At 63.9% G+C, this 55,099-nt stretch carries 56 protein-coding genes and 1 pseudogene (2 of these 57 cut by a window edge); 24 read left to right on the top strand and 33 right to left on the bottom strand.

What is annotated here, in order from left to right; translation table 11 throughout:
- On the bottom strand, window positions 1-513 hold the 5' portion of the coding sequence (locus tag AC0L3J_RS17285) for a DsbA family protein (protein ID WP_473347833.1). It extends 96 nt beyond the left edge of the window; the window shows 513 of its 609 coding nt (coding positions 1-513); the start codon lies at window positions 511-513; its stop codon lies off the left edge, out of view.
- 110 nt (window positions 514-623) lie between these two features.
- Here AC0L3J_RS17285 and AC0L3J_RS17280 point away from each other — a divergent pair, with 110 nt between their 5' ends.
- Window positions 624-1,646, top strand: a complete 1,023-nt coding sequence (locus AC0L3J_RS17280; protein WP_473279637.1) for a methionine synthase — start codon at window positions 624-626, stop codon at window positions 1,644-1,646.
- Between the two features lie 16 nt (window positions 1,647-1,662).
- On the opposite strand, the gene AC0L3J_RS17275 is transcribed toward AC0L3J_RS17280, so the two are convergent.
- The 3 genes from AC0L3J_RS17275 to AC0L3J_RS17265 form a co-directional block, all read right to left on the bottom strand.
- Window positions 1,663-2,280, bottom strand: coding sequence for a hypothetical protein (locus tag AC0L3J_RS17275; RefSeq protein ID WP_473347832.1), 618 nt, complete (start codon window positions 2,278-2,280; stop codon window positions 1,663-1,665).
- 107 nt (window positions 2,281-2,387) lie between these two features.
- Window positions 2,388-2,915 (bottom strand): xanthine phosphoribosyltransferase, encoded by a 528-nt coding sequence (gene gpt, locus AC0L3J_RS17270; RefSeq protein WP_007602504.1) that lies wholly within the window; start codon window positions 2,913-2,915, stop codon window positions 2,388-2,390.
- 36 nt (window positions 2,916-2,951) lie between these two features.
- Window positions 2,952-3,689, bottom strand: coding sequence for a competence/damage-inducible protein A (locus tag AC0L3J_RS17265; RefSeq protein WP_473347831.1), 738 nt, complete (start codon window positions 3,687-3,689; stop codon window positions 2,952-2,954).
- Window positions 3,690-3,965: 276 nt separating this feature from the next.
- Here AC0L3J_RS17265 and AC0L3J_RS17260 point away from each other — a divergent pair, with 276 nt between their 5' ends.
- From AC0L3J_RS17260 to AC0L3J_RS17240, 5 genes are all read left to right on the top strand, one after another.
- Complete coding sequence (locus AC0L3J_RS17260) at window positions 3,966-5,384, top strand: circularly permuted type 2 ATP-grasp protein (RefSeq protein WP_456769302.1); 1,419 nt, start codon at window positions 3,966-3,968, stop codon at window positions 5,382-5,384.
- Between the two features lie 4 nt (window positions 5,385-5,388).
- Complete coding sequence (locus AC0L3J_RS17255; protein WP_473347830.1) at window positions 5,389-6,333, top strand: alpha-E domain-containing protein; 945 nt, start codon at window positions 5,389-5,391, stop codon at window positions 6,331-6,333.
- A 108-nt stretch (window positions 6,334-6,441) separates the two neighbouring features.
- Window positions 6,442-7,290 carry a transglutaminase family protein gene (locus AC0L3J_RS17250; protein WP_007611900.1) on the top strand — a complete coding sequence of 283 codons (849 nt, stop codon included), beginning with the start codon at window positions 6,442-6,444 and terminating at the stop codon, window positions 7,288-7,290.
- A 120-nt stretch (window positions 7,291-7,410) separates the two neighbouring features.
- Window positions 7,411-8,169 carry a proteasome-type protease gene (locus AC0L3J_RS17245; RefSeq protein WP_106944555.1) on the top strand — a complete coding sequence of 253 codons (759 nt, stop codon included), beginning with the start codon at window positions 7,411-7,413 and terminating at the stop codon, window positions 8,167-8,169.
- A gap of 26 nt (window positions 8,170-8,195) precedes the next feature.
- Window positions 8,196-8,954 (top strand): SDR family oxidoreductase, encoded by a 759-nt coding sequence (locus AC0L3J_RS17240; RefSeq protein WP_007602492.1) that lies wholly within the window; start codon window positions 8,196-8,198, stop codon window positions 8,952-8,954.
- A 250-nt stretch (window positions 8,955-9,204) separates the two neighbouring features.
- Here AC0L3J_RS17240 and AC0L3J_RS17235 read toward each other — a convergent pair whose 3' ends face one another.
- On the bottom strand, window positions 9,205-10,443 hold the full coding sequence (locus tag AC0L3J_RS17235; RefSeq protein ID WP_473347829.1) for an MFS transporter: 1,239 nt from the start codon (window positions 10,441-10,443) through the stop codon (window positions 9,205-9,207).
- Window positions 10,444-10,601: 158 nt separating this feature from the next.
- Between AC0L3J_RS17235 and AC0L3J_RS17230 the strand changes: the two genes are divergently transcribed.
- Window positions 10,602-11,852, top strand: coding sequence for a NupC/NupG family nucleoside CNT transporter (locus tag AC0L3J_RS17230; protein WP_473347828.1), 1,251 nt, complete (start codon window positions 10,602-10,604; stop codon window positions 11,850-11,852).
- 13 nt (window positions 11,853-11,865) lie between these two features.
- On the opposite strand, the gene AC0L3J_RS17225 is transcribed toward AC0L3J_RS17230, so the two are convergent.
- The 3 genes from AC0L3J_RS17225 to AC0L3J_RS17215 all read right to left on the bottom strand — a co-directional run bounded on the left by AC0L3J_RS17225 (window position 11,866) and on the right by AC0L3J_RS17215 (window position 15,275).
- Window positions 11,866-13,086: a rhomboid family intramembrane serine protease gene (locus tag AC0L3J_RS17225; RefSeq protein WP_473347827.1), complete on the bottom strand. Its 1,221-nt coding sequence runs from the start codon at window positions 13,084-13,086 to the stop codon at window positions 11,866-11,868.
- A 170-nt stretch (window positions 13,087-13,256) separates the two neighbouring features.
- Entirely contained in the window at window positions 13,257-14,327 is a 1,071-nt protein-coding gene (locus AC0L3J_RS17220; RefSeq protein ID WP_473347826.1) for a threonine aldolase family protein, read from the bottom strand.
- A gap of 27 nt (window positions 14,328-14,354) precedes the next feature.
- Window positions 14,355-15,275, bottom strand: coding sequence for an amino acid ABC transporter substrate-binding protein (locus tag AC0L3J_RS17215; RefSeq protein ID WP_473347825.1), 921 nt, complete (start codon window positions 15,273-15,275; stop codon window positions 14,355-14,357).
- 153 nt (window positions 15,276-15,428) lie between these two features.
- Between AC0L3J_RS17215 and AC0L3J_RS17210 the strand changes: the two genes are divergently transcribed.
- Both AC0L3J_RS17210 and AC0L3J_RS17205 read left to right on the top strand, forming a co-directional pair.
- Window positions 15,429-16,349: a LysR substrate-binding domain-containing protein gene (locus AC0L3J_RS17210; RefSeq protein WP_473347824.1), complete on the top strand. Its 921-nt coding sequence runs from the start codon at window positions 15,429-15,431 to the stop codon at window positions 16,347-16,349.
- A 121-nt stretch (window positions 16,350-16,470) separates the two neighbouring features.
- On the top strand, window positions 16,471-18,597 hold the full coding sequence (locus AC0L3J_RS17205; RefSeq protein WP_473347823.1) for an O-linked N-acetylglucosamine transferase, SPINDLY family protein: 2,127 nt from the start codon (window positions 16,471-16,473) through the stop codon (window positions 18,595-18,597).
- A gap of 12 nt (window positions 18,598-18,609) precedes the next feature.
- Here the strand turns inward: AC0L3J_RS17205 and AC0L3J_RS17200 are convergent, their stop codons facing one another.
- Together AC0L3J_RS17200 and AC0L3J_RS17195 are read right to left on the bottom strand one after the other, a co-directional pair.
- Window positions 18,610-19,149, bottom strand: coding sequence for a cupin domain-containing protein (locus tag AC0L3J_RS17200; protein ID WP_473347821.1), 540 nt, complete (start codon window positions 19,147-19,149; stop codon window positions 18,610-18,612).
- A 155-nt stretch (window positions 19,150-19,304) separates the two neighbouring features.
- Window positions 19,305-19,592 (bottom strand): usg protein, encoded by a 288-nt coding sequence (locus AC0L3J_RS17195; RefSeq protein ID WP_007602477.1) that lies wholly within the window; start codon window positions 19,590-19,592, stop codon window positions 19,305-19,307.
- A 376-nt stretch (window positions 19,593-19,968) separates the two neighbouring features.
- Here AC0L3J_RS17195 and AC0L3J_RS17190 point away from each other — a divergent pair, with 376 nt between their 5' ends.
- A complete protein-coding gene (locus tag AC0L3J_RS17190) occupies window positions 19,969-20,283 on the top strand; it encodes a co-chaperone GroES (RefSeq protein WP_027518760.1) in 315 nt (104 codons plus the stop codon).
- Between the two features lie 44 nt (window positions 20,284-20,327).
- Window positions 20,328-21,968, top strand: a complete 1,641-nt coding sequence (gene groL / locus AC0L3J_RS17185) for a chaperonin GroEL (RefSeq protein ID WP_027518761.1) — start codon at window positions 20,328-20,330, stop codon at window positions 21,966-21,968.
- Between the two features lie 240 nt (window positions 21,969-22,208).
- Here the strand turns inward: groL and lepB are convergent, their stop codons facing one another.
- Both lepB and AC0L3J_RS17175 read right to left on the bottom strand, forming a co-directional pair.
- Entirely contained in the window at window positions 22,209-22,955 is a 747-nt protein-coding gene (gene lepB, locus AC0L3J_RS17180; protein WP_473347820.1) for a signal peptidase I, read from the bottom strand.
- Window positions 22,956-23,062: 107 nt separating this feature from the next.
- Window positions 23,063-23,896 (bottom strand): LysR family transcriptional regulator, encoded by an 834-nt coding sequence (locus tag AC0L3J_RS17175; protein WP_473347853.1) that lies wholly within the window; start codon window positions 23,894-23,896, stop codon window positions 23,063-23,065.
- 133 nt (window positions 23,897-24,029) lie between these two features.
- On the opposite strand from AC0L3J_RS17175, the gene AC0L3J_RS17170 reads away from it, so the two are divergent.
- The 3 genes from AC0L3J_RS17170 (at window position 24,030) to AC0L3J_RS17160 (ending at window position 26,754) form a co-directional block, all read left to right on the top strand.
- Complete coding sequence (locus AC0L3J_RS17170; RefSeq protein ID WP_473347818.1) at window positions 24,030-24,623, top strand: cysteine hydrolase family protein; 594 nt, start codon at window positions 24,030-24,032, stop codon at window positions 24,621-24,623.
- 13 nt (window positions 24,624-24,636) lie between these two features.
- Complete coding sequence (locus AC0L3J_RS17165; protein WP_473347816.1) at window positions 24,637-25,275, top strand: glutathione binding-like protein; 639 nt, start codon at window positions 24,637-24,639, stop codon at window positions 25,273-25,275.
- A 111-nt stretch (window positions 25,276-25,386) separates the two neighbouring features.
- Entirely contained in the window at window positions 25,387-26,754 is a 1,368-nt protein-coding gene (locus AC0L3J_RS17160) for a caspase family protein (protein WP_473347815.1), read from the top strand.
- Window positions 26,755-26,760: 6 nt separating this feature from the next.
- Here AC0L3J_RS17160 and AC0L3J_RS17155 read toward each other — a convergent pair.
- The 7 genes and pseudogenes from AC0L3J_RS17155 to AC0L3J_RS17125 all read right to left on the bottom strand — a co-directional run bounded on the left by AC0L3J_RS17155 (window position 26,761) and on the right by AC0L3J_RS17125 (window position 33,627).
- A pseudogene (locus AC0L3J_RS17155) lies at window positions 26,761-28,196 on the bottom strand (NAD-dependent succinate-semialdehyde dehydrogenase).
- Between the two features lie 12 nt (window positions 28,197-28,208).
- On the bottom strand, window positions 28,209-28,868 hold the full coding sequence (locus AC0L3J_RS17150; protein WP_473347814.1) for an ATP-binding cassette domain-containing protein: 660 nt from the start codon (window positions 28,866-28,868) through the stop codon (window positions 28,209-28,211).
- Entirely contained in the window at window positions 28,869-29,570 is a 702-nt protein-coding gene (locus tag AC0L3J_RS17145; RefSeq protein ID WP_473347812.1) for an ABC transporter ATP-binding protein, read from the bottom strand. It abuts the gene before it with no gap.
- Window positions 29,567-30,310, bottom strand: a complete 744-nt coding sequence (locus tag AC0L3J_RS17140; RefSeq protein ID WP_473347810.1) for an ABC transporter ATP-binding protein — start codon at window positions 30,308-30,310, stop codon at window positions 29,567-29,569. Before AC0L3J_RS17140 ends, AC0L3J_RS17145 begins: the two co-directional genes overlap by 4 nt.
- Complete coding sequence (locus tag AC0L3J_RS17135; RefSeq protein ID WP_473347809.1) at window positions 30,307-31,350, bottom strand: branched-chain amino acid ABC transporter permease; 1,044 nt, start codon at window positions 31,348-31,350, stop codon at window positions 30,307-30,309. Before AC0L3J_RS17135 ends, AC0L3J_RS17140 begins: the two co-directional genes overlap by 4 nt.
- A gap of 5 nt (window positions 31,351-31,355) precedes the next feature.
- Entirely contained in the window at window positions 31,356-32,276 is a 921-nt protein-coding gene (locus AC0L3J_RS17130) for a branched-chain amino acid ABC transporter permease (protein ID WP_473347807.1), read from the bottom strand.
- Window positions 32,277-32,382: 106 nt separating this feature from the next.
- On the bottom strand, window positions 32,383-33,627 hold the full coding sequence (locus AC0L3J_RS17125) for an ABC transporter substrate-binding protein (protein ID WP_473347806.1): 1,245 nt from the start codon (window positions 33,625-33,627) through the stop codon (window positions 32,383-32,385).
- Between the two features lie 184 nt (window positions 33,628-33,811).
- Between AC0L3J_RS17125 and AC0L3J_RS17120 the strand changes: the two genes are divergently transcribed.
- Both AC0L3J_RS17120 and AC0L3J_RS17115 read left to right on the top strand, forming a co-directional pair.
- Window positions 33,812-34,645: a MurR/RpiR family transcriptional regulator gene (locus tag AC0L3J_RS17120; RefSeq protein ID WP_247287203.1), complete on the top strand. Its 834-nt coding sequence runs from the start codon at window positions 33,812-33,814 to the stop codon at window positions 34,643-34,645.
- 22 nt (window positions 34,646-34,667) lie between these two features.
- Window positions 34,668-35,492 (top strand): SDR family NAD(P)-dependent oxidoreductase, encoded by an 825-nt coding sequence (locus tag AC0L3J_RS17115; protein ID WP_473347805.1) that lies wholly within the window; start codon window positions 34,668-34,670, stop codon window positions 35,490-35,492.
- Window positions 35,493-35,565: 73 nt separating this feature from the next.
- Here the strand turns inward: AC0L3J_RS17115 and AC0L3J_RS17110 are convergent, their stop codons facing one another.
- On the bottom strand, window positions 35,566-36,639 hold the full coding sequence (locus AC0L3J_RS17110; RefSeq protein WP_473347803.1) for a DUF2778 domain-containing protein: 1,074 nt from the start codon (window positions 36,637-36,639) through the stop codon (window positions 35,566-35,568).
- Window positions 36,640-37,292: 653 nt separating this feature from the next.
- Here AC0L3J_RS17110 and AC0L3J_RS17105 point away from each other — a divergent pair.
- Together AC0L3J_RS17105 and AC0L3J_RS17100 are read left to right on the top strand one after the other, a co-directional pair.
- Window positions 37,293-37,817 (top strand): FecR domain-containing protein, encoded by a 525-nt coding sequence (locus tag AC0L3J_RS17105; protein WP_473347801.1) that lies wholly within the window; start codon window positions 37,293-37,295, stop codon window positions 37,815-37,817.
- A gap of 76 nt (window positions 37,818-37,893) precedes the next feature.
- Window positions 37,894-39,783 carry a CHASE2 domain-containing protein gene (locus tag AC0L3J_RS17100; protein WP_473347800.1) on the top strand — a complete coding sequence of 630 codons (1,890 nt, stop codon included), beginning with the start codon at window positions 37,894-37,896 and terminating at the stop codon, window positions 39,781-39,783.
- Between the two features lie 26 nt (window positions 39,784-39,809).
- Here the strand turns inward: AC0L3J_RS17100 and AC0L3J_RS17095 are convergent, their stop codons facing one another.
- The 4 genes from AC0L3J_RS17095 to AC0L3J_RS17080 form a co-directional block, all read right to left on the bottom strand.
- A complete protein-coding gene (locus AC0L3J_RS17095; protein ID WP_473347799.1) occupies window positions 39,810-41,312 on the bottom strand; it encodes a glycosyltransferase family 39 protein in 1,503 nt (500 codons plus the stop codon).
- A 6-nt stretch (window positions 41,313-41,318) separates the two neighbouring features.
- Window positions 41,319-42,452: a glycosyltransferase family 2 protein gene (locus AC0L3J_RS17090; protein WP_473347798.1), complete on the bottom strand. Its 1,134-nt coding sequence runs from the start codon at window positions 42,450-42,452 to the stop codon at window positions 41,319-41,321.
- A 290-nt stretch (window positions 42,453-42,742) separates the two neighbouring features.
- The gene (locus AC0L3J_RS17085) at window positions 42,743-42,946 is read right to left on the bottom strand and encodes a hypothetical protein (RefSeq protein ID WP_473347796.1); all 204 of its coding nucleotides are present in this window, start codon (window positions 42,944-42,946) and stop codon (window positions 42,743-42,745) included.
- Between the two features lie 88 nt (window positions 42,947-43,034).
- Window positions 43,035-43,415, bottom strand: a complete 381-nt coding sequence (locus AC0L3J_RS17080) for a hypothetical protein (RefSeq protein ID WP_473347794.1) — start codon at window positions 43,413-43,415, stop codon at window positions 43,035-43,037.
- A 116-nt stretch (window positions 43,416-43,531) separates the two neighbouring features.
- Between AC0L3J_RS17080 and AC0L3J_RS17075 the strand changes: the two genes are divergently transcribed.
- Together AC0L3J_RS17075 and AC0L3J_RS17070 are read left to right on the top strand one after the other, a co-directional pair.
- Window positions 43,532-44,353 (top strand): DUF72 domain-containing protein, encoded by an 822-nt coding sequence (locus AC0L3J_RS17075; protein WP_473287723.1) that lies wholly within the window; start codon window positions 43,532-43,534, stop codon window positions 44,351-44,353.
- Window positions 44,354-44,375: 22 nt separating this feature from the next.
- The gene (locus AC0L3J_RS17070) at window positions 44,376-44,837 is read left to right on the top strand and encodes a DUF488 domain-containing protein (protein ID WP_027567725.1); all 462 of its coding nucleotides are present in this window, start codon (window positions 44,376-44,378) and stop codon (window positions 44,835-44,837) included.
- A gap of 33 nt (window positions 44,838-44,870) precedes the next feature.
- Here AC0L3J_RS17070 and AC0L3J_RS17065 read toward each other — a convergent pair whose 3' ends face one another.
- The 6 genes from AC0L3J_RS17065 to AC0L3J_RS17040 form a co-directional block, all read right to left on the bottom strand.
- Window positions 44,871-45,785, bottom strand: a complete 915-nt coding sequence (locus AC0L3J_RS17065; protein ID WP_473347792.1) for a PhzF family phenazine biosynthesis protein — start codon at window positions 45,783-45,785, stop codon at window positions 44,871-44,873.
- Window positions 45,786-46,036: 251 nt separating this feature from the next.
- Window positions 46,037-47,344: an adenylate/guanylate cyclase domain-containing protein gene (locus AC0L3J_RS17060; protein ID WP_473347791.1), complete on the bottom strand. Its 1,308-nt coding sequence runs from the start codon at window positions 47,342-47,344 to the stop codon at window positions 46,037-46,039.
- Between the two features lie 31 nt (window positions 47,345-47,375).
- A complete protein-coding gene (locus tag AC0L3J_RS17055; protein WP_473347789.1) occupies window positions 47,376-48,539 on the bottom strand; it encodes an ABC transporter permease in 1,164 nt (387 codons plus the stop codon).
- Window positions 48,536-49,468 (bottom strand): ABC transporter ATP-binding protein, encoded by a 933-nt coding sequence (locus tag AC0L3J_RS17050; RefSeq protein ID WP_473347788.1) that lies wholly within the window; start codon window positions 49,466-49,468, stop codon window positions 48,536-48,538. Before AC0L3J_RS17050 ends, AC0L3J_RS17055 begins: the two co-directional genes overlap by 4 nt.
- The gene (locus AC0L3J_RS17045) at window positions 49,465-50,382 is read right to left on the bottom strand and encodes an HlyD family secretion protein (protein ID WP_473347787.1); all 918 of its coding nucleotides are present in this window, start codon (window positions 50,380-50,382) and stop codon (window positions 49,465-49,467) included. Before AC0L3J_RS17045 ends, AC0L3J_RS17050 begins: the two co-directional genes overlap by 4 nt.
- Complete coding sequence (locus AC0L3J_RS17040; protein ID WP_473347785.1) at window positions 50,379-51,074, bottom strand: TetR/AcrR family transcriptional regulator; 696 nt, start codon at window positions 51,072-51,074, stop codon at window positions 50,379-50,381. Before AC0L3J_RS17040 ends, AC0L3J_RS17045 begins: the two co-directional genes overlap by 4 nt.
- Window positions 51,075-51,183: 109 nt before the next feature.
- Between AC0L3J_RS17040 and AC0L3J_RS17035 the strand changes: the two genes are divergently transcribed.
- From AC0L3J_RS17035 to AC0L3J_RS17025, 3 genes are read left to right on the top strand one after another with little or no spacing between them, the layout of a single operon-like run.
- Entirely contained in the window at window positions 51,184-51,519 is a 336-nt protein-coding gene (locus tag AC0L3J_RS17035) for an ArsR/SmtB family transcription factor (protein ID WP_007611986.1), read from the top strand.
- Window positions 51,516-51,980 (top strand): SRPBCC family protein, encoded by a 465-nt coding sequence (locus AC0L3J_RS17030; RefSeq protein WP_473347784.1) that lies wholly within the window; start codon window positions 51,516-51,518, stop codon window positions 51,978-51,980. Before AC0L3J_RS17035 ends, AC0L3J_RS17030 begins: the two co-directional genes overlap by 4 nt.
- An 11-nt stretch (window positions 51,981-51,991) precedes the next feature.
- Window positions 51,992-52,405, top strand: coding sequence for a GFA family protein (locus tag AC0L3J_RS17025; RefSeq protein WP_473347782.1), 414 nt, complete (start codon window positions 51,992-51,994; stop codon window positions 52,403-52,405).
- Window positions 52,406-52,448: 43 nt separating this feature from the next.
- Here AC0L3J_RS17025 and AC0L3J_RS17020 read toward each other — a convergent pair whose 3' ends face one another.
- Window positions 52,449-52,859, bottom strand: coding sequence for a DUF2000 family protein (locus AC0L3J_RS17020; RefSeq protein ID WP_473347781.1), 411 nt, complete (start codon window positions 52,857-52,859; stop codon window positions 52,449-52,451).
- 63 nt (window positions 52,860-52,922) lie between these two features.
- On the bottom strand, window positions 52,923-53,312 hold the full coding sequence (locus tag AC0L3J_RS17015) for a DUF4189 domain-containing protein (protein WP_007611990.1): 390 nt from the start codon (window positions 53,310-53,312) through the stop codon (window positions 52,923-52,925).
- Window positions 53,313-53,495: 183 nt separating this feature from the next.
- Between AC0L3J_RS17015 and AC0L3J_RS17010 the strand changes: the two genes are divergently transcribed.
- Entirely contained in the window at window positions 53,496-53,981 is a 486-nt protein-coding gene (locus AC0L3J_RS17010) for an avidin/streptavidin family protein (RefSeq protein ID WP_473347779.1), read from the top strand.
- A 152-nt stretch (window positions 53,982-54,133) separates the two neighbouring features.
- Here the strand turns inward: AC0L3J_RS17010 and AC0L3J_RS17005 are convergent, their stop codons facing one another.
- A protein-coding gene (locus AC0L3J_RS17005; RefSeq protein ID WP_473347778.1) for an NTP transferase domain-containing protein crosses the window boundary here: on the bottom strand, window positions 54,134-55,099 show its 3' portion. 639 nt of this gene lie beyond the right edge of the window; the window shows 966 of its 1,605 coding nt (coding positions 640-1,605); its start codon lies off the right edge, out of view; the stop codon is at window positions 54,134-54,136.

Raw genomic sequence — 55,099 nt, 5'->3', positions numbered from 1 at the left:
CGGCGAGCCAAAGCCGCCGCGGGCGACGACCTCTTCGGTGTTCGCCTTGAGCTGATCCTTGATCCCCTGCCCCGAAATGCCCGCGAAGAATTTCTGCTCGTCGACGCCGAGTTTCTTGCAGATCTCGGCCAGCACCGCGTCCTGTGAGATGTCCTTGTCGCCGCCCCAATAGGCCTCGAATACGGCGGTCGCGAACGGCACCATGTCTTTGCCGAGCCAGATGCAGCCGCGCATCGCTTTCACGCTGTTCACCGGAAATACCGTCGGCGGCATCTTGATCGCGAGACCGGCCGAGCGCGACCAGTCGGCAAGGTCCTTTTTCATGTAGCGGGCCTTCAACGGCACCGGTGTCTCACGCTGCACATACACACTTGGGTTGACCGTATTGAAGATGCCGCCCACCAGGATCGGCCGCCAGACGATCTCCGCGCCAACCTCCCTGGCCAGCGGCTGGATGTTGTGGAAGGCGAGATAGGTCCAGGGGCTGGAACAGTCGAAGAAGAATTCGATCATGGCGTTTCCGGTCGGGCGCCGCCGGTTTCGAGGCGACTTTTGTTGTTCTGTACCTCGACGTTAAGACATGGCAGGAAGGGGCGCAATCATAACCCGCCGTGAGGGCCGCCATGCTGTTTCCAACCACGATCGCCGGCTCCTTGCCGAAGCCGGAATGGCTCGCCGAACCCAACATGCTCTGGGCGCCCTGGAAGTCGCAGGGCGACGAGCTCGTCCGCGCCAAGCGCGATGCGACGATGCTTGCCGTCAAAGTCCAGGAGGATGCCGGCATCGACATCGTCACCGAGGGCGAGCAGGCCCGGCAGCATTTCGTCCACGGTTTCCTGGAGAAGATCGAGGGCATCGACTTCGCCCACAAGGTCGAGATGGGCATCCGCAAGGATCGCTACAAGGCGATGGTGCCGCAGGTCGTCGCCCCGCTCCGGCTGAAGAGCCGCGTCCACGCCGACGAGGCGCGCGTCGCCCGCGCGCACACCAAGAAGAAGCTGAAATTCACCCTGCCCGGCCCGATGACCATCATCGACACCATTGCCGATCGCTACTATGGCGACCGCGTCAAGATGGCCTTTGCGTTCGCCGAACTCCTGAACGAGGAAGCCAAGGCGCTGCAGGCCGACGGCGTCGATCTCGTGCAGTTCGACGAACCCGCGTTCAACGTCTACATGGACGAGGTCAACGATTGGGGCATCAAGGCGCTGGAGCGCGCCGCGCAGGGCCTGACCTGCGCCACTGCCGTGCACATCTGCTACGGCTACGGTATCAAGGCCAACACCGACTGGAAGGAAACGCTCGGCGCGCAATGGCGGCAGTACGAGCAGATCTTTCCCGCGATCGACGCCAGCCCGATCCAGCAGGTCGCGATCGAGTGCCGCAACTCGAAGGTGCCGCTCGACCTGCTTGCCCTGCTCAAGTCCAAGATCGTGCAGGCCGGTGTGATCGACGTCGCCAGCGACACGGTCGAGACCGCCGAGGATGTCGTGCAGGTCATCGACGCGGTGTCGAAATTCGTACCCAAGAGCAACATCATCGCCACCACCAATTGCGGCATGGCGCCGATGCGGCGCGAGATCGCCGAAGCCAAGCTGATGGCGCTCGGCGCCGGTGCCGCGCTGGCACGCGAGAAGCTGGGATGATCACGACGCGCGTGTCTTAGTCCAGCGCCGTCGGATGCAGCACGGGCCGGTAGCCGGCCTCGAGCGCGCGCAGCGTTGAGGGCGGCGTCAGCAACTTCATGTCGTCGAGCTGACGCGCGTCCTTGGCATAGCCCGCCGGCGACCACAGCAGGGCCCTCCCCTGCATTATCAAAAAGCTCTTCTCGCCCTGTTGGATCATCGCGCCGTCCGGCAATTCCGCGAGCGGCCTCGGCAGCGCATGCAACCGTTTCTTGCCGCGATCAAGCCGTTCCCGATGCAGTACGGCATCCATCGCCTTGGCGCTGATGCCGCTTGCATCATTGCCCTTTTCCCATGCAACGCGAAAGCGTTTGGCATCGTCGCGGCGGCAGAAGAAGCAGGGACGGTGGCCTGCGGCAAAGGCGGTGGCCTCGTCGAGGAAGAACAGCTCGGTCCAGCTCCGCCGCGCCATCACGGGACGCCGCCAGCCGCGAAATTCGCACAGGCAGGTGATCCAGGCCGGCGTCGACCAGCGCTTGTTCAGCAGCGTCTTGGTCGCGGGATCATGGATGATGCCGCGGTTACCGGTGAACAGCCCGCGATGTGGTATCGCGATGATCTCGCCGGTCGGCGTGACGCGGTTTTGCAGGGGCATGGTCGCCTCCGCCCGTCATTGCGAGGAGCGAAGCGACGAAGCAATCCAGATTATTTCCGCGGGCACATTTCTGGATTGCTTCGCTGCGCTCGCAATGACGGCGATAATCACGCCGCCCCGTCGCGCAGCGGCGGGTGATAGGACAGCGCGGTGTCCCATGGGAAGAAGATCCAGGTGTCCTGCGAGACTTCCGTGATGAAGGTATCGACCAGCGGACGTCCCTTCGGCTTGGCGTAGACGGTGGCAAAATGCGCATCGGGCAGCATCGCGCGCACCAGCTTGCCGGTCTTGCCGGTATCCACGAGGTCGTCGACGATCAAAAGCCCCTTGCCGGTGCCGCCGCCAAGCTTCATCACATCTTCGGAAATGCCCTTCAGCACTTTGAGGTCGCCCTGCTTGTCGTGGTCGTAGCTGGCGATGCAGACCGTATCGATCACGCGCACGCCGAGCTCGCGCGCCACGATCGCCGCCGGCACCAGGCCGCCGCGGGTGATCGCGATCACCGCATGAAACGGACCAACCTCGTTGAGCCGCCAGGTCAGCGCCCGGCAATCCCGGTGGAACTGGTCCCACGACACCGGAAAGGGGCGGCCCGCCCGTTCTTCCGCACTTAATTCCGGTGCTTCACCAGCCATCGTCGTCTCCTGCTTCGTCTGCCGGCAGCTAGGTTGCTAGCGGGTGATGTTCAATCCCGCCAGCATTTCCTTCACTGCCGCCATTGCGGCTGCGAGCTTGTCCGCATCGCGCGAGCGCACCACCAGATTGGTGTTCGGCTTCTGCTCTTCATCCATGAAGGGATAGCTGCCGATGATGGTGTCGGGATGTTCGGCGGCAATCGCCCGCAGCGGGCTGCCGATGTCACCCTCCCGCGCATTGGCGCGGACCGATTCGGAGAGCATGCGGACGCCCGATTTCAGCTTGGGCGAGACGATGTCCATCATCGCCTGCATGATCGAGGGCACGCCCGCCATCACGATGACATTGCCGATCTTGAAGCCGGGGGCGAGGATAGTCGCGCTCTGGATCAACTCGGCTCCATCAGGGATGCGGGCCATGCGCAGGCGGGCCTCGTTGAGGTCCTGCTCGCTCCAGCGCTCGCGGAAACGGGCGACCACCTCCGGATGATGGTCGATGCCGACGCCGAACGCCTTGGCGACGCTGTCGGCGGTGATGTCGTCATGGGTCGGCCCGATGCCGCCGGTGGTGAAGACATAGGTGTAGCGATGCCGCAGCGCATCCAACGCGGCAATGATGTCGGGTTCGTCGTCGGAGACGACCCGGACCTCCTTCAGGTCGATGCCGATATTGGTCAGGTATTCGGCGATGAAGCCGATGTTCTTGTCCTTGGTCCGGCCGGACAGGATTTCGTCCCCAATGACCAGAATACCCGCCGTGACGATCTCGCTCATACTTCAAGTCCCTCACCTATCGGCCCGACTTTGCCGAGGTAACGCGTTGAAGTCACGCGCTTTTGCTGCCGAAATAAGCAGTCCTCAGCCATTTTTTCAGGCAAGCCGCCGGCCATCCCCGGCAAATGTCCTCTCCCCATGCTTATCGCGCTGGCCCGGCCCTTGCTACCGCATGAAAGTCATGCACTCTTGCCGCATGGCCAGGACGTTGCGGTCTTCACCAAGCCTCGCGGCCTGTCGAATGGCGCAACGCCTTGCGGAGACAAGTCGGGATCTATGGCAGTCGCGTTTGATGAAATGAACATTCCCGGTGGGGACCTTCGCCCCGCCTATCAGGAGCTGGCGCGCTGGCTCAAGGAGACGCCTCCCGAGGCGCTCGAATATCGCCGCCAGGAGGCCGAGCTCCTCTTCCGCCGCATCGGCATTACCTTCGCGGTCTATGGGGACACCGAGTCCACGGAGCGCCTGATCCCCTTCGACGTGATCCCGCGGATCATGTCCGGCAAGGAATGGTCGCTGTTGGAGAAGGGCCTGAAGCAGCGCGTGCGCGCGCTCAACATGTTCCTGCGCGACATCTATCACGGCCGCGACATCCTCCGCGCCGAGATCGTGCCCGACGACCTCATCTTTCAGAACCCGGTCTTCCGTCCCGAGATGAACGGCCAGCAGGTGCCGCACGACGTCTACGTGCACATCGCCGGCATCGACATCGTCCGGGTCGATTCCGAGGACTTCATCGTGCTGGAGGACAATGCGCGCACACCCTCGGGCGTGTCCTACATGCTGGAAAACCGCGAGATCATGATGCGGCTGTTTCCGGACCTGTTCGCCCGCCACAGGGTGGCGCCGGTCGAACGCTATCCGGACGAGCTGCTGTCCGCCTTGCGCTCGGTGGCGCCGCAAAGCGCCTCCGGCGAGCCGACCGTCGCATTGCTCACGCCGGGCGTCTACAACTCGGCCTATTACGAGCACTCCTTCCTGGCCGACAAGCTCGGTATCGAGCTGGTCGAGGGCCGCGACCTCATCGTCAAGAACAACGAAGTGTTCATGCGGACGACCGAGGGCGTGAAACGGGTCGACGTGATCTACCGCCGCGTCGACGACGACTACCTCGATCCCCTCACCTTCCGGCCCGACTCCGCGCTCGGCGTGCCCGGACTGATGTCGGCCTATGCGGCCGGCAACATCACGCTCGCCAACGCGGTCGGCACCGGCATCGCCGACGACAAGGCGATCTACTCCTACATGCCGGACATCGTAAAATTCTATCTCGGCGAGGAGCCGATTCTGAAGAACGTACAGACCTGGCGCTGCCGCGAGCCGAAGGACCTCGCCTACGTGCTGGACCATCTGAGCGAACTCGTTGTGAAGGAGGTGCACGGCTCCGGCGGCTACGGCATGCTGATCGGTCCTGCCGCGACCAAGGCGACGATCGAAGCCTTCCGCGAAAAGCTCAAGCGCGAGCCCGAGGGCTTCATTGCGCAGCCGACGCTGGCGCTCTCGACCTGCCCGACCTGCACGGCTTCCGGCCTTGCGCCGCGCCACGTCGACCTGAGGCCGTTCGTGCTCACCGGCAGCAAGAGCACCACGATCGTGCCCGGCGGGTTGACACGCGTTGCCCTGAAGGAAGGCTCCCTGGTGGTGAATTCGAGCCAGGGCGGCGGCACCAAAGATACCTGGATCCTGGACGAGTAGAGAGATGCTGTCGCGTACCGCCGAAAACCTCTATTGGCTCGCCCGCTACGTCGAACGGGCCGAGTATCTCGCGCGCACCATCGATGCGACGCTGCGCGTCACCGCGCTTCCCGCCGCCTATATCGGCAAGACCAACGAATGGGACTCGGCGCTTTTGACCGCCGGCGTTGCCGCAAGCTTCTATCAGACCTACGAGGAAGCCAACGAGCACAACGTCGTCGAGTACCTGTCGTTCTCGCCGAACAACCCGTCCTCGATCAGGAATTGCATCGAGGCCGCGCGGCTGAATTCGCGCTCGGTGCGCACAGCGCTGACGAGCGAGATGTGGGACACCATCAACTCGGCCTGGATCGAATTGCAGGAGGTCTGGAGCAGAGGGACCTCCACGCGCGAGGACCTCGCAAAATTTCTGCGCTTCGTGCAGGAGACCTCGCTGCGCTTCGACGGCTCGGCCTACCGGACCATGTTGCGCAACGACGCTTATTGGTTCTCGCGGATGGGCCTGCATCTCGAACGCGCCGACAACACTGCGCGCATTCTCGACGTGAAATACCATGTGCTGCTGCCCGAGGAGGAGCACGTCGGCGGCCCGCTCGATTTCTACCAGTGGACCTCGATCCTGCGCTCGGTCTCGGCGCTGACGGCCTATCACTGGGTCTATCGCGAGACGCTGAAACCCTGGCTGATCGCGGACCTCTTGATCCTCAACGACACGCTGCCGCGTTCACTGGCGAGCTGCTACGGCAACCTCGTGCGCAATCTCGATCAGATCGGGGTCGCCTATGGCCGCCAGGGTCCGGCCCAGCGCCATGCCCGCGGCATCCGCAACCGGCTGGAACACAGCAATATGAACGACATTTTCCAGCGTGGCGTGCATGAATTCATTCAGGAATTCATCTCCGACAATTCCAGGCTGGGCGAAATCATCACGAAGCAGTATTTGATCTGATCTTCTGTCATTCCGGGATGGTCCGTAGGGCCAGACCCGGAATCTCGATATTCCGGGTTCGATGCTGACGCATCGTCCCGGAATGACCACCTAGAATCACGGTCCATCATGCGCCTGCGAATCCTGCACACCACGACCTATCGCTACGAGCCGCAGGCCACGAGCGTGATCCAGATCCTGCGCATGACGCCCGGCAGCCATGACGGGCAATATGTGGCGGAGTGGCAGATCGACGTGTCGACCGACACCAAGCTCGACACCCACGAGGACGCGTTCGGCAACGTCACCCATGTCCTGTCCTGCGGACCCGTCGGCGACATCAAGATCACCGCCGAGGGCCTGATCGAGACCCACGACACCGGCGGCGTTCTGCGCGGCGCCGACGAGCGCTTTCCGGCCGGCATGTTCTTGCGCGCCACCGACCTCACCACGGTCAATCCGGCGATGAATGCGGTCGCGCGCCAGCTGCGCAGCGAGGCCGAAAGCGACACGCTCGGCTTCCTGCACACGCTGATGACGCAAATCAGCGATCACATGACCTTCGACGAGGACCCGACCAACAGCGGCACATCGGCGGCGGAAGCGTTCACGCTCAAGCGCGGCGTCTGCCAGGACTACGCGCACATCTTCATCGCCTGCGCCCGCAGCGGCGGCGTGCCGGCGCGATTCGTCTCCGGCCACTTCCTGCGCTCCGACGGCACGGTGCATCAGGACGCGGGCCATGCCTGGGCGGAGGCCTATGTCGACGGTCTCGGCTGGGTCGGCTTCGATCCCGCCAACAGCATCTGCGCCACCGACGCCCATGTCCGCGTCGCGATCGGGCTCGATTATCTCGGCGCCGCCCCCGTGCGCGGCACCCGCTATGGCGGCGGCGCGGAGACGCTGTCAGTGGCGGTCAAGGTCGAGCAGGCCGGCCGCGGCGGCCAGTCGCAATCGCAATCCCAGCGGCAGAGCTGAACCGCGCCACGCACGCCCCCCGCCCGCACAGCTTCACCCTGCCGCCCCGCGGCAATCGGGGGTTGGAGCGGCCGTTGAAATTGGCTAGTAATTCCGCGCAAACGCGTTCGGGGACTGGAAATGACCTATTGTTGCGGAATTCTGGTTCGGGACGGTCTGGTGATGATCGCCGACACCCGCACCAATGCCGGCCTCGACAACGTCTCGACCTTCCGCAAGCTTCACATCTTCTCCAAGCCCGGCGACCGCATCATGGCGATCGCCAGCGCCGGCAACCTCGCGATCAGCCAGTCGGTGCTCTCGACGCTGACCGAGGGCCTCGAAGACCCCAACACGGGTGAGATCGAGACGCTGATGAACGCGCCGACCATGTTCCAGGCCGCCCAGCGCATCGGCCGGGCGATCCGGGCCGTGCACACGACCGAAGGGCCGGCGCTCAAATCAGAGGACGTGTCATTCGACGTGTCCTTCCTGTTCGGCGGCCAGATCAACGGCGCGCGCATGCGCCTGTTCATGGTCTACACCGCCGGCAATTTCATCGAATGCACCACCGACACGCCCTATTTGCAGATCGGCGAGCACAAATACGGCAAGCCGGTGCTCGACCGCGCCATGCATTACGACGTCGAGCTCTACGAGGCGCTGAAGACCGGGCTGATCTCGATGGATTCGACCATGCGCTCGAATCTCGGCGTCGGCCTGCCGATCGACGTGCTGGTGGTGCGCGCCGACGCCTGCGAGGCCGATCTCAACCACCGCATCGAGGCGGGCGAACCCTATTTCCACGATTTGCGCTCGCGCTGGTCGGCGGCCTTGCGCGCCGCGCATCAGAACATTCCGCGGCCGCCCTACAAGAACGAAAAAGAATCCAAAACCTGACAGATCAAGAGAAAAGGCAGGAAACAATGAGTGAAGCGAAAAAGATCGCAGTGGTGACGGGCGCCGGCACCGGGGTCGGGCGCGCGGCGTCGCTGGCGCTGATGAACACCGGCTTCACCGTGGTGCTCGTCGGGCGCCGGCCCGACATGCTCGAGGAGACGGCCAAGCTCGGGCCCGCCGGAAAGAGCCTCTGCGTCACCGCCGACATGACCAAGCCGGACTCGATCGCCGCGCTGTTCGACAAGGTCAAGGCCACCTACGGCCGGCTCGACGTGCTCTTCAACAATGCCGGGATGGGCGCACCGCCGGTGAACTTCGAGGATCTCAGCCTCGAGCAGTGGCAGGCGGTGGTGAACACCAACCTCACCGGCCCGTTCCTGTGCACCCAGCACGCCTTCCGCATCATGAAGGACCAGAGCCCCCGCGGCGGCCGCATCATCAACAACGGCTCGATCTCGGCGCATGCGCCGCGGCCGTTCTCGGCGGCCTACACCTCGACCAAGCACGCTATCACCGGCCTCACCAAGGCCTCCAACCTCGACGGCCGCATGTACGACATCGCGGTCGGCCAGGTCGACATCGGCAACGCCGCAACGCCCATGACCGACCGCATGGTCAACGGCCCCGGCGTGCTGCAGCCCGACGGCACGTCGAAGCAGGAGCCGCGCATGGACGCGAAGGCCGTCGGCGACGCTGTCGCCTACATGGCCGGCCTGCCGCTCGACGCCAACGTGCTGACCATGACGGTCATGGCAACCAAGATGCCGTTCGTGGGACGGGGCTGAATAAAAACGCGAAACAACCCCATGCACAGTAGGCGGCCCATTGATTCGTCTACGGTATTTCCGCAGTCGTCATTGCGCGCGAAGCTCTCTCCTTCTCCCTCTCCCCGTTCTTACGGGGAGAGGGTTGGGGTGAGGGGCTGTTTCAGCAAATCACGGTAGCAATCGAATCGCGGAGAGTCCCCCTCACCCGGAATCCGCGCTACGCGCGAATTCCGGCCTCTCCCCGCAAGCGGGGAGAGGCGAAGAGTTCCTACTCCAGCCTCTCCACCCGGCGCAGGCTCGGGAACAGCTTCATCCACAGCAGCGCCACCGCGACCGTGCAGACGCCGCCCAGCACGGCTGCCGGCATGGCACCGAACAATGCGGCAGCCACTCCGCTCTCGAACTGGCCGAGCTGGTTCGAGGCGTTGATGAAGAGGAAGTTCACCGCACCGACCCGGCCGCGCATATCGTCGGGGGTCGCGAGCTGCACCAGCGAGAAGCGGATCACGACGCTGATCGTATCAGCCGCGCCGAGAACGGCGAGCGCGAGCACCGACAGCCACATCCAGGACGACAAAGCGAACACGATCGTTGCGACGCCGAACACGATCACGGCCTGAAACATGCGCAGGCCCACGTGCCGCGAAATGGCGTGACGGGCCAGCACCATGGTCATCAGCAGCGCGCCGACCGCGGGCGCGGCGCGCAGGATCCCGAGCCCCATCGGACCAGTCTGGAGGATGTCGCGGGCATAGATCGGCAGAAGCGCGGTGACGCCGCCGAACAGCACCGCGAACAGATCGAGCGAGATGGTGCCGAGGATCGCGGGATTGCTGCGGATGAAGCGGACGCCGGCGAAGATATTGTCGGCGCCCGCGATATCCTTGGCGATCGCCTGCGGGCGCGGCCGGATGAATCCGGTCAAAATCATCCCGAAGATCCAGAACAGCACCATCACGGTGTAGGCGAGATGCGGTGCGACCGCGTAGGCAAAACCGCCGAGCGCCGGACCTGTAATGGTCGCGACCTGCGCCGCGCCGCTGGAGACCGCGGTGGCGCGCTGGAGCGAGCCCTGCGGCGCGATCGCGGGCAGCAGCGCAGCAGTGGTCGGACTTTCGAAGGCCCCGGCAATGCCGAGCACGAAGGTTGCGACGAAAATCTGAACTTCGCTGACCAAGCCGAGATAGGTGATGACGCCGAGATAGAGCGCCGTCGCCGCTTCCACGAGCTGGCAGAGCTGGACCACGCGCTTGCGCTCGTAGCGGTCGGCGGCATGGCCGGCGACGAACACCAGCAGCGCCGTGGGCAGGAATTGCACGAGGCCGACCATGCCGAGGTCGAAGGCCGAGCCGGTGAGATCGTAGATTTGCCAGCCGATCGCGACCGCCGCAATCTGGCTGGAGAAACGCGACAGGCTGCGCGAGAGCAGAAAGAACAGGAAGGCGCGATGGGAGAGGAGCGCGCGGGCACTGACCGGCGGGTTTCCCGATATTGGCTGGTCTGGCATCGCCTCTTCGGTCACGCTCGGACTATCCGGCTCCTGATGTCGACTTGCTCCGCGTGGCTGACGCGGACCTGCTTGTCAACAGCGGGACGCTCCGACAATCTCCCGGCATTGCGTTTGCAACGCAGGGGTGGCCATAATCATCGGGGTTTGGGGACATCATGCTGCGGCTGCAATCGGCACTCGGCGTTTTCGCATTGCTGTTGATCGCCTTGGTCCTGAGCGAGAACCGCCGCGCGGCCTCGCTGCGCCAGGCGGCGATCGGCCTCGTTGCCACCTTCGTCACCGCGCTCGTTCTCCTGAAGGTGCCTGTCGTCGCGCGCGCCTTCGGTGCCATCAACGACGCCGTGGGCGCGATCTCGGCGGCCTCGCGCGCCGGCTCCTCCTTCGTGTTCGGCTATGTCGGCGGCGGTCCCCCGCCCTTCGACCTGAAAGCACCGGGCGCCGATTTCGTCCTGGCGTTCCAGGCGCTGCCCATCGTGCTGGTCATGAGCGTGCTGACGACGCTCTTGTTCTATTGGCGCGTGCTGCCGCCGATCGTGCGCGGCATGGCCTGGCTGCTGGAGCGGACGCTCGGCGTCGGCGGCGCGGTCGGGCTCTCGACCGCCGCCAACATCTTTCTCGGCATGGTCGAGGCGCCGCTGTTCGTGCGGCCTTATCTCGTGCAGATGACCCGCTGCGAGTTGTTCCTGGTGATGACCGGCGGCATGGCCGGCATCGCCGGCACGGTGCTGGTGCTGTATGCGACGCTCCTTGCTCTCCTCATTCCCGACGCAGCCGCGCATTTCGTCATCGCCTCGGTGCTGGGCGCGCCGGCAGCGATCCTGGTCAGCCTGATCATGGTCCCCGAGACATCCGACAAGCGCACCGGCGGCGCGCTGGAGGCTCCCGAGATGGAGGTCTCCGGCACCATGGACGCGATCGTGAAAGGGACCGGCGCGGGGATCGAGCTGCTGATCAACATCGTCGCAATGCTGCTGGTGCTGGTGGCGCTGGTCTATCTCGTCAACGCCATTCTCGGCCTGCTGCCTGATATCGGCGGCGCCGCGATCTCGTTGCAGCGCCTGCTCGGCCTCGTGATGGCGCCGGTGTGCTGGCTGATGGGATTGCCGTGGGACCAGGCGATCACCGCCGGTAGCCTGATGGGCACCAAAACCGTGCTCAACGAGCTGATCGCCTATGTCGACTTCTCCAAGCTGCCGCCCGGCACGCTCGATCCGCGCTCGCGCCTGATCATGCTCTATGCGATGTGCGGCTTCGCCAATTTCGCCAGCCTCGGCATCATGATCGGCGGTCTCGGCGTGATGGCGCCGGAACGGCGCGAGGAAATCAACGCGCTCGGGCTGAAGTCGATCGTGTCGGGGACGCTGACGACGTGTCTGATGGGAGCAGTGGTGGGGGTGTTGAGCTAGCTCTCTCCGCTCGTCACTCCGGTCGACCGCACAACTTCGACTTCTGCAATATACGCCGCACCTCAGGCAGCTTGGCACGGCACGGCTCGACCGCCATGGCCTTCGCCTCGCTGTTTCGTCCCTGCGCCCACAGCAACACCGCCATCAAGCCCTGCGCCCCGATGCGCACCGGTCCACCCGCCACATCCGAAGCGGCGAGCGACATGGCAGTTCGCGCTTCTGTTTCAGCGGCACTGAGGTTCGCTTTTTCAAGGAAGAAGACCGCACGGAACAGATGAGCCCGCGGGTCTTTCGGATAGCGGGTGACGAGATCTGAAGACCGGCTCGTCATCTCGCCAGCGTTCGGCGGCACTTCCGATGCGCGGATATACTGCACGGCATCAGCCATGTAGGACGAATAATGAGCGGCGGCGAAGCCGGCGCAGATCAGAGATCCGACGAATCCTCCGAGCAACACCATGCCGGTGCTCCGCGGCAGGCTGTCATAGGACCAGAAGGCGAGCCACGGCACGATGGCAAGCGCACCGCCGGCCAGCGCACCACCTGCATGGGCAAAATAGTTGACATTGCCGGAGGCTCCAAAGGCAAGCGGCAGCAGAGCGGGAACACCAAAGAAGAGCGACGTCTTCAGTCTCGACATTGTTTGCTCGGCGTTCGCCTCTGGCTCGAAGCTCGCGACGAACAGCGCCGCGATGAGCCCGGTAATGGCGCCGGACGCACCGACGCTCACCGTGCCGGGGCCATTGCCCAGAAGCGAGCCGGCCTCCCCGGCCACTGCACTGGCGACGAAGATCAGCGAAAACCAGCCACGACCGATCAGGCTCTCCAGCCTGACGCCGACGATGAACAGCGCAACGCAGTTGCCTATGAGGTGCCCATTGCTGCCATGCAGAAGCGGCGCAAGGCCGATCCGCCACCACTCGTTCCTTCCGACAACCAGATCGTAGCCGGACGCGCCCTGAGCGATCAGCGAACGGACATTGAGCGAGCCGTCCGGCCCAATGTCCATGGCGAGACTGCGTTGCAGAGCGTAGATCAGGAGCAGACAGAAAATCAGGCCGATGGTGAGGAAAGGGATATCGACCAGAAGCTTGTTGTCGCCCAAAAGCGCCCCCTCACTGGGCAGGGGCCGGGGAGCGATCGGTGCGGCGACGGGTTGAAGCGGCGCGGGTTGAAATGATCCTCTTGGAGAAGGCGCTACGACGCCGCGTCGGCCAAAAGTGTTGGTCGCCATGAAAACATTTCCCGCATTTTCACAGCCTTGAGTTGACGCGAGAGGTATTTTCGACTGGTTACCGCCCGCCCTGCGGACGGCTGAAACCATCCGATTGGTAACTACCCGGTTTCACGGATCGGGCGCCTTCTAACGATCGGCTGATTGTGGGAGTGCTGAGTAAGCCCTCTCTAAGCCAAAGCTCCAGCCGCGGTGCGAAATGCCATGACCGCGCGATCAATATCCGCATCATCGATATGGCGATGGGTCACGCAGCGCAATCGACGCCTGCCCCAGGGCCTCGCCCTCAGGCCCTCCTTCTCCAGAGCCGCCGACCACACGGCGCTATCGCGCCCGGAGAGAGAGACATCTACCTGCACGATATTCGTCTGCGGGATTGTCGCGCTGATCTTTGGATGCATCGCGTTCAACGCATCACTCAGGACCCGCGCACGCCGGTGATCCTCCGCCAGACGCGTCCCCATGACCTGAACCGCCTCCAGCCCGGCCGCGGCCAGGACGCCGATCTGACGCTGCGTGCCTCCCAGCATGCGGCGAAACCTGCGGCTGCTGTCGATCACTGCGCGTGGCCCGGCGAGCACGGCACCGGCGGGTGCGCTCAGGCCCTTCGACAAACACAGAGAAACCGTGTCGCAATGTCTCGCAATTTCGGCCGGCGCCGTTTCAAGGGCGACGGCGGCGTTGAACAGCCGCGCGCCGTCGAGATGCACCGGGACACCGCGGGCCGAGGCCATGGCGTGCACGGCCTGCATATGATTCAGCGGCAATACGGCACCGCTCGCGTTGTTGTGCGAAGTTTCCATTGCGACAAGAGCGGTCCCGAGCTTGAGCCCTTCGCCTTGCAGGGCGTCCTCCAGCAAATTCAGGTCCATTGCGCCGGCGGTGCCGGCAATGGCGAGGTAGAACTGCCCCGTAAACGTCGCCGCCCCTCGTTCCGAGGTGTACATATGGGCATTCGATTCCAGCACGATCTGTTCGCTGCGCTGCGACTGCGCCAGCGTCGCCAGCAGATTGGCCATGGTGCAGCTCGGCACAAACAGGCCGGCATCCTTGCCCAACGCCGCAGCCGCGACGGCCTCCAGCTCCTGCACCGTGGGGTCACCGTCCAGCCCGTCATCGCCGAGCGGCGCAGAGGCCATGCGGGCATACATCGCCTCGGTCGGCTTGGTGACGGTATCGCTGCGCAGGTCGATGGGTGGCAACCCGGCGACCGCCGGACTCCTGTCGTGTTGATGTGCCATTGCGAGACCTCTAGAGCGCTTGTCGCGTCATTCGTAGACTGCCGGGTCGCCGGAATCGGTCGGGTTGGCCAGCGCCCGCTTGAGGGCGGCGCTCATCGGGAATTTCAGGTTGAGGCCATGCGGTGGAATCGGTGAATTGAAATATTTGTCGTAGAGCGCCGCAACCTGCCCGCTCTTCATCAGGTCGATCACGGCATCGTCGACCATCTTCTTGAAAGCAGGATCATCCTTGGGTTGGACGATGCCATAGGGCGCCGTCTCGAGACTCTTGCTACCGATCAGGAAGTCATCCGGCGTTCTGGACGAGGCGACCGTGGCATAGGCAAGACCGTCATCGTTGGCGGTGCCGGCCACCCGGCCCGTCGACACCAACAAGAAGGTCTCGGCGGTGTCCTTGGCCGGCACCACCGTGATGCTGAGATTTTCCTTGGCGTTGATCAGCGTAATCACCTTGAACGTCTGGCCGCCGGCTTGGGCGGCGATGGCCTTGCCGCGAAACGAAGCCGGGTCGTTGACATCGACCCCGCCATCCTTGCGCGCGACGAGGACGACCTGCGCAACGAAGGTGGTGGGAGCAAAGGCAACGAGTTTATGCCGCTCGACATTATTGGTCGTGTTGCCGCATTCGAGATCGATCGTGCCGTTGGCGAGCAGCTGAATACGTGTCGCCGAGGTGATGGGGTTGTAGCGAACCTCCAGCTTGGGAAGCTTGAGGGCCGTCTTGATCGCCTGCACCACCTGTTCACAGATTTCCACGGTGTAACCGATCGGCTTCTGGTTGCCGTCGAGATAGGCGAAGGGCACCGAGGTCTCGGGGTACCCCAATGTGATCGAGCCGCTCTCACGGATCTTGTCCAGCCTGCCCGCGCCCTGGGCCATGGCCTCGCTGGAAAGAAGAACACCAGCGACGGTCGCCGCGGCCAGTGCCTTGATCATCGTCGCTTTCATATGTCCCCTCTTGTCGCGAATCTCGGTGACGCCGTCCACGGTGGGTGAGCAACCCCAAGACAGCTCCGTGCGAACGGCTCCGTGCTCTGGACTATCGTCCAAAAGCCCGATCTGATGAAATTCCAGTTTCATACTCTCCTATACGGATTTGATATGGCCACCAGACGCATGGGCCTGAAGCATGTGGAGGCTTTTCGGGCGGTCTTCGTGACGGGATCGATGACGCAGGCGGCTCAGCGCATGCATACCTCGCAGCCCCAGATCAGCCGCCTGATCGGACAGCTGGAGGCGATCACACAATTCCCGCTGTTCGACCGCAGTGGCGGCCGCCTCCGCCCGACGGTGGATGGATCGCGCTTTTTCCAGGAGGTCGAGAAGACTTTCATCGGCCTGGCGGGACTGGAGGCCAGCGCAGCCAGCATCCGCTCGTTCGGCATGGGTCGGTTAAGCGTTGCGGCGATGCCCCGCCTGGCCGGCGGCCTGCTGACACGCATCGCGGCACGCTTCAAGGTGGACTATCCGCATGTGATGATCTCGATCCGATCCGGCACGGCGAGCGCCGTGCACGACTGGGTCAGTTCCGGGCTTTGCGACACCGGATTGGCAATGCTCTACGGCGAGGCTGCGGGCGTGCATGTCGAGCCAGTGCTCAAGACCCGTTGCGTCGCGATCATGCCGAAGGCGCATCGTCTTGCGCAGAAGAAGACGCTGCGCCCTGCCGATTTCGCCGACGAGGCCTTCATTTCGTTCGCCACGGGGAGTCCACTCTACGATCGCATCGATACGATCTTCGCGCAGGCGGGCGTCACGCGCCGCATTGTTGCGGAGACCGATCTGGGCACATCGGTCTGCGCCCTGGTCGCTGCGGGCCTCGGCATCAGCATTATCAACCCGATTGCCGCGCATGACGAAAGCTCTGGCGCGGCCCTGATCACGCGCCCCTTCAACCCGGCCGTCCCCGTTACCATCGCACTGCTCTATCCACCTTATGCCGCGCGCGCCCGGTTGATCGATGCCTTCAGCGAATATGCTCGCAAGGTCATGAGCACGGAATTGGGCTATCTCGAGCGATAGCGGGTCGATCCGCGGCGAGGCTTGTGTGAGGCTGGCGCCCTCGTAGCTCCGACGGAGCGCAGCGCAATCGCGACAATCCTTCCATGTTAATCTCGTCAGGAGATTCGGGTGGAATTGATTCATGAGCGACAGCGTCGGCCAGCGTGCATTTCAAAAGTCCCGGCTTCAGAAACGGCAAAAAGCCGAGGTCGGGCCGTTGCTCGCGCGCGCCCTCCAGCTGCACAAGGCGGGACTTCTGCGGGAGGCAAAGACGGCCTATCGCGAACTCCTGGAACTCGCGCCCAACCAATTCATCGCGCTTCACTTGCTGGGCGCTTTGGAGGCTGAAGCCAAAAACTATCAGCAAGCGCAAGTTCTGCTGAGCCGAGCGGTGGCGGTGGATCCGCGATCTGCCGAAGCTCATATGAGCCTGGGTGTCGCGCTCAACGGGCTAAAACGTCACAATGAGGCCCGCGAGAGCTATCGAAGGGCCCTCGCCCTCCGACCCAACTACGCCTTGGCCCTGTCCAATCTCGGTAACGCGAGCGCGGCACTTGAACTTTACCAGGAAGCGCTCGAGAGCTACGACAAGGCGCTCGCAATCGACGGAAAACTTTCCGAAGCCCATAACGGCCGCGGTTGGGCGCTCTGCCGTCTGCGCGCCTATGACGAGGCTGTCGCAAGCTTAAACCGCGCGTTATCGGTCAAGCCTGACTATGCCTCGGCGCTGTCGAGCCGCGCCGTTGCATTGCGGGAGCTTCAGCGATTCGACGAAGCCATGGCGGATTGCAATCGCGCAATCGCCCTGGCACCCGACGACGCGAATGGATGGCTCTGGCGGGCCAGCATCTTGCTCCTGACCCGGCAAGTTGCCGAAGCATTGTCCGATTGCGAGAAGGCTCTCGCGGCCGATCCCGGCTTCTCTCAGGCCCACAGCCTGCTCGGCCAATGTCTCGCAGCGCTTGGCCGGGTCGACGAAGCCCTCGCCAGTTTCGACAGAGCTCTCGACATCGAGCCGGATCAGAGCACGATCTCCAGCAAGATATTCACCCTCGATTTTATGGCGGACGCCAGCGTTGCGCAGCATCAGCAAGCGCGACGTGTATGGTGGGAGCAGATCGGTGCGAAGATCGCCTCAGCGGCGGCGGAACCGCATGATAACAGCCGCGATCCGGATCGCCGTCTGGTGCTGGGTTATGTCTCGTCGGATTTTCATGCACATTCGGCGGCGTTCATTTTCAAGCCGGTCCTGCAGCACCATGATCGGGCACAGTTCGAGATCGTGTGCTACGCTTGTTCACCGAAAACGGATGCGACGACCCGCGAATTTCAGGGCATCGCCGATCGCTGGCGCGACGCCTCGCAATGGTCCGACGATCGCCTCGCCGCGCAGATTCGCGCCGATGGCGTCGATATCCTGATCGATCTGTCCGGCCATACCAGCGGAAACCGCCTCGGTGTGTTTGCGCGCAAGCCGGCACCTGTTCAGGTACATGGCTGGGGCCACGGCACCGGCACTGGGCTGCCAACGATCGATTATCTGTTCTCGGACCCGGTCGCGATTCCTGCCGCGGTTCGGCATCTGTTTGCGGAGACCATCGTTGACCTGCCGTGCTTTGTGACGCTGGCGCCACTGCCGGCCGGGATTGCGCGGGCGCCGACGCCGGCGATCGCGAACGGCTTCATCACATTCGGTGTCTTCAACCGCATCAGCAAGATTTCGAACGAGGCGGTGGACGTCTGGTCCAGGATTCTCGAGCGGGTGCCGGGTTCGCGACTGCTGATCAAGGATACTGCGCTGGACGCCCAGCTGGTCCGCGACAATCTGCTGGCGCGGTTTGCAGCTGGCCGGTTGCCGGCCGAACGCGTCGATCTGCTCGGAGCCACGTCGCGAGACGAGCATCTGGCAGCGTTCAATCGCGTCGATATTGGCCTCGACCCATTCCCGCAGAATGGCGGCGTCAGCACGTGGGAAGCCTTGCAGATGGGCGTGCCGGTGGTGGCGAAGCTCGGTCACAGCCTGCCGAGCCGTGCTGCCGGCTCCATCCTCGCCGCACTGGGCCTGCCGGACTGGGTCGCGGAAAGCGATGAGGCCTATGTCGAGATCGCAGCGAGCCGAGGGGCACAGATCGGCGACCTCGATAAGTTGCGCCGCGAACTGCCCGGACAGATCAGGGCTGCCGCCGCCGGCAACCCCGTCTCGTACGCGCAAGCGGTGGACGATGCCTATCGCGCGATGTGGAAACGCTATTGCAACGACGGCGGCTGATCTCCGCTTTGCCTACGCCTTCAACTCCACCGTCCTGAACTCGGCCGGCAGGATCACCTCCAGCAGCTCGACGTCGTCCGAATAGTCCAGGATCATGTGCTTGATCTTCGGCGGCTGGGTCCAGGCGCTGCCTTCTTTCATCAGCGTCTCGCCCTCTCCGTCCATATAGGTCTTCACCCAGCCCTTGAGCACGTAGACCATCTGGAATTCGACGTCGTGGAAGTGCAGCTTCGACACCTCGTCCGGATTGCAGGGGCCTTGCAGCCGGATCACGTGCGCCTGCGCCAGCCCGTGGCTCGCGGCGGCGATGCCGAGATCGCGATATTTCGCGTAGGTGCGCAGACCGTCGGCCTTGAAGTCTTCCTCACGGTGATGGCTGATCGCGATGCGCTGCTTGGGCCGCGTCGGTTTCTTGACGGATGACTTGGCCGGTGTCGCGCGAGCTTTCGCCTTCACCGCCTTGCGCGCCGTGGGTCGTGCTGCGGGTTTGGCCCCGCTTCGCTTCTTCAAGGCAGCCTGCGATGCGCTACGCGATTTTGCTTTCTTGGCCATGGCGGTCTCCCCTGTTGTTATGAGGGAGAGGTTAGCACGGAATGCGAAATCGTAGGATGGGTTAGCGTCAGCGTAACCCACCACTTCGCTCCGCAAGCGTGGAAGCATGGTGGGTTACGCTGACGCTAACCCACCCTCCAGCACCGCGCTTGCCTTCAATGCAGCCGGAATACGCCGTCGACCGCGCGCAGCTCGGCCGGCTTGATCAGCTTGGAATGCGCGACCGTGACCGAGAATAGCGGACCGTCGAGCTTCTTCTGCCAGAACGCCAGGAAATCCGTCAGCGCCGGAAATTTCGGAAACATGTCGTAGTTCTGCCAGACATAGGTCTGGAGCAGCGAGCGATGATCCGGCATCCGGTAGAGAATTTCGGCCGTCGTCAGCCCGTAACCCAGCACCTGTTTCCTGAAGTCGTCGGAAACAACCCCAACTCGCGAGACCATGCCAACCTCCTTTGCAGGAGCGCATATTCAAGGGGTGGCTTTCCTGTACGCCCAACGAGCCACCCGGTGGAGATGCGCTCACATGAGTGAAATGTGACGCAAACCGACAATCCATCGCAAGCCCAAAAGTTTAACAAGTTGTTGAAATTCAACGCGTTAGCAGCAGATGTGGTCACGTGCTAATACGGGCGCCGGGCGCGATTAACGATGGGAAGAGATTTTGGCAGGCGGTGCCTCCGAGTGCTATTTTTCTGCTACAAGCCCTTGCTCCCGCCAAAATCCTGCCTTATCTCAGCTGTGCCTGTGCTAGCACTCGCGGGCGCAGACTGCTAACAATCCAAAATTCCCAACTCGTGCAAAAGCTTAGGAGAACTGCATGAAATTCCGTCCGCTTCACGACCGCGTCGTGGTCAAGCGCATCGACGCAGAAGAGAAGACCGCTGGCGGCATCATCATTCCCGACACGGCCAAGGAAAAGCCCTCGCAGGGCGAGATCGTCGCCGTGGGCCCGGGTGGCCGCGACGAAGCAGGCAAGCTGATCCCGATCGACCTGAAGGTCGGCGACCGCGTGCTGTTCGGCAAGTGGTCCGGCACTGAGGTCAAGATCGACAACGTCGATCTGCTGATCATGAAGGAAAGCGACATCATGGGCGTCCTCGACGTCCCCGCTTCCAAGAAGAAGGCGGCCTAAGAGCCCCTCTCTTATCCAGCTAAACACCTAAGGAAAAAATCCAGATGGCAGCAAAAGAAGTTAAATTCTCCGTCGATGCGCGCGACAAGATGCTTCGCGGCGTCGACATTCTCGCCAACGCGGTGAAGGTCACGCTCGGTCCGAAGGGCCGCAACGTCGTGCTCGACAAGTCGTTCGGCGCTCCCCGCATCACCAAGGACGGCGTCACCGTCGCCAAGGAGATCGAGCTCGAGGACAAGTTCGAGAACATGGGCGCGCAGATGGTGCGCGAAGTCGCCTCCAAGTCCGCTGACGCGGCCGGCGACGGCACCACCACCGCCACTGTGCTGGCCCAGGCGATCGTGCGCGAAGGCGCCAAGTCGGTTGCCGCCGGCATGAACCCGATGGACCTCAAGCGCGGTATCGACCTCGCGGTCGAAGCCGTCGTTGCGGACCTCGTCAAGAACTCCAAGAAGGTCACCTCGAACGACGAGATCGCCCAGGTCGGCACCATCTCGGCCAACGGTGACGCGGAGATCGGCAAGTTCCTCGCCGACGCCATGAAGAAGGTCGGCAACGAGGGTGTCATCACCGTCGAGGAAGCCAAGTCGCTCGAGACCGAGCTCGACGTCGTCGAGGGCATGCAGTTCGACCGCGGCTACATCTCGCCCTACTTCGTCACCAACGCCGACAAGATGCGCGTTGAGATGGACGACGCCTACATCCTCATCAACGAGAAGAAGCTCTCCTCGCTGAACGAGCTGCTTCCGCTGCTCGAGGCCGTGGTGCAGACCGGCAAGCCGCTGGTCATCGTCGCCGAGGACGTCGAAGGCGAAGCGCTTGCGACCCTGGTGGTGAACCGTCTCCGTGGCGGCCTGAAGGTTGCGGCCGTCAAGGCTCCGGGCTTCGGCGATCGCCGCAAGGCCATGCTGCAGGACATCGCGATCCTGACCGGCGGCCAGGCGATCTCGGAAGATCTCGGCATCAAGCTCGAGAACGTGACGCTCAACATGCTCGGTCGCGCCAAGAAGGTGATGATCGACAAGGAGAACACCACGATCGTCAACGGCGCCGGCAAGAAGGCCGACATCGAAGCGCGCGTGTCGCAGATCAAGGCGCAGATCGAGGAAACCACCTCGGACTACGACCGTGAGAAGCTCCAGGAGCGTCTTGCCAAGCTCGCAGGCGGCGTCGCGGTGATCCGCGTCGGCGGCGCGACCGAGGTCGAGGTGAAGGAGCGCAAGGATCGCGTTGATGACGCGATGCATGCGACCCGCGCGGCTGTGGAAGAAGGCATCGTCCCGGGCGGCGGCGTCGCTCTGCTCCGTGCCTCCGAGCAACTCAAGGGTCTGCGCACCAAGAACGACGACCAGAAGACCGGCGTCGAGATCGTGCGCAAGGCGCTCTCCGCGCCCGCTCGCCAGATCGCGATCAACGCCGGTGAAGACGGCTCCGTGATCGTCGGCAAGGTCCTCGAGAACAAGTCGTACGCCTACGGCTTCGACTCCCAGACCGGCGAATATGTCGACCTGGTCAAGAAGGGCATCATCGACCCGACCAAGGTGGTCCGTACCGCGATCCAGAACGCAGCCTCGGTTGCGGCTCTCTTGATCACCACGGAAGCCATGGTCGCCGAGCTGCCCAAGAAGGGCGGCGCCGGTCCGGCGATGCCCCCGGGCGGCGGCATGGGCGGCATGGACTTCTAAGTCCAGCCATTCCGGCAAACGACAGAATGCGAAACCCCGGCAGCGATGCCGGGGTTTTTGTTTTTGGGGGATCGCTTCGGGCGTCCCGCGATCACAGCCTGTTGCCTGGAAGGAGAGGAAGCGAAATCCGGGGCACCGTGTCCTGCGCGAGCAGCTCTCCTGGATTGCGCTGCGCTCCATCCAGGCTACGAACTCAATTCATGCCGGCGCCGCACACCGCCCTAGGAATGACGGTGGGACTCACCACACCTTCCCCAGCCGCTCCATATGCGGCTCGCCCTCCTGGTCGAGCGACCAGAATATCCGCGTCACCTTGCCGACCAGGTTGTCCATCGGCACGAATCCGATCGACGACATCACGCGGCTGTCGCTCGAGTTGTCTCTGTTATCACCGAGCACGAAGAAATGGCCGGGCGGCACGGTGTAGACGTCGGTGTTGTCGTAGTAGCCGTTGTCGACGCAGTCCTGCGTGACGTAGGAGGCGCCGTTCGGCAGCGTCTCGCGCCAGCGCTTGGCCTTTGCACCGTCATCCAAGCCGCAGGTGGAGCCGGCAACCACCGCCTTCAGCGCAACGCGCGTCACCGGGCGGTCGTTGAGGATGAGTTGGCCCTGGCGCATCTGGATGCGATCACCGGGCAGCCCAACCACGCGCTTGACATAGTCGACCGAGGTGTCCTTTGGCGTCCGGAATACGACGACGTCGCCATACTCGGGCTCGGCGGCCCGGACACGCCCGGAGATCCATGACGGCGCGAACGGAAACGAATAGCGGCCGTAGCCATAGGCATATTTTGCGGCAAAGACGTAATCGCCGACGACCAGCGTCGGCGTCATCGAGCCGGACGGGATGTTGAACGGCTGGAACAGGAAGATGCGAAACAGAAACGGCGGCGACCACAGCACCGGGATCAGGAGGATCAGGATGACGATCGCCTTCCATTCCCGCACCTTGGCCTGCGGGTGGATGGTTTCCTGAAGAGTGGTCATGCGCTGCCCTGATCAAGCCCGTGGTGGTCACGAGATTACGCAACCTTCGCGCGCACGCAATCCCATAACTTGGTCGCGCCGCGCGCGGATCGCGTTCACACCCGCAATCAGCCACGCGCGAGATCGCTGAAGCAGCGGCGGATCCATTCGATGGTGAGCCGCGTCGCCGGATCGCGCTTGAGATGGTTCTGCACCAGCAGCCAGACGTCGCGGCGCCCAGGCAGCAGCGTGGCGCGCAGGCGGCGATCGCCGAGCAAGTCGGCGCAGACGTGCTCCGGCAACACGCCCGCGGCCTGATGCGCGCGGATCAGGTTACGAATGACGCGAACGTTGTCGGTGACGCAGCGCGCGTGGGCTTGCTTCATACGCAGGAATTGCATCTCGGGAATGGCACCGAGTTCGTCCGGATAGGCGCACAGCACCGGCTCCCGCTCGGTCGTAACAGGCTCGAAATAATAGAGCTTGACGTCACCGAGCCTGGAGATCGCGAAGTCGCCCTTGTCGGGTTTGCGCAGACGGATCGCGAGATCGGCTTCCCAGCGCGAGAACTTGACGTTCTCGCTCGAGGTGAGGAATTGCAGCGTCAGGCCGGGATTGGCGCGCAAGAAGTCGCTCGCGCGCGGCGACAGAACCTCCTCGGCGACCGTGTTGGTGGAGGCGATACGCAGGCGTCCTACCGGGCCCGCCAGACTCTCGCCGACGCGACCGATCTCGGCGGCATGAGCGGCCATCGCCTCGACATGCGCCAGCACCGCCTCGCAACTCCGCGTCGGCCGGCGCTGGCCGTCCACCGCATCGAACAGCGGCACGCCGAGATCGCGCTGGATGCGTGCAAGCCTGCGGCCGACCGTGGTCTCGTCGATGCGCAGCCGCGCGCTGGCGCCGGCATAGGTACCCTCGTCCCTGACCGCGGCGATGATGCGCAGATCGTCCCAGTTCATGGCGATGAACCTATCAGGCACAACCGGCTCCTGCAAATTTGCAGCCATATGCTGCAATAGTCCTGCACATTGGCAGGCCGCCGCCACGCTAGTGTCGCGCCCATCCGATATTCCCCAGGAAGGCCCGACCCGCATGACCGCCCCTAAAACCCTGCTTGAATTGTCCGGCGCCGATCTCAATCCGCCCAGGCTCGTCGATTCCTGCCTCGTGCTGATCGACATCCAGAACGAATATTGCGGCGGCCCGCTCGCCTTGCCGGATGCGGAGCGCGCGATCGCCGCCGCCGCGCGCCTGCTCGCCCGCGCGAGGGCGAGCGGCGCTGCGATCTTCCATGTCGCGCACAAGGGACGTGCCGGCAGCCTGTTCGACCGCGAGGCCGCGCGCGGCGCGATCGTCAGGAACGTGGCGCCGCTCGCCAGCGAAGCCGTGATCGAAAAGGCGCTGCCGAATGCTTTTGCCGGCACCGACCTTCAGGTCCGGCTGGCCGCAACCGGACGCACGAACATCGTGCTGGCCGGTTTCATGACCCATATGTGCATCAGCTCGAGCGCCCGCGCCGCGCTCGACCTCGGCCTGCGCACGACGATCGCAGCCGATGCCTGTGCAACACGCGATCTTCCCGACGGCCGCGGCGGAGCGCTCTCCGCAAGGACCATCCACGAAGTCGCCCTGGCCGAATTGTCGGACCGGTTTGCGATCATCGCGCAAACCGAGGCGCTGACCTGAAGGAGCGTGGGCGATGCTGCAACTCTATTTCTCCCCGATGGCCTGCTCGCTTGCGAGCCGCATCGCGCTGATGGAAGCGGGCCTCGATGCGCGCTATCATCCGGTCCATCTCCAGACCAAGCAGGTCGTGGACGACGGCCGCGATTTCTTCGGCGTTTCGCCGAAGGGCGCGGTGCCGGTCCTGGTGCTGGAGAATGGCGAACGGCTGACCGAATGCGCCGCGGTGCTGCAATACATCGCCGATCTGAAGCCGCAGGCGGGCCTTGCACCCGCGTTCGGAGATCCCGACCGGTATCGGCTCCAGGAATGGCTCAGCTTCGTCGGGGCCGAGATCCACAAGGCGTTCCTGTTTCCGACCTTCTGGTACAAGGACGACGCCTCGCTCGCCAAGCCGCGGGCACGGATAGCGCAGACATTATCGGTGCCATCCGCGCACCTTGAGGGCCGCGAATTCCTCGTCGGCAACAGTTTTACAATCGCGGATGCCCACCTCACCTGGGCTTTGCTGCTGCTCCGTCCGGCAGGCGTCGACATCGCGCAATGGCCATCCTTGTCGGCCTATCTGGCGCGCATGCAGGCCCGGCCAGCCGTGCGGGACGCGATTGCGACCGAAATGGCCGTGCGCAAGACGATGGCGGCGAGCCCTACGTGACAGGATGTCACGGCCGGGAAATCCCAGCGTTTTCTCTGGCAGGGCATTGATGTCGGCGCGGCATGCGCTAATCTGGAGGGATATTTTTCGACATTTCATTGGAAGGCATTCATGCGTGCTCTTTCCAGATTTTGCCTCGCCAGATTTTGCCTGGCCGGACCTTGCCTCGCCCTCCTCGCCTGCTGGCTTTTCCTTGCGCCTGCATCGGCAGAAACCCGCGTCGCGCTGGTGATCGGCAATGGCGCCTATGCCAGTACGGCGAAGCTTCCCAATCCGTCGCACGATGCCGAAGACGTCGCCGCCTCGCTCAAGCGCAGCGGCTTCGAAGTGCTCCAGGGCATCGACCTGCGCCAGGCCGACATGCAGGACCTGACCATCCGCTTCGCGCGCGCCGCGAGCAAAGCCGACGTCGCCATGTTCTACTACAGCGGCCATGCGATGCAGTACAACGGCGTGAACTATCTGATGCCTGTCGACGCCGTGCTGAGCGACGAAGCGGATCTGAAGCGCTTCGTGCGGGTCGACGATATCGTGAACGACCTGCAGCAGGCCAAGAACCTGCGCATCCTCATCCTCGATTCCTGCCGCGACAATCCGCTGGCCGACATGCTGAAGCGCTCTGCGACTCGCGCCGCCTCGATCGGGCGGGGCTTGTCGAAAGTCGAAGCACCGCGCGGCACGATCGTGTCGTTCTCAACCCAGTCCGGGCAGACCGCGGCCGATGGCAGCGGCCGCAACAGCCCCTATACGACGGCGTTCCTGAAGCACATCGAGGAGCCCCAGGAGATCGGCGAGGTCTTTCGCGACATCAGCAGCGACGTCTACGATTCCAGCGGCAAGACCCAGCTCCCGGAGCTCTCGCTATCGATCATCGGCAAGTTCTATCTGAACGGGCCGGTGTCGATCACGGTGGCGCCGGCGGCTCCACAAGCCGCGCCCCGGGCTGACCCTTGCGCGGCAGCAGAAGCACACTGGAAGGCCGCGGACGGCATCGGCACACTTGGTGCCTACGAGGACCATCTCACAAGATTCCCCAATTGCATCTTCGCCACGCTTGCGAAGGCGCGGATTGAGGGCCTGAAGCAGAAGGTGGCGCTCGCGCCTTCGAGTAACGGCCGGACCGGCGGCAGCAAGGATTTTGACGGCAGCTGGGACGTGACGTTGAACTGCTTGGCCACCGGCAAGGCGCAGGGCTTCACCAGGCCTCTGGTCGCCACCGTCACGAACGGCCTGTTTCATGCCGAGGCGCAGGGTCCGGGCAACAACATCAACCGGCTCGAGATCGACGGCCAAATCCCGGCGGACGGCAAGACCACCTTGAGCGCTCGCGGCACGACGGGAGCGAGCACGTACACGCTGAATAATCTCGCGCCCGGCTCGCCTTACGCCTTCACGGTCGATGCGCAGTTTGATCGCACCCGCGGCACCGGCAAGCGCAACGAGGCGCGTGCCTGCAATCTGGTTTTCGTCAAACGCTAGCTGCGGTCACACGCCCGTCTGGCTGATGAACTTGGTGTTGAAGTAACCCTCCATCGCCTCGGTGCCGCCTTCCGAGCCGTAGCCGGAATCCTTGATGCCGCCGAACGGCACTTCGGGCAGCGCGAGACCGAAACTGTTGATCGACATCATGCCGGCTTCGATCGCCGAACCGATCGCGGCCGCCGTCTTGGCCGAACTGGTGAAGGCGTAGGACGCCAACCCAAAAGGCAGCCGGTTGGCCTCCTCGACAACCTCGTCGAAGGATGAGAAGCGCGAGATCAGCGCGAGCGGGCCGAACGGCTCCTCGTTCATGGCGCGCGCATCCTTCGGGACGTCGCTCACCACCGTCGGCTCGAAGAAATGACCCTTGTTGCCGACGCGCTTGCCGCCGGTCTCGAGCTTTGCGCCTTTGCCGACTGCATCCTGCACCATGCCCTCGATGGCGGTGACGCGGCGCGGGTTGGCGAGCGAGCCCATTTTGGAGTCGGGATCGAGGCCGTTGCCGACCTTGAACGCCTTGGCGCTGTCGACAAAGGTGTCGACGAATTCACGGAACACGTCATCCTGCACCAGCATCCGCGTCGGCGAGATGCAAACCTGCCCGGCATTGCGATATTTTGCCGCCGCCAGAATCTTGGCCGCCGACGTGACGTCGGCGTCCTTGAAAACGATCGCCGGCGCATGACCGCCGAGCTCCATGGTGGCACGCTTCATGTGCAGGCCCGCGAGCGCATTGAGCTGCTTGCCGACATGGGTCGAGCCCGTGAACGAGATCTTGCGAATCACCGGATGCGGAATGAGATATTCGGAGATCTCGGCAGGAACGCCGTAAACAAGGTTGATGACGCCATCGGGCACGCCGGCGTCCGCAAATGCGCGGATCAGCTGTGCGGGCGAGGCCGGCGTCTCCTCCGGGGCCTTGACGATGATCGAGCAGCCGGCGCCGAGTGCGGCGGAGAGCTTGCGCACGACCTGATTGATCGGAAAATTCCAGGGCGTGAACGCCGCGACCGGGCCGACCGGCTCCTTGATCGCAAGCTGGTAGATGCCCGGCCCCCGCGCGGGGATCAGCCGGCCATAGGCGCGCTTGGCTTCTTCCGCAAACCACTCGATCACATCGGCGGCGGCCATCGCCTCCATTTTGGCCTCACCGAGAGTCTTTCCCTGCTCCATCGTGAGCAGCGGCGCGATCTCGTCATTGCGCTCGCGCATGATCGCGGCGGCCTTGCGCATGATGCGGCAACGCTCGAAGGGGGCAATGTTTCGCCAGATCTTGAAGCCGGCGCTGGCTGCGGCGAGTGCCTCGTCGAGGTCGGACCGTCCGGCATGGGCGACGGTGCCGATCACCTCTTCGGTCGCGGGATTGCGCACCTCGATCACCTGCCCGAATGGGCCGGTCGCCATTTGCCGCCAATGAAAAGCTGGGTGTTCGAATAGGCCAACGGATTCTCCTTTTAGGTCGAGCTATGAACGGCGCCGTGACAAATCGCGTCCGCCGCCTTTGTCATTTCCGGCCCGAGATAAGAGCGACAGCGCGGATCTGCGACGAGCGCGCCGAAATTCGCCACGGGTGTTACGCCGCCGCCGGCCACGAACAGGAATCGTCCGGCGATCTCCGCGAGGATGTCTAGGTGCCAGGCGGCCGTCGGATGCATGCAGAGAATGACCAGCCGGTCCTCATCGCGCAGCTTGCGGAAGAAATCGAGCATGAAGCCGATATAGCCATCTTGCAGGTTGAACTGCGGTTCGTCGAACAAGTGAACCAGCGGCGTCCGGGTCGGCGACGGCGCCAGCAAGGCGGACGGAATGCGCTTGCGGAAGCGCCTGACCTGATACGACTGGTGATAGTGGATCGCGAGCCGGTCGCGCTCACGATATTTGACGCCATGGATATCGGTGCCCGCGACCAGCACACGCCCCGAGGTCGGCGCATTCGAGCCCGTCATCATCTCGAACAAAGTCGTCTTGCCGGCCCCGTTCGGTCCGACGACACCAACGATCCCGGGCTCGTCCAGCGACAGATTTGCCTGCAGCGTGAATGACGGTCGGCGGATTACGCGGCCCCGCGTATAGACCTTCCGAACGTCGTCGAGAACGAGCAGCGGTACGGCCACTTATTGTACTCCCAGCAAGCGCTGACGAAGCCCGCGATCATCCCGTAAGGCCCCGGCCTCCCCGGTCCAGACGATTCGGCCGCGATCGATCACCGCGGCATGGTCTGCGACCGACAGTGCGATCTCGGCGTTCTGCTCCACGACCAGCGAGGCAATGCCCTCATCCTTCATGCGCAGGATTGTCGCAAGCACGTCGCCGACGATTTTCGGCGCCAGTCCTTGGCTCGGCTCGTCGAACAGCACCAGTCCCGGCGAGCCGACCAGCGCGCGGGCGATCGCCACCATCTGCATTTCGCCGCCCGACAGATTTTCGCAGTCGCGCTCCATGAGATATTCGAGCGGCGAGAAGATCGCAGCCGCCTCCTTGAGGCTCCAGTGGCGAAAGCGCGTGCGCTTTTGCGCGATCGACAGGTTGCGAGCGACCGTCAATGTCGGGCACAGCCGGCGGTCGTCGGGCACCCAGCCGATGCCGGCGCGTGCAATCTCGTGGGTCGGATCGCGCGTGACGTCGTGACCGTCGAAGCAAACGGAGCCGCGGCGCGGACGCGTCAGCCCGAGAATCGAGCGGAGCATGGTCGTCTTGCCGGCGCCGTTGGGTCCGAGCAGCGCAAACACCTTGGCGTGCTCGATGGCGAGCGAAGCGCCGAACAGCGCCTGGGTCTCGCCGTAGAAGGTATCGACCGCGTCCACTTCGAGGATCATGCGAACTTCCCGAGATTGGAGCGCCGTACCCATTCGTTCTGCTGCAGTTCGTGTGGCGTTCCGCGCGCCACCACCTGCCCCCAATGGATGACCGAGATACGGTCAGCCAACGAGAACAGGAACTCCATATCGTGCTCGATAGCGACGATGGTCAGCCGCCCCTTCAGGCGAGCAATCAGGGTTGCGAGCCGTTGCACCCCATCGGAGCCGAGGCCGGAGGTCGGCTCGTCCAGGCACAGCACGCGGGGCGCCTGCGCCAGGGCGACCGCGATCTCCAGCGCGCGCCGGTCACCGTAGGACAGGTCCTTGGCGCGGATGTCGCCCTTGTCTGCAAGCCCGACCGCCGCCAGCGCTTCGGAAGACTTCGCGGCAAACCGACTGTCGCCCGCGGCTGCGTGCGCGACATCGTGGCCACGGGCGCGAAACTCGGGCAAGCCCATCATGACGTTGTCACGCGCGGAGAATTCGTCGAACAGCGTCATGATCTGAAACGAGCGGGCGATGCCCTTGGCGGCGATGCGGTGCGGGCTGAGGCCCGTGACATCCTCGCCGCCGAGCAGGACTCGGCCCCGGTTCGGCTTCACTCGGCCGGTGAGGACATTGAAGAATGTGGTCTTGCCGGCGCCGTTTGGACCCATCACACCGTGAAACTCGCCCTCCGCAACCGCGAGATCGACGCTCTCCAGCACGACGCGGTCGCCGAAGCGGACATGAACGGCCGCGGCTTCGATCATGTTCATCGCCCGCTCCCGAACAGCAGCCGCATCGCCGAGGTGCCACGCTGCCGTAAGGCGCCGAGTGAGTGCTGCTGCACGGCAGCGGATATCGCGCCGGCAATGCCTTCGGGGCGGAACAGCACGATCGCGATGAACAGCAGACCAAAATAGAGCATCCAGGCATTGGTCAGCGCGCCGATCACGTCGCGGGCGGTGAGGAAGAGAAACACGCCGATCACCGGCCCCCAAAAGCTGACAAGCCCACCGCCGACGAGCGTCATCATCACGACGTAGCCGGATTGATGCAGGCTCATGACGTCAGGGAATGCGGCAAGCTGCGCCATGGCGAACAATCCGCCGGCAAAGCCCGAGACGGCGGCCGACAGCGCAAAGACCGCGACCTTGTAGAGCCACACATTATAGCCGAGATGGCTTGCGCGAACTTCGCTCTGCCTGATCGCAGCGACGACGCGGCCATAGGGAGAGTGCACCAGCCGCCACAATGTGGCGGTGCCGACCGCAAAGACGGCGAGCACGAAATAGTAGAACGCGACATTGTCGGTGAGATCGAAAGACACTAGCCCGAAATCGGCCGGCAACCGTTTGATCTTGAGTAGGCCGTCTTCGCCGCCGGTGATCCGGTGTGATTTGATCGCCAGTGTCCAGAAGATCTGGCCAAAGGCAATCGTCATGAAAGCATAATAGATGCCGCGCCTGTGCGAGATGAACAGCGCTACCAGCACGCCGGCGAGGCCCGCCACCGCGGCCGCGGCCATCAGACATATCCAGAGATTTGCAACGATTTCGAGCTGACAGAGACCGAACGCATAAGCGCCGATGCCGAAATAGGCGCCATGACCGAACGACGGAAGTCCGGCGGTGCCCAGCACCAGGTTGAACGCGAGCGCATAGAGCGACCAGATCAGGATCTCGATCCCCAGATAAGGATAGAGCCCGATCCGCGTGATCCAGAGCGGCACCGTTGCGAGCACGAGCCAGAGCACCAGCATCGTCGGCGTCACGAGGCGCGCGGCGTCCGGTGAAGATTTTGATTCCACAATCATTCCCTTTAGGCCTCGAGCACGCTCTTCTTGCCCCACAGGCCCCGCGCGCGGAACGTCACGACGGCAACGAGCAAGATGTACATCGACAACAGCGACCATTCGGACGCGTAGGCACCGGCGAGGCCGACACACAGTCCGACCAAAAGACCCGCCACGACCGCACCCCAAAAGCTGCCGACGCCCCCGAGCACGATCACCAGGAACGCAGGAATGACCGCATCGACGCCCATATGCGGGCGAATGCCCCAGATCGGTGCGACGATGATGCCCGCGATCGCGGCCAGCATCGTGCCGAACACGAACACCAGCAGCCGCAATCGTGACAGGTTGATACCGAGGGCGCGCACGATCTCGCTGTCATGCGCGCCGGCCTTGACCGTCGCGCCGAACGAGGTCTTTTCGATCAACAGCCAGACCAGGCCGATGACCCCGGCGGCGATACCCGCTGCGTAGAAGCGATAGGTCGACCAGATCAGGTCGCCGAACAGGAAGCCGCCATTGATGGCGGACGGCACCTGCAGCACGTAGTCGCGCGTGCCCCACACCAGGCGGATCATCTCCTCGATCACCATCGCGGCGCCGAAGGTCAGGAGCAGCCCGTACAACGGATCCTTGCCGTAAGTCCGCCGCATGCAGAGCTCGATCAGCATGCCGACCAGACTCACGACCACGGGCGCGATGATCAATGTGGCCGCATAGCGCCAGCCGAGCGGCAGCGCGAGCCACGCTTTCGCAAGTTCCGCCGGCAATGGCGGGCGCGGCCCCGTGAGCTGCATGGCGACATAAGCCCCGAGCGCGAACAGGGATCCGTGCGCCAGGTTGATCTGCTCCATCAGCCCGACGATGAGCATGAAGCCGAGCGCGATCAGCGCGAACAACAGGCCGAGCGTCAGGCCGTTGAGGAGATGCGGAAGAAGGTCGAACAAGGTTTTTGGCTCTCGCAACTGGCATGTCTCACCCGGGACGCTGACGGTCCCGGTGCGCGGCGCACGAGATCGCGCGCCGCTCGTTCTGCGACGTGACGCGCCGTCTCTAGGAGTCGACGGTCGGCACCTGCTCGTAGGGCGTGAGCTTGCACTTGCCGGGTGCCGCATCGTCGGCGGCGGATTTCGGCTCCGTCCAGCTGATGATCTCGAACAGATCGGTATTGTCGGCCGGTTTGGCGTTGCGTCGCGCCAGATAGATCGTCTGCTGCATCTGGTGCGTCATCGGATCCATGTAGGCGTCGAAATGCTGCATGCGGTCGGTCGCCGAGACCTTCAGGTTCTCGAGCTCCTTGATGATCTTGACGTTGTTGGTCGACCCAGCCCGCTCGATCGCACGAAGCAGTTCGCGCGTGGACATGTAGCCGTTGTAGGAGACATTGCCCGGCACCGGGATCGGACCGTCCTTGTTGGCGGCCTGCCACTTCTTGACGAATTCGGCGACGCCGGGCAGCGGCAGCTTGTGATACCAGGTCGTGCCGAATACGCCGAACAGGCTGTCGGGCGCGCCCCACACGTCGGGCCAGTCCTGCTGGTTGTTGATCCAGGCCGGCTTGCCGTCGAGCTTGAGCTGCGCCACCTGCTCGCGCAGTGCCTTGATGTCGTCGCCGCCGACCGCGGTCGCCACCACGTCGGGTTTTGCTTGTTGAATCTTCAGGAGATAGGCGGTGAAGTCGCGGGTGTTCTGCGGCACCAGCAGATTGTCGATGATCTTGCCGCCGGCAGCCTCGACCTGCGTCCTGGTCGCGGCAGACGTCGTGTGACCCCAGACATAATCGTTGGTCAGCAGCATCCAGTTCTTGCCGATGGAGTCCACCGCGTTCTTGACCGACGCCTTGGAAAAATTGGTGCCGTTGCCGTCCCAGACGAATTTCACACGGGAGCAGTTCTCCCCGGCTTCGCTCGGCGCCGAGGAATTGGTGTTCATGTAGATCACACCGTATTTGCTGGCGACCTGCGTGATGGCGTTGGCGACGCCCGAATGCAGCGCGCCGATCAGGATGGTGCAGTCCTCGCGGGTGATGAAGCGTTCGGCGACGCGGCTGCCCGTCGCTGGCGTCGTCTCGGTGTCGGCGGTGATGAACGTGACCTGGCGCCCGAGTACGCCACCCTTGGCGTTGATCTCGTCGATCGCCATCTTGATGCCGCGGAAATCATCCTGGCCGCTGTTGCCGTATTGACCGCTGGCATCGCAGGTCAGGCCAAGCTTGATCGGTTTCGCGCCTTGCGCCCAGGCATGGTTCTCCCGCCACGGCCCAAAGAAGCTGCCGGTGCCCCCGATGACACTCGCCATCAAGCTGCCCTTCAGAACGCTTCGCCGTGAGATCTGACGCCCTCTCATCGTGTCCTCCCGTTTTCGAAGTCTTTTGCTTTTTTGTGAGATTAGAATATTCATTCCATCTGTTATGTAAAGTAGAATATTTGATCCAAACGATGAAATGCCGTTAAACAGGCGACCGATCCGGAGATCCGACTCGATGAACAAGGCGGCTGGCGCCATGAGTTATGACGAACTGCGCGGCGCGATTGCGCAGCGGCATCGGGCGTTGTCCGGCCGGCTGCAGCAGATCGCGGAATTCGTGCTCGATCACCCGACCGATGTCGCGCTCGGCACCGTGGCGGAGGTGGCGCAGCGCTCAGGGGTGCCGCCGTCGGCGATCGTGCGCTTCGCGCATGCGCTCGGGTTCGGCGGCTTCACCGAGATGCAGCAGGTGTTCCGCTCACGCCTCGTTGCCGGCGTCGCGCCAAGCTACAAGGCGCGCCTCGCCCGCATGAAGAGCCAGGAGAAGTCAGTGCTCGGCCGCCAGCCGGCCGCGGTATTGTCGCGTTTCGTGTCCGAAGCGCAATCATCGCTGGTCGCGCTCAGCCAATCCGTCCATGCGCGCGAACTCGACGCCGCAACCGCGATCCTAGCCAAGGCACGTGACATCTATCTGCTCGGCCTGGGCGGCTCGTTCCCGGTTGCGATCCACCTCGCCTACGTGCTGCGCAAGCTCGGACGGCGTGTCGTCCTGCTCGACGGTCTTGGCGGCAGCATCCACGAGCAGTCGCACGCGGCGACATCAGACGACGCGCTGGTCGCGATCAGCTTCCGAAATTACTATCCGGATACGGCGCGGTTGTTTCCTGAACTCGTCGCGCGGGGCGTGCCCACGATTTCCATCACCGACAGCCTTTTGAGTCCGATCGTCGAAGGCGCGAGCGTCGTGTTCGAGATCCAAGACATGCCTGAGCCTGCGCTGCGTACGCTTGTCGCACCGATGTGCCTCGTGCAGGCGTTGGCGATCGGCCTCGACCTCGCAGCAGACTGACATTCACAACAGGTACAAGATCATGACATCGCATGACACCACCAAGATTCTGGCAGGCAAAGTTGCGCTGGTGACCGGCGCGGGGCGCGGGCTCGGCCGCGCTTTTGCAGAGAAGCTTGCCGCGCTCGGCGCTGACGTCGCCATCCACGGCATGCGCGAGAACGGGCCGGCCGAATATGGCGAGGGCACCACCCTCACCGCGGTCGCCGCCGAGATCGGACGGGAATTCGGCGTTCGCAGCCAGCGCGTGCTGGGCGATCTCACCAAGGGCGAGCACATCGCGCGCGTCATCGCGGAGACCGAAGCGGCACTCGGCCCGATCGACATTCTCGTGCACAATGCCGGCGGCGATATCGCGGCCGGCGGCGGCAAGCCCGATCCGAACGATGCGGTGAATATCAAGGAGGCCGATGTGCGCGCGGTGCTGGAGCGCAATCTGCTCTCCACCATCCTGACATGCCAGGCGGTCGCGCGCGGCATGATGGAGCGCCGATGCGGCCGCATCGTCACGCTTGGCTCCGTCGCCGCTTTCAAGGGACGTACCCAGGGCTCGATCTATGCGGTCTCGAAGGCCGGCGTGACCCACTACACGCGATGCCTGGCCGACCAGCTCCGCCCTTACGATATCGCCGTCAACTGCATCGCGCCCGGAGATACCCGCACCGGCCGCTTCCTCGGAACGCGCGCAGTCGATCCCGACAGAATGGTCGAGACCGGCACGCTCGACCGGATCGCAACCGTCGACGAGGTCGCGCGCGTTGTCGAATTCTTCGCAGGGCCCATGGGCGCCTTCGTTTCCGGTCAGGTGCTGCGGATCGACGGCGGCGGGCAGTGCTGGCCGGGCTAAAACGCACGCGCGAAGCGAAACAGAAAAGGGCCGCTGCTAGCGGCCCTTTTGCGTGATCTCGAATTGACTGAGCCTAGTCCACGCGCGCCAGCACCGCGAGCTTGCGGATGCCTTTGTTGCGGTAGGCGTCGAGGAACGCGTAATAATCCTTGAACGACACGCAGCCGTTGGAATCGCCATTCGGCCCGAGCATGAAGGTGTGCGCGAGCAGGCCGTCGCGGCCGTAGATCGCGCTCTCACCGCCAATCGGGGTCAGGCGCAGCGCAGGCACGCCGTGAAACAGCGCCTCGCGCGGCTTCAGGTCGTAGATGTGCGGCGGCGTCACGCCACGCATGCGGATGCGCGAGGAACGGGGATCGTCGAGATTGGAGCCGAGGCCGGAATGTGCCTCAAGCTTGGTGCCGTCAGGCAGATACACCGTCTTCGCGCTGATGTCGTAAACCGCGGTGGAGCGGTCGTAGGGCGCCGAACCGCCGAGCATGGGGTTCTGCTCCCTCGGCGCGATGGATGCGGTCACGCTGGCGTCGGCCGAGGCATAGGCGAGCAGCCCGCCGGACGGCTCGCGCTTGCCCCAGAGCTTTTCCACCATCGACTGACGCGGTCCGGTGATCGACATCACCGCAGCCTTGGCGCGATCGGCAATCGATTTCGGCTTCGCCTCAGGCGCCGGCACGATCTCGGCCGGATCTGCCGAGGCAAGCTGCACCGGCGCGTCAGCGCCGCGCTTGGACTTCGCAGCGTCAGCGATCTTGGCGGGACCTGGCTTCAGGACTTCCGCGACCCTCGCGATCACGCTCGGCTTCGGCGCGTCCTTGGCTTCGGCGACCTTGGTTGCGGGCGCGGCGCTGGCCGCATTCGATGTCACGCCTTGGGTCGCAGCCGCGGCAAAGCGATCGTTGAACATTTCGCGTGAGATCGGCGCTGCCACCTGCAACCGGTCGGGCAAGAGCGCAAAGGCGTCCTTGACGGCCTCACCGGCCTCGCGCAACGCGACCCTGGGCGCGCGCTTGATTACGGGCTCGTCGTAGCCGCTGCTGCCGACGGTCGGATAGACGCTGGCGGCAAAGATGTTGCTGTAGATGGTCCAGCTGGCGCCAAGCACGACGCAGCCGATCACGGCGGCGCCAAGCACGTTTTGGGAGGTCATTTTCCGGGAAGGCTTCCGATAAGAAGTGCTCGAGAATCCTTTGGACTTTCGTGCCGCGATGCCTTGCGCAGCGATACTCGTACTCATTCGCCTTGCGTCCAGAACGGTGTCACTCAGTCCCCCTTCGAAGCGCCGCTGGTCACGATCCGGGAACAGCATCTCGCAGAGGGTCGGAGCGTCATTAAGGCCACTTTTAGTTAAATGCGGATTAAGTTCGGGCGGATGTGGGGCAACCCGTTCGGGTGTCCCATTTCGAGAAAAAAGCCCGCAGAATTACGGACTTAAGCGCGTCTGTTAACTATGATTCTCGGCGGGATTTGGCGTTGCCGGCGACCGTCTCCGGCCGCATCTCTAAGGCCATCCAACCAAGTCGTTTTCGTGGTCTTCAATACCCGGAAGATAGCGGGGAAACGTTGCGCGAGGCTGGTGCGCACAGCCCCCTCTCGTCCGCAGCCGCAGCGCGGTTATCAGCAGCCACATCACACACCGCGCGCGAGCCGGTGCCCTGACCGAAAGTTGATCGCACCGCACTGGAAATGGCCGCAGCGAGAAAATAGCTACGGCAACCGGCACTTTTCAGCAGCCTCTGCGTGTGATACGGTACCGTATCAAGATCGCCGTGAACTGTGCCGAGCACGCAAACGGAGGCTGGCATGAGAGAGTTCGTGCGCGCAGGGTTTTTCGCTCTGGCGGGGTCGTTTCTGTTGATCGGACATGCGATTGCCCAGCCTGCCGCCAATGTGGGCTGCACGACGGCGCCGTCTGCTGCCGGTACGCAGACCTGGCGCTGCGACAACGGCATCACGATCGTTGCCGAAAGCGGTGCCAGATTTGAACTTAAGGACGCTAACCGCGACGGACATATAGACTCCGTGGAGTTGAGCAGCAAAGCGCTGCTGGTCGAGGTGCCCAAGAAGCCCGGCGGCAATCCCTTCAAGGTGCTGACGCCGCAGGCGATCGCCGCGGTGCGCGGCACGAAATGGGCAGTCGATGTCGCAGAGGCCAAGACCTCCGTCTTCGTCGCTGACGGTCGTGTCGGCGTGAGCCGCAGGAGCGGCGGGCGTGGCGTGGTATTGGGCCGCGGCGAGGGCGTCGACGTGGAAGCGACAGGCCCGTTGACGGTGAAGACATGGGGTCAGCCGCGCGTCGACGCGTTGATGACAAGACTAGGTCAATAGACTAGGCCGATAAGTTCGGGTCACCGGGGCTCGGCCAACAGCATTTGGACGATAGAGAGAATTGCAAAACGACCACATGAGTAGCCGACGCATTCAGATCCTGGTGGCACTCGTCCTCACCGCGCTGTGGGGCGCGGGCATCTATGCCGGCCACGCCAACGGTCATCTGCGTTTTCTCGATCGCCTCGAGGCGACGCTGACGGATTGGCGGACGCAGGTGCGCGGCGTGCGGGTTCCGCCCGATCTCGTCACCATCGTCGCCATCGACGACACCGTCGTGAAGCGCGGCGGCAGCTATCCGCTGCCGCGGGCCGATCTCGCGCGTGTCGTCGACACCATCGTGCAGTTCAGGCCGAAGGTCGTCGCGATCGACCTGCTGTTGGTCGACCGCAGCGCTGCGATCGGCGACGCCACGCTGGCAAATACGCTGGCGACGGGTCCCATGGTCCTTGCCGCCGCGGCGATCTTCTCGTCCGCCAGCGAGACCGTGGAGACCAGCGGCCAAGGCCCCCTCGCCGCCCTGCCGCAGGCCGAGCGCTTCCTGCTGCCCTTGCCGGCGTTCGCCGATCATGCCGAGGTCGGCGTCGTCAACGTTGCGACCGGCCAGTCTGGCTCGCCGCTCTCGGTGCCGATGCTGTTTCGGACCAGCGACAAGGTCGAGCTGTCCTTTCCGTTGCGGGTCGCGGCGCGCGCGCTCGACAAGTCGCTGACGATCGCGCCGGACCATCTGATGCTCGGCGACCGCGCAGTGCCCACCGATACCGACTTCGCGCTACCGATCACCTATTACGGCCCGCGCCGGACCATCCGCACCGTCAGCGCACAGAGCATCTTCGACGGCACGTTAAATCGCGCGGCGATCGAGAACCGGATCGTCGTGATCGGGGCCTCGGTCGCCGGCGGCGGTGATTTTTACCCAACACCGTTCGATTCTCTAATGCCCGGCGTCGAAGTGGTCTCCACCGCGATCACCCATCTCGTCGCCGGCGACAGCATCGTGCGCGACCGCAAGGTCCACATCGCCGACGCACTCATCGCGATCCTGTTGCCGATGCTGCTGGTGGGCCTGCTCGCCTGGCGGCGCAGCACGCTCGGCATCGTCGCTGCGGGCGCGGTGATGATCGCCTGGGCCGGCTTCAATCTGTTCGCGTTCACGCACGGCGTCTGGCTGAACGCAGCGACCACGCTCGCCGCAGCAGTGCCGCCGGTTGCGGTCTTTGCCGGCGTGCAATTGTGGGCGGGAGGCCGCCGCACGCAATATTTCGCGGCCAAGAGCCGGTCGCTTGCGCAATTCCAGGCGCCGGCCGTGCAGGAGTGGCTGGCGCGCGATCCGAATTTCCTGTCAACGCCCGTCCGGCAGGACGCAGCCGTGGCCTTCATCGATCTCTCCGGCTTCACGGCGCTGAGCGAGCGGATCGATCCGGGCGAACTCCAGGACATTCTGAAGGCGTTTCACGCGCTGATCGAGAAGACCGCGGTCGATTGCGGCGGCATGATCAGCGGATTTCTCGGCGACGGCGCCATGATCCTGTTCGGCCTGCCCGGCGCGATGCCCGACGACGCCGCACGCGCGCTGAAATGCGCGATCGACCTGCACCGTGGCGTCGAACGCTGGATCGCATCGTTGCCGCCTGCGATGCGGGATCAGCTCGGCTTCAAGATCGGCGCGCATTTCGGCCCGATCGTCGCCTCCCGCCTCGGCGAAAGCCATCAGCACATCACGGCGACGGGCGACACCGTCAACGTCGCGAGCCGGTTGATGGAGGTCGCTGTCCAAAACGGCGCGCGGCTCGCGCTCAGCGATACGCTGCTGGATGCGGCCGACTTCCAGGGCGCTCCCGACGGCGTATTGTCGGGCCCCCTGCTCACGCAGGTCCGCGGCCGCTCCGGCGTCGTGACCGTCTGGTTCTGGCGCGACCAGGACAGGCCGAACCAGGCCGCGACCAAGGCCGAGATGATCAACTGAACCTTCGACGTCGTCCCGAGGAAGAACTACCGCGCTTCCGGCGGTGGCGAGCGGTCCAGCACGTCGCCCTTGGCGGCTTCGAGCAGATCGATGCTGTAAGTCTCGATCACGAGCGGGCCGCGCTTGCGTTGCAATTGCGCGACCTGCGTCACCTTGGCAAAGAAGTCGTGGACGGCGGGATGACCGTCAGAGCGCAGCTCGTCGACATAGATCAGCTTGCCCGCAAGCAGCTTTGGATCCGGCTCGGGCATGTTGGCCCAGCGGATGCGCTGGTTCTGCTGCGCCACGCAGCTGCCGCGCGGCAGATAGAAGGCGAGCCAGCCCGTCGTGCCGTAGTCCGGGGCAAGTACGCAGGTCGCACCATTGCGGGCGCGCACCGCTTCGATTTCGGCAGCGAGCTCGCGCCAGCCGACGCCGACGCTGCGCACGGTCGCATCGCGGCGATAGCCGGACAGCCAGCCGGTATTGGCCTGCACGATCAGCGCGGCAAACATCACGATGCCGGTGGGTGCGGCCCAGCGCAGGCAAAAATCCACCAAGCGGCGCTGGCGCGGCTTCCACTGCACGAGATTGGCGGCGGCGGCCGCCGCGATGACGAAAGGCGGATAGACCGGCGCGAACCAGTTGGCCTCGACGCGGGCATGCAGCGAATGCCAGACGAAATAGGCGACGATGGTCCAGAACATCGTCTCGATCAGCACGCGCGAGGCCAGTGCGCCGGCCCGGCGCCAGGTCAGCGCGTGCAGCCCCATCGCGCCGAGGATGAACACCAGCGGCGTTGCGAACGCGATCTGGGTCGGGATCAGCTCGGCAATGAAGACCGGACGAAAATCCTCGATTTTGGCCCGCCCGAGCTGCTTTGCGAACGAGACCCATTGATGATCGGCATTCCAGAGGATCACCGGCGAGAACAGCGCCAAAGCGACGAAGCCGCCGAGATACGGCCACGGCGAGAGAAACCAGTGCCGCAGTTTCGGCACGGCAGCAATCCAGATCAGGATCGCCAGCCCGAAGAACATCGCGGTGTATTTCGACAGGAGCGCCGCGCCGACGGCTGCGCCGACCGCGAGCCACCAGACGCCGCGGCCGCTCTCCAGCACCTTGGCGAGAAAGAACAGCACGAAGCTGGAGGCAACCAGAAGCGGCGCATCGGGCGTGACGATCAGCGTGCCGACCGAGGCCAGCAGCGTCACGTTGAGCAGGATGGCGCTGGTCGCCGCCACCCGCGCGCCGCCGATCAGGATCGCGGCGGAGCGATAGATCGCGTAACTCATCGGCAGCGCGAGCAGGATCGAGACCAGGCGAACGCCGAGTTCGGTGTCGCCGGCGATCAGGGTGCCGGCGCGGATGACGCAGGCAACCATCGGCGGGTGATCGTAGTACCCCCCGGCGAGGTTCTGCGACCACATCCAGTAATAGGCTTCGTCGAAGGTGATCGGCGTGAAGGCGGCTGCGACGAGCCGCAAGCCGACCAGCGCAAGGATTGCCAGCGCCGTATTGCGGATGATCCGCGCGTCAGCCCCGCCCATCGTGAGCTATTTCTTGCGCCAGACGAACAGTCCGGACATCGCGTAGTTCCACACCACGCCCATCAGCGCCCCGGCCGCACCCGCAAGCCACCAGATCGGCTCCTGGTCGTAGACCGAGAAGGCGACGCCGACATTGGCGAGCAGGCCGACGCTGCACACGATGTAGAACGCGATCAGGCCGCGCAGTAGCGCAAAGCCCTTCAGCCGCTGGTCGCGATAGGTGAGGAAGTTGTTGAGGACGAAATTGCTGGTCATAGCGACGATGGCGCCGGAGGCCTGCGCTTCCGCGAACGGCTCCTTGAACAGCTCGAGCGATATGAACAGGGTGGTGAGATGCACCACGAGGCCGATCCCGCCGACCATCGCGAACAGCAGGAAACGCAACGAGACGGCATCATTGGTGAACTTCGCCAGCACCAGGCCGAGAAAATCCAGCGCGACCATGGAATCGAGCTTGCTTTCGCCGTGCTGGCGCTCACCGAACGTGTAGGGGATTTCGATGGCGCGCAAGGTTCCGTTGGCGCTTGCGACGAGGTCGAGCAGGATCTTAAAGCCGTGCACGGAAAGTTTCGGCGCCAGCTGCTCGAAACGGTCGCGGCGAACCATGAAGAAGCCGCTCATGGGATCCGCGATCTCGACCCGCAGCGCTTTCCTGGCGAGTTCCGTTGCCAGCGCGCTGGCGCCGGCGCGCTGCTTGTTGAAGCCTTCGCTCTTGTAGCCCTCGATGTAGCGGCTGCCGACCACGAGTTCGGCCTGCCCGCTCGCGAGCAGCGACAGCATCTTCGGCAGTTGCGTTTCGTCGTGTTGGAGGTCTGCGTCGATCACGGCCGCATAGGGCGCGCTGGAGGCCAGGATGCCCTCGATGCAGGCCCCCGACAGGCCGCGGCGGCCGATGCGGCGGACACAGCGCACGCGGCTGTCGCGCTGGGCCAGCGCGCGCACGACGTCCCAGGTGCCATCAGGCGAATTGTCGTCGACGAACACGACTTCCCAGGCGATGCCGGCCAGCGCGGCCTCCAGCCGCCGGTGCAGCACCGTGACATTGTCGCGTTCGTTGAAGGTCGGGACGACGACCGACAATTCCGGCGCCGGCGAAGCCGCCTGTTGGGTGTCGGAGCCCGGTCTGATCGCTTCATTCATGACGGCAGCGTATATCCGCCGCGTCCTGTGCTGCCAAGATCTTGTGCTGCCAAGATCTTGTCCTGCCAAGAGCCTGCGCTCGCAAGCCGGGGTTTCTCTGGGGAGCGGCCCAAAAGGGGCCCAAAAATGCCAACGACCCCGGAACGGCGGGCGGCGCGTACATCCGGCGCAGCCTGTGCTATTCCAAGGTCGTTCCAGCGCCGGAGTTTTTCGCTCAACGTCGCCGTTACGAGCTAAATGGGAACGGCAACGCCGCTTTACAAGGGGCGAAAGAGGCCTTTTTCACGCCCTTATTGGTTCGGGACTTCCTTGATCACCGGCCCTCGCGGCACAGGCGCGGCAGGGGCCGCCGGCGCCGTAACGGCGGCCGGATCGACTTTCACGGGCCTGGGCGGCTTGCCGTATTGGCCGATCGGCCCGAAGACGACGGCCACCGCAAGCACGATCGCCGCGACGATCGCGCCCAAAATGCCCCCCACCGACTCAGACGACATGGAAACCCATCCCTGTTCCAGATGCGCTCAGTAATACCATGGATGAGCGCGCTGCCGGAAGGGCTTGCCGGAGGCACCGGTCCATGGGCTATTTCTGCGGTGGCTTACGCTTGACGAACGCCGTTACGATGTCCTTCTGCGCCGCCTCCACCGCCCTGTTCGCGGTCGCGAGATGGGCACCGGCATCGATACCCGGATATTGCGTGGTGAGATAATCGAGCAGTGCCACCCGGTAGTATTGTCGCTCCGACGGACAGGCTCCGGCGACGGAGCGGCCAAAATCCTGTTCCGACAGGCCCTGATTGCCGTCGCGGGAATATTCCCGCGCCAGGCAATGCCAATAATCGTCGCGGCCCTGCATGGCGAGCTTCTGCGCACCCTTGGCGTCGTCATCGTCGGCCATGACTGAAGATATCATGGCAGCAGATGTCATCATGACGAGCGCCGCTCCCACCATCAGCATCCGCATCTTGTTCTCCTTTTTTCGCAGATCCTGTCGCGAGCTTAGACGGGACGTCGCAACTGGCCAATCACAACTCGTTTGATTAGGATGGAGGCCCTCCTCCCGTCATCCGAGATCCTCCCGTGGCCAAAGCAAAAACCGCGTCTAAAAAATCCGGCAACATCTTCATCGGCATCGGCGGCTGGACTTTCGAGCCCTGGCGCGGCGTGTTCTATCCGGAGAAGCTCACGCAGGCCAAGGAGCTATCCTACGCCGCCTCGAAGCTGACCTCGATCGAGATCAACGGCACCTATTACGGCTCGCAGAAACCGGAGAGCTTTCGCAAATGGGCGAGCGAGGTGCCTGATGGTTTCGTGTTCTCGGTCAAGGGACCGCGCTTCGCCACCAATCGGCGCGTGCTGGCCGAAGCCGGGGATTCGATCAAACGTTTCTATGATTCCGGCGTGCTGGAACTCGGCGATCATCTTGGGCCGGTGCTGTGGCAGTTCGCGCCGACCAAAAAATTCGACGGCGCCGATTTCGGCAAATTCCTCGAGCTGTTGCCGCGCAAGATCGAGGGACGCGCGCTGCGCCATGTCGTCGAGGTCCGTCACGACAGTTTCTGCACGCCGGACTTCGTCGCGCTGATCCGCGAATTCGAGACGCCCGTCGTGTTCGCCGAGCACGGCAAATATCCCGCGATCGCCGACGTCGCCGGCGATTTCGTCTATGCTCGGCTGCAGAAGGGCAATGACGAGATCAAGACCTGCTATCCGCCGAAGCAGCTCGATGCCTGGGCCAAGCGCTTTCAGGACTGGGCCGAGGGAAGCGAACCCGACGACCTGCCGAAGGTCGACAAGGCCAAGCCGAAGAAGGAGCCGCGCGACGTGTTCGCCTATGTCATTCACGAGGGCAAGGTGCGCGCGCCGGCCGGCGCCATGGAACTGATCGCGCGGGTGAGCTGAGGTATTTCACTAAAGGTGTCTCATGGCAAAGGCCAAAAAGCTCTTCACCATCGGCTATGAGCAGACGCCGCCCAAGGCAGTGCTCGACGAGTTGGAGCAATCCGGCGTCAAGCTCGTCGTCGACGTACGCGCGGTGACCTCATCGCGCCGGCCCGGCTTTTCCAAGAAGCAGCTCGCCGCAGGCCTCGATGAACGCGGCATCGCCTATGTCCATCTGGCAGCGCTCGGCACGCCCAAGGAAGGCCGCCTCGCCGCCCGCAGCGGGCAATACGATGTGCTGGAGAAGGTTTTCTCAAAGCACCTGAAGACGCCGGAGGCCAGGGAGCAGATGGACGAGCTCTCGGCGCTGGTGAAGAAAGCAGGTCCCGTCTGTCTGCTTTGCTACGAGCGCGATCACACCCACTGCCACCGCCAGATGATCGCTGAGATCATCGAGGAGCGCGATGGGGTGGCAGTGAAGAATCTGGCGGGACGGCAGGCCTGAACGACTCTCTCCGTCCTAGCCGGGAATAGAGAGCTACCCTTCTCCCGCCAGCTTAAACGTCCCTTCCATCATCTGCACGCATTGCCCGCCGACATGGGCCGAGACGATCTTGCGGTCCTGCTTGCGCACGCGCGTCTGGAGGATACTGGGCCGGCCCATGTCAAAACCCTGGCCGACCGTGAGCTTCATCTCGCCGTCGCGGATAGGATCGAGATCGGCGAACAGCGCGGCGGCCGCGACCGTTGCGCTGCCGGTGGCGGGGTCTTCGGCGAGGCCGCTGGCGCCGCGCATGAACATCCGCGCCTGCCGCTCGCAAGGCGCCTCCGCCGTGGGCACATCGCGCGTATAGAACCACGCCGCGAACGCGCCGTCGCACGGAAATACCTTGCCGAAGGCCGCCGCGTCGGACCTCGCCCGTTTGAGCGCATCGCGCGAGTGCACCTCAATCACCAGAAACGGCGTTCCAACGCTGACGACCTGTGGAGCGTGACGGTCGACCCTAATGTCGTCTGCACTGAGTGAGATGCAGCTCGCGGCATCAGCGGCAGACAACTGCGACAGGCGGGTCAGAGGCTGCGGCGCGGTGAGCTCGGTGCTGATCACACGGCCCTGCTCTCGCACAATATCGACCGGCACCAGCCCCGCCTTCTCTTCGAACCGCAGACGCGGTTTCGGCTCCTTCGCGATCGAGGCCAGCACGAAGGCGGTTCCGACATTGGGATGGCCAGCGAAAGGAAGCTCCCTGACCGGCGTGAAGATGCGCACCTCGGCATCATTCGCCCTGTCACGCGGCGGCAGCACGAAGGTCGTCTCGGAATAGTTGAACTCGGTCGCGATCGACTGCATTTGCGTGGTCGACAACCCGCCGGCATCAAGCACCACGGCGAGCTGGTTGCCGCCGAAGGCGCGGTCGGTGAACACGTCGACGGTGATGTAGCGGCGCTGCATCTTCATTTCCCTTACGCAATCGCAGCCGCAATCGGCCGCGTCGCCGGCACTCTACAAGCCGGCGATATCGTCCGTCATGCCCCAAAATTGAGTGCAATCGGAGCAATCGCGGTGACGCGTCGGAAGCCGAGAAGCGGCTTCCACAATGCAAGACCCGAAAGCGAGCGGAGATATTTCATCACGCGCCTTCAACGAAACGCCACCCGCTTCAACGAACCGCGACTCACATTTGAAGGCGCAGGAGGCGGCCCTCACCCCAGTTGAAACACCGCCACCTTCTGCTCATAGCCGCGCACCTCGACCTCGCCGAGCGCGACGGCATCGCTGCCGTCCTCGCCCAGCGCCTCGCGAACGGCCGCCGAGATCAGGAGCTGCGAGCCGAACTCCTTGTTCAGCGCTTCGAGGCGGGAGGCGAAGTTCACGGTGTCGCCGATGACGGTGTATTCCTTGCGCCGGGGCGAGCCGATATTGCCGGCGACGACCTCGCCGAAATGGATGCCGATGCCGATTCTGAGCGGCCAGCTCGTCTGCGCGTTGATGCGCTCCATCGCGGTCAGCATCTCGCGGCCGGCGGCGACCGCGCGATGCGCGGCGTCGGAGGTCTCGAGCGGCGCGCCGAACAAGGCGAGAAAGCCGTCGCCCAGAAACTTGTTCACGATGCCGCCCTCGCGGTCGAGAATGTCGACCAGGACGGCGAAGGCGCCGTCGAGCCGGTCGACCACCTCCTGCGGAGTGCGCGACTGCGCGCCCGCGGTGAAGCCGCGAAAATCGACGAACATCACGGCAACGCGGCGGAGGTCGCCGGCGGCGCTCGTCCCTGCCGCCATCAGCCGCTCCACCACCTGCGGCGAAACGTGCTGGCCGAACAGGTTGGTCACCCGGTCGCGCGCGGTCGCTGCGGCAATGCTTGCGGCGAACTGGCGGCGGAGCTGCGCACCGACCGCGCCTGCAAGCACGCCGCAGATCAGGATGATGGTGCTTCGCACCGCGTGGAAATAGATCTGCGGCTCGCCGCTCCCGCTGGCGGGATCGAAGATCAGCGCCACAATGAGCAACTCACCCGCTGCGACGAAGCCGGTGAAGGTGGACAGCCAGAAGTCGAGCCGCAGGGTCGAGAGGATGACGAAAATGAAATAGATCAGCGGCACGACGAAGCCGAGCGCCTGGCTCGCGCCCATGCTGCGGATCTGCAGGATCAGGATGACGGTTGGCAACGAGGTCTCGATCAGCGCCCCGATATAGCGCCGGATCACCGGCAGATCGCGGTCGAGCTTGAGGTTTCGCCTGATCTGGCTGTGGACCCAGACTTCGAACAGGATGAAGCCGGTCAGAAGACCATAGACCTCGGCAAGCCCCTCCGTGCCCCGCCAGACCCGCTGCACCACGGAAGAATCGACGAGATAGATCGCGGTGAGGAACACGACGATGACGCAGCCGGTCGTGATCAGCGTCCTCACCCGCACGAGCTCGGTGCGCAGCACTTCGCGCGTCAGCTCGCGCTCGAAGTCTTCGGACATCACGGCATGCTGCCGGGCCTTCCTGCTCGCAAAACTGACCATTCCGCCCCCTTGATTCCAGGGGCATCTTGCCTCAATCCAGCGTGCGGCGGAAGCGCGTCACGGCGATGGTCATGGCGAGTAGCATCAGGACCGCCAGCGCCAACGCGTCGAAACGCAAATTTTGCATGCTCGCGCCCTTCAGCATGATGGCGCGGACGATGCGCAGATAATGCGTCAACGGCAGGCACTCGCCGACATATTGCGCCCAGGCCGGCATCCCGGCAAACGGGAACATGAAGCCGGACAGCAAGATGCTCGGCAGGAAGAACATCATCGACATCTGCATCGCCTGGAGCTGGTTCTGCACCAGCGTCGAGATCGTGTACCCGATCGCCAAATTGGTCGTGATGAACAGCGTCGAGAGCAGCGCCAGCAGGAACAGATTGCCGAGCACCGGCACGCCGAACAGGCCGACCCCGATGCCGATGATGAGAAACGCCTGCACGAACCCGACCAGCACGTAAGGGATGATCTTGCCGAACATCACCTCGACCGGCCTGATCGGCATCGACAGCAGGCTCTCCATCGTGCCGCGCTCGACCTCGCGCGTGACCGAGAGCGCGGTGAAGATCAGCATGGTCATGGTCAGGATGGTGCCGACGAGGCCCGGCACGATGTTGAGGCTCGACGCGGCGGCGGGGTTGTAGCGGGCGTGCGCGCGGATCTCGAACGGCATCTCCGGAGGATCTCCGATGTAGAGATCGTGCTTGAGCGCGGTCTGCACGACCATGCCGAGCGAGCCGATCGCCGCGCTCGCCGCCACTGGATCGGTGGCGTCGGCCGCGACCAGCAGCGCCGGCTTATCGCCGCGCCGCACTGCCCGCTCGAAGCCGCGCGGGATCTCGACGCCGAACAGAACCTTGCCGGATTTCAGGAGATTGTCGAAATCGTCGACGTCGTGCACTTCGTAGATAAAACGAAAATAGGCGGTGTTCTCCAGCGCCTTCAGGATCGAGCGGGCGAGATCGGAGTCCTCCTGGAGCAGCACCGCGCTCGGCAGATTGTGCGGCGTGGTGTTGATGGCATAGCCGAACAAGAGCAGCTGCATCACCGGCAGCATTACGATCATCGCAAACGACACCCGGTCGCGCCTGAGCTGGATGAACTCCTTGATCAGCATCGCATAGGAGCGCCTCCAGAAGCCGAAGCGCTCCCGGATCGCGTGCTGGGGCTCGGGACGATCGACGGCCGTCATTGGAAATTGTCCTTGGAACGGCCCATCAATTCGATGAACACGTCTTCCAGTGACGGCGATGATTGATGCCAGTGCAGCCCGCTTTTCTCGCGCCACGGCGCGATGCTGGCCTCGAGCGCGGCGACGCCGCGGCCGGAGACGTGCAGCGACGTGCCGAACGGCGCCACCATGTCAATTCCCGGCTTGCCGGTGAGCGCAGCGGTGAGCTCGTTCAGGTCCTCGCCCGTCACGGTGTAGGTCGTCAGCGCGGATTTCGCGATCACCTCGTCCACGGTGCCGTGCACGAGCAGATGGCCATAGGCGATGTAGGCGATCTCGTGACAGCGCTCGGCCTCGTCCATGTAGTGTGTCGAGACCAGCACGGTGAGACCGTCGGCCGCGAGTGCATGAATCTCGTTCCAGAAATCGCGCCGCGCCTTCGGGTCGACGCCGGCGGTCGGCTCGTCCAACAGCAGCAGTTTAGGACTGGGCAATGTGCAGGCACCTAGCGCCAACCGCTGCTTCCAGCCGCCGGAGAGCTCGCCCGCAAGCTGCTCCTCGCGGCCCGAGAGCCCCAGCCGCTTGATCATGTCGCGCGCGGCGCCGCGTGCATCGCGAAGGCCGTATAGGCGCGCGACGAATTCGAGGTTTTCGCGGACTGAGAGATCCTGATAGAGGCTGAAGCGCTGGGTCATGTAACCGACCTGGCGCTTGATCTTTTCGGCGTCCTTCAGGATGTCGTAGCCGAGGCAGGTGCCCTCACCGCTGTCGGGCGTGAGCAGGCCGCAGAGGATGCGGATGGTCGTCGTCTTGCCCGAGCCGTTGGGGCCGAGGAAGCCGTAGATCGACCCCCGCTTCACCTGCATCGACAAATCGTGCACGACCTCGCGGCCGCCGAACGATTTTGTCAGGCCCTTGACGTCGATCGCAATGCCATTGCCGCCGTTCATCGCTTGTCCGCCACGGGAGTTTTTGGATTGAGATGGACGTCGATGGGTTGTCCGACACGCAGCGCATCGGGGCGCGACGGCCGCGCCTGGATCAGGTAGACGAGCTTGTTGCGCTCCTCGAGGCTGTAGATGACAGGCGGGGTGTATTCGGCCGAAGTCGCGATGAAATAGATCTTTGCCGTAAGATCGGCGGCGCAATTGTCGCACGCGATCCGCACCGTGTCGCCGATCGCAAGCTTCGGCAGCTCGGTCTCCGGCACGAAGAAACGCAGCTTCATATTGCCGGGAGGCATGATCGAGAGCACGGGCCGCTGCGCTGCCACCATCTCGCCCTCGCGAAAATAGATCTGCTGGATGGTACCGGCCACGGGCGCAAAGCCCTTGCGCCGCGCCATCCGAGTCTCCGAGGTCGCGACCCGCGCCTCGGCGACGCGCAAGGCAGAGACGGCCGAGTCGAGATTGGCCTGCGTGCCCGAGCCGGTCTTGCTCAGCGAGGCCGCGCGGTCATAGGTCTGCTGCGCGTTGGCAAGCGTCGCCTTGTTCTGGTTGAGATCGGCAAGCTGGAGATCGTCGTCGACGGAATAGAGGTGATCGCCGACCTTGACCTCATCGCCCTCGCGGATGTTCAGCTTCGTCACGCGGCCCGCCTCGTCCGGGCTGACGAAGATCATGTCAGCCTCGACCCAGCCCTGGAAGCCGGGCTCGCGCTTGTCCTTGCAGCCAGCAAGACCGGTCGCAAGGACGACAACCGCGATCGCACAGAGGCGCGGCAGGCGGTTCTGTCGAACCCTCACCCTGAGGAGCCGCGAAGCGGCGTCTCGAAGGGCGAGGAGCCACAGCTGGGCCTGCATCCTTCGAGACGCGCGTTCCGCGCTCCTCAGGATGAGGTGAGAGATGGTTCGTGACGACCTCATGTCGTCCTCCGTTCGCCAAAAATCAAATCGAGATGAACGCGCAGCATGTCCTGCGCGTCGAGCGGCGCGTGCCGCGCAAACAGGCTCTGCCAGATCACCGCGATCATCGCGGGTGCGACCAGGATCTGCGGGTAATGCGCCAGGTTCTTCTGGCGGATCTCGCCGCGCGCAATGCCGAGCTCGATCAGGGCGCGCATGGCGGCCATCCCGCGCGAGACGACCTCGCGGTAGTAGAAGTCGGCCACGGACGGAAAGCGCGGTCCCTCGGCCACGATCAGGCGCACGAGATCACCGCGTCTGGTGCCGATCACCTCCTTGAGGAAGTTGCTGGCAAACGTCTCGACGAGATCACGCACCGAGCCCGCCGGCGGCGGCAATGCCGTCAACCGCGTCACAACAGGCACGATCACGGTCCGCACCAGCTCCTCGAACATCGATTCCTTGTCCTTGAAGTGCAGGTAGATGGTGCCCTTGGCGACACCCGCGCGCTTCGCGATGTCGTCGAGCCGCGTGGCGGCAAAGCCGCGGGCGATGAATTCCTCCATCGCGGCATCCACGATCGCCGCGCGCCGCTCCGCCGCGCGCGTGGCGCGGCTCGGCGCGGGCGCCGCGTCGTTGCCAGCGCTTGCAGAGGCCTTCGCGTTGGCGCGATCTGTGGACGGGGCGGCGGGTTTGGTCGGCTTCCTGGTCATCTTGACAAGATGACTGACCGGTCAGTCATAGTCAAGACAGGACTCCAGACCCAACCAAGCCAATAAATTAGTCTTGACTAATTCATTAGCGTACACTAATCTAATTCCCATGATTGAAGCCGCCCCAAATCCCGTCACCACAGTGATGCGCGCCCTCGCCGATCCGACACGCCGCGCCGTGTTCGAGCGCGTCTTCGAGAGCAAGGAGATCAGCGTCGCCGAGCTCACGCGCGGAAGTGGCGTGACGCAAGGCGCGATCTCGCAACATTTGAAGTCCCTCAAGCAGGCCGGCCTCGTCGCCGAGCGTGCCGAGGGCCGCAACGTCTATTACCGCGCCGCGCCGCAAGGACTCGAACCGTTGGTCTCCTGGATGGACCATTACGGCGTGTTCTGGCGCGAGCGCTTCCAGAACCTGCGTGACCTCTTGAAGGAGATCGATCCGTGAGTGCTCTTGAATTGAAAGCCGAGACAAAAGACATCGTCCTCGACGAGGTGCTCCCTCACGCGCCGGAGACGATCTGGAAGGCGCTGACCAGCGCCCAGCTCATCGCGCGCTGGCTGATGCCGCCGACCGGTTTCGAGGCCGTCGAAGGCAACACTTTCACCTACCAGACCACGCCGGGCGGCGCCTGGGATGGCGTCATCCATTGTCGCGTCCTTGAAGTCACGCCGAACCGGCGCCTCGTCTACGCCTGGAAGGGCGGCGATGAGCGCAACACCGGCTACGGCGCGCCGCTCGACACTGTCGTGACGTGGTCCCTCACCCCGGTCGAGGCCGGCACGCGGATCCGTCTGGTTCATGCGGGCTTCGTCATACCCAGGAACGAGTCGGCCTACACGGGCATGAGCGGCGGCTGGAAGAAGGTCGTCCGCCAGCTCGACGAGATCAGCGGCGAAGACAAGTAAGGAGTTATCGCATGACCAAGCCCTTTACCGGCGGCTGCGCCTGCGGCGCGATCCGCTATTCGATCGCCAGTGAGCCCCTGTTCAGCAATCACTGCCAATGCCGGGACTGCCAGCGCGAAAGCGGCAGCGGGCACGGCTCGTACATGACCTTCGCACGCGCCGGCGTCACGGTGACGGGCGAGGCGAAGCATTGGGACATGGTCGGCGACAGCGGCAACGTGAAGACGCGCGGTTTCTGCGCCCAGTGCGGCTTGCCCGTTTTCCTGACGTTCGCGGCCATGCCCGACATCTTCACCATCCGCGCCGCAAGCCTCGACGAACCCGCCCGCTACGAGCCGCAAGTGGTGACTTACGCTGCGCGCGGACATGCCTGGGATCGCCTCGACCCGGACCTGCCGAAGTTCGCGGGCATGCCGCCGGGGTAGGGCATCGCAAGTGGAAGCGCGCGCAAGACCGCGCGCGTTCACGTCAACTATGAAACTTCAGCCCATCAACGATCTTGTCGATCACCTTGCGCTCGGCGCGCATGGCAAGACCGACGAGGTTGAGATCGGGCCGCGCAACCGCCCTCACCGCTTCGCGATTGGCGGCATCATGCGTGGTCTTGAACATGTCCTCAGTGTAGACCGCCGGCTTGACGCTGCGCGTCAGGGCTCGATCGAGCGCGCGCGTCAATGCGGGACCGTCGGCGCCATAGATCAGGATCGGCTGGCCGATCAGCGGGTGATATCTCGTGCCTGACGCATCCTCATAGGGCTCGCCGATGCAGTCGGGAAACGCAGCCGCGATGCCGCTGGTCAGGAACGAGGCAACGTTGAGCTTCTGCCAGGGCTGAAGATCAGTGCGGATCACAACGGCGATTTTGGTGTCGAATTGCATTGAATTCCCCAACTGTCATTCCGGACTCGATGCTACGCACCATCGAAATGACCGCAAGAGGAATCAACCCTTAGCGTCGCAGGCCCAGGCGCGGATCACGCATTCCTTGCCGCCGTATTTGTAGCATTCGCGCGTCGCGGCATTGAGCGTGGCCGAGATCTTCGGCTTGACGGCATAGCCATAGGCGCCGCAGGGATTGGACAGATCGACCGACATCGCGGCGCAGGCGCGCTTCATCGTCACGGTCGTGCAATCGCCCTTGCACTGCTTCTGCGCCGCCGCACGCGCTTCGTGCTCGGCTCCATAATCAAAGGCCTGGCCATAGGCGCCGCACTTGCCGACCGCAAATGCGCCGGCGGCGTGCGCATCCGTGATATGGCGAGCGCCCGCGACGCAGACGGACAGCGCAAAGAAAAACATCGCGCAACGGCGCGCGACGACGTTCGAAGCCATGGAAAAACCCCTCCCCCCAAGGCAGGTGAAGGCGACTCTAAGCGTCGGTCGTTTCCACTTGGTGAACGCGTGATTGAAAAGCCGCGCCGGAATGGCGACATGAACTTACACTTTATAGTTGTGTTTTTCAATCGCGTTATTTAAGGTCGTGAAACTCAAAGCAGAGAGCCGGAGGAAGCGACCATGCGCCACATCAATGCAATGCTTTTCGGAATGCTCGCGTCGGCCTGTCTCATCGGACCTTCGCAGGCGCAGACGGTGAGCTGGACCTGGACCAACCAGTACGGCTCGACCCTCGCCATCACCAACTTCAACACGACTACAGGCGCCATCACGGGGACCTACACCAACAACGCGGCGAACAGCTGCGACGAGGGCAAGCCGCAAGGCGTGACGGGTTGGCTTGCCTACGGCAACACAGGCACGGCAATCAGCTTTTCGGTGAATTTCCTCGGCTGTGGATCGACCACCGTGTGGACCGGACAATTGAACAATTCAACGGGATTCCAGGGATTGTGGTATCTGTCTCTCGGGGAAACCGTCGCGTGGAACGGCATCAGCGCGGGCGCCGACACGTTTACGTTCAACAGCGGCGACAAGACCCTGTTGACGAAGAGCGGTGTCGAGCTGAAGGCCGGGGTCGAGAAGCTATCGAACACCAAGAAGTAGGCGAGCCGCGGACATCGGCCTCTCGGGTGGGCAAAGCGACTTGTCCACCGTAGCTCGAAGGGCGAAGGCGGAAGCGTGCCCACCAAACGCGATCACCTCGTAGCAAGGTGGTGGGCACAGCGCCGTGCGCCTTTGCCCACCCTGCCGCAGCCTCACCCGCGTCTTGCCGCTTCCAACGCCTGCGGCGTGTCGATGTCGAGGAAGGCACTCTCGCCGTCGACCGGCACTTCGGCGACCGCCTCGGTGTGCTTCGCGATCAGGTGACGCGCGCCGACATCGCCGTCGAGCGTCATCAACTCCGCGAAGAATCGGCGCGACCACAGCACGGGATTGCCGCGGCGGCCTTCGCTGACGGGCACGACGATGAGATTGCCGCGGTCCGGTGCGAACGCGTCGATGAGACGGTCGATCAGACCGGCGTCGATCAGCGGCATGTCGCCGAGGCAGACCACAGCGCCGTCGGACGTCTCGGGCACGGCCGCGATGCCGGCCTTGACCGAGCTTGCGATGCCGCCGGCAAAATCCGGATTTTTGACGAAACGCACCTTCAGGCCTTGCAAGGCTTGCTCGATCAGCTCGGTCTGATGGCCGGTGACGACGATGACCTCCGATGCTTTCGAGGCCAGCGCCTGCTCGGTCGCAATCCGCACCAGCTTCTTGCCGTCGAGCTCGGCCAGTAGCTTGTTCGGTCCGCCCATCCGGGTCGAGCGGCCTGCTGCGAGCACGATGACCGCGACCTGGTTGTTGCCTTCGATCTCCGGTTTTGCACGCGGCTGCGGACGCGTGACGATCTCCATCAGGAGGCCGCCGACACCCATGCCCATCAGCTCGGACCGCGTCACCTTGATGCCGGCCAGCAGCCGCATCAGCACCCAGTCGAACCCGTTCTCGACCGGCGAGCGCGCGCAGCCGGGCGCGCCCAGCACCGGCACGGTGCCGGCCCGGGCAATCAGCAGCAGATTGCCGGGATCGACCGGCATGCCGAAATGCTCGATCTCGCCGCCGATTCCGGTCACGGCCGCAGGGATCACGTCGCGGCGATCGGCGATCGCCGATGCCCCGAACACGATCACGAGCTCGGCGCCAAGTCCCAGCAATTCCTTGATCGCAGCCGCCAG

The organism is Bradyrhizobium sp. Kon37, assembly GCF_055807535.1.
Note: the sequence above shows the minus strand (reverse complement) of the source record. Positions and strands in the feature narration are given on the sequence as shown.

Coding starts and splice junctions, on each gene's coding strand:
- AC0L3J_RS17205 (WP_473347823.1), top strand. CDS start 16,471: ATGAGCGACAGCGTCGGCCAGCGTGCATTTCAAAAGTCCCGGCTTCAG.
- AC0L3J_RS17065 (WP_473347792.1), bottom strand. CDS start 45,785: ATGCAGCGCCGCTACATCACCGTCGACGTGTTCACCGACCGCGCCTTC.
- AC0L3J_RS17260 (WP_456769302.1), top strand. CDS start 3,966: ATGGCAGTCGCGTTTGATGAAATGAACATTCCCGGTGGGGACCTTCGC.
- AC0L3J_RS17135 (WP_473347809.1), bottom strand. CDS start 31,350: ATGATTGTGGAATCAAAATCTTCACCGGACGCCGCGCGCCTCGTGACG.
- AC0L3J_RS17240 (WP_007602492.1), top strand. CDS start 8,196: ATGAGTGAAGCGAAAAAGATCGCAGTGGTGACGGGCGCCGGCACCGGG.
- AC0L3J_RS17080 (WP_473347794.1), bottom strand. CDS start 43,415: ATGCGGATGCTGATGGTGGGAGCGGCGCTCGTCATGATGACATCTGCT.
- AC0L3J_RS17035 (WP_007611986.1), top strand. CDS start 51,184: ATGATTGAAGCCGCCCCAAATCCCGTCACCACAGTGATGCGCGCCCTC.
- AC0L3J_RS17225 (WP_473347827.1), bottom strand. CDS start 13,086: ATGGCGACCAACACTTTTGGCCGACGCGGCGTCGTAGCGCCTTCTCCA.
- AC0L3J_RS17090 (WP_473347798.1), bottom strand. CDS start 42,452: ATGAATGAAGCGATCAGACCGGGCTCCGACACCCAACAGGCGGCTTCG.
- AC0L3J_RS17010 (WP_473347779.1), top strand. CDS start 53,496: ATGCGCCACATCAATGCAATGCTTTTCGGAATGCTCGCGTCGGCCTGT.
- AC0L3J_RS17255 (WP_473347830.1), top strand. CDS start 5,389: ATGCTGTCGCGTACCGCCGAAAACCTCTATTGGCTCGCCCGCTACGTC.
- AC0L3J_RS17145 (WP_473347812.1), bottom strand. CDS start 29,570: ATGATCCTCGAAGTGGACGCGGTCGATACCTTCTACGGCGAGACCCAG.
- AC0L3J_RS17215 (WP_473347825.1), bottom strand. CDS start 15,275: ATGAAAGCGACGATGATCAAGGCACTGGCCGCGGCGACCGTCGCTGGT.
- AC0L3J_RS17170 (WP_473347818.1), top strand. CDS start 24,030: ATGACCGCCCCTAAAACCCTGCTTGAATTGTCCGGCGCCGATCTCAAT.
- gpt (WP_007602504.1), bottom strand. CDS start 2,915: ATGGCTGGTGAAGCACCGGAATTAAGTGCGGAAGAACGGGCGGGCCGC.
- AC0L3J_RS17070 (WP_027567725.1), top strand. CDS start 44,376: ATGGCAAAGGCCAAAAAGCTCTTCACCATCGGCTATGAGCAGACGCCG.
- AC0L3J_RS17200 (WP_473347821.1), bottom strand. CDS start 19,149: ATGGCCAAGAAAGCAAAATCGCGTAGCGCATCGCAGGCTGCCTTGAAG.
- AC0L3J_RS17060 (WP_473347791.1), bottom strand. CDS start 47,344: ATGGTCAGTTTTGCGAGCAGGAAGGCCCGGCAGCATGCCGTGATGTCC.
- AC0L3J_RS17235 (WP_473347829.1), bottom strand. CDS start 10,443: ATGCCAGACCAGCCAATATCGGGAAACCCGCCGGTCAGTGCCCGCGCG.
- AC0L3J_RS17105 (WP_473347801.1), top strand. CDS start 37,293: ATGAGAGAGTTCGTGCGCGCAGGGTTTTTCGCTCTGGCGGGGTCGTTT.
- AC0L3J_RS17160 (WP_473347815.1), top strand. CDS start 25,387: ATGCGTGCTCTTTCCAGATTTTGCCTCGCCAGATTTTGCCTGGCCGGA.
- AC0L3J_RS17210 (WP_473347824.1), top strand. CDS start 15,429: ATGGCCACCAGACGCATGGGCCTGAAGCATGTGGAGGCTTTTCGGGCG.
- AC0L3J_RS17275 (WP_473347832.1), bottom strand. CDS start 2,280: ATGCCCCTGCAAAACCGCGTCACGCCGACCGGCGAGATCATCGCGATA.
- AC0L3J_RS17125 (WP_473347806.1), bottom strand. CDS start 33,627: ATGGCGAGTGTCATCGGGGGCACCGGCAGCTTCTTTGGGCCGTGGCGG.
- AC0L3J_RS17120 (WP_247287203.1), top strand. CDS start 33,812: ATGAACAAGGCGGCTGGCGCCATGAGTTATGACGAACTGCGCGGCGCG.
- AC0L3J_RS17015 (WP_007611990.1), bottom strand. CDS start 53,312: ATGGCTTCGAACGTCGTCGCGCGCCGTTGCGCGATGTTTTTCTTTGCG.
- AC0L3J_RS17165 (WP_473347816.1), top strand. CDS start 24,637: ATGCTGCAACTCTATTTCTCCCCGATGGCCTGCTCGCTTGCGAGCCGC.
- lepB (WP_473347820.1), bottom strand. CDS start 22,955: ATGACCACTCTTCAGGAAACCATCCACCCGCAGGCCAAGGTGCGGGAA.
- AC0L3J_RS17025 (WP_473347782.1), top strand. CDS start 51,992: ATGACCAAGCCCTTTACCGGCGGCTGCGCCTGCGGCGCGATCCGCTAT.
- AC0L3J_RS17020 (WP_473347781.1), bottom strand. CDS start 52,859: ATGCAATTCGACACCAAAATCGCCGTTGTGATCCGCACTGATCTTCAG.
- AC0L3J_RS17085 (WP_473347796.1), bottom strand. CDS start 42,946: ATGTCGTCTGAGTCGGTGGGGGGCATTTTGGGCGCGATCGTCGCGGCG.
- AC0L3J_RS17110 (WP_473347803.1), bottom strand. CDS start 36,639: ATGACCTCCCAAAACGTGCTTGGCGCCGCCGTGATCGGCTGCGTCGTG.
- AC0L3J_RS17050 (WP_473347788.1), bottom strand. CDS start 49,468: ATGAACGGCGGCAATGGCATTGCGATCGACGTCAAGGGCCTGACAAAA.
- AC0L3J_RS17100 (WP_473347800.1), top strand. CDS start 37,894: ATGAGTAGCCGACGCATTCAGATCCTGGTGGCACTCGTCCTCACCGCG.
- AC0L3J_RS17220 (WP_473347826.1), bottom strand. CDS start 14,327: ATGGCACATCAACACGACAGGAGTCCGGCGGTCGCCGGGTTGCCACCC.
- AC0L3J_RS17115 (WP_473347805.1), top strand. CDS start 34,668: ATGACATCGCATGACACCACCAAGATTCTGGCAGGCAAAGTTGCGCTG.
- AC0L3J_RS17095 (WP_473347799.1), bottom strand. CDS start 41,312: ATGGGCGGGGCTGACGCGCGGATCATCCGCAATACGGCGCTGGCAATC.
- AC0L3J_RS17055 (WP_473347789.1), bottom strand. CDS start 48,539: ATGACGGCCGTCGATCGTCCCGAGCCCCAGCACGCGATCCGGGAGCGC.
- groL (WP_027518761.1), top strand. CDS start 20,328: ATGGCAGCAAAAGAAGTTAAATTCTCCGTCGATGCGCGCGACAAGATG.
- AC0L3J_RS17175 (WP_473347853.1), bottom strand. CDS start 23,896: ATGAACTGGGACGATCTGCGCATCATCGCCGCGGTCAGGGACGAGGGT.
- AC0L3J_RS17195 (WP_007602477.1), bottom strand. CDS start 19,592: ATGGTCTCGCGAGTTGGGGTTGTTTCCGACGACTTCAGGAAACAGGTG.
- AC0L3J_RS17265 (WP_473347831.1), bottom strand. CDS start 3,689: ATGAGCGAGATCGTCACGGCGGGTATTCTGGTCATTGGGGACGAAATC.
- AC0L3J_RS17040 (WP_473347785.1), bottom strand. CDS start 51,074: ATGACCAGGAAGCCGACCAAACCCGCCGCCCCGTCCACAGATCGCGCC.
- AC0L3J_RS17250 (WP_007611900.1), top strand. CDS start 6,442: ATGCGCCTGCGAATCCTGCACACCACGACCTATCGCTACGAGCCGCAG.
- AC0L3J_RS17230 (WP_473347828.1), top strand. CDS start 10,602: ATGCTGCGGCTGCAATCGGCACTCGGCGTTTTCGCATTGCTGTTGATC.
- AC0L3J_RS17045 (WP_473347787.1), bottom strand. CDS start 50,382: ATGAGGTCGTCACGAACCATCTCTCACCTCATCCTGAGGAGCGCGGAA.
- AC0L3J_RS17140 (WP_473347810.1), bottom strand. CDS start 30,310: ATGAACATGATCGAAGCCGCGGCCGTTCATGTCCGCTTCGGCGACCGC.
- AC0L3J_RS17190 (WP_027518760.1), top strand. CDS start 19,969: ATGAAATTCCGTCCGCTTCACGACCGCGTCGTGGTCAAGCGCATCGAC.
- AC0L3J_RS17280 (WP_473279637.1), top strand. CDS start 624: ATGCTGTTTCCAACCACGATCGCCGGCTCCTTGCCGAAGCCGGAATGG.
- AC0L3J_RS17245 (WP_106944555.1), top strand. CDS start 7,411: ATGACCTATTGTTGCGGAATTCTGGTTCGGGACGGTCTGGTGATGATC.